The sequence below is a fragment of the Catenulispora sp. GAS73 genome (assembly GCF_041262085.1).
In the GTDB taxonomy this organism is placed as follows: Bacteria; Actinomycetota; Actinomycetes; order Streptomycetales; family Catenulisporaceae; genus Catenulispora.
This window is the reverse complement of record NZ_JBGCCM010000041.1, coordinates 1-57,671: the sequence shown is the minus strand read 5'-3', so window position 1 is coordinate 57,671 and position 57,671 is coordinate 1. Positions and strand designations below refer to the sequence as shown.

Here is a 57,671-nt window from a genome sequence, read left to right as displayed (position 1 = left end):
CCAGCGCCAGTCCCGCGGCTCAGCAGGTGATCACGGTGGCCACGCCCAACACCACGGCGTCGCGGGTCGACGTGAATACCGACGGCAGCGTGGTCTACCACGGGCCGAACGCCACGTGGATCGCGTTCAACTTCGTCGTCGCGCTGGGCTGAGCGGGGTCCTCGGCAGCGCCGCGGCGCCGTTCATCAGGGTTCTTATATCTCATCGAAAAGTAAGGGGACGATTGTGGTTATTCATAGTGCGTGGCTCGCGTCGACCGGTCAGAGCCGCGTCGACACTCGCCTGGCGACGTCGGTCGGGATGGTCCCGACGGGTGCGCTCGTCTCCCGCTCCGGTGTCGTGCCGGACGGCGGGTTCGGGTGGCAGTCCGTGGCGGCGATGCAGTGCCAAATCATGCCGGGGCGCGCGTTCGTCCAGGGGGTGACGGCGCAGGGCGGGTATCAGGTCGCCTCCGATGCGCCGGTGGTGCTGACCGTTCCGGACGGCGACCCCCAGTACAACCGGATCGACATCATCGTTCTGCAGATCCAGGATCAGCAGTTCGACAGTTCGGGGCAGACTCAGGCGGTCGTGACGCTGATCAAGGGCACGGCCGCCGCTACGCCGGTGGCTCCGGTGGTTCCGCCTGCGGCGATCGGGCTCGTTCAGATCAGCGTGCCCGCCAAGACGTCCGCCGGCACCGGGGGAGTGGCGTGGCCGACGGCCGTCACGGACCTGCGGGTGTACACGTCGGGGCTCGGCGGGATCGTGCCGGCTGGGACGACGCCGTGGACGCCGCCGATGGCCGGGCAGTACTCGGATCTGAACGGCGAACTCCAGCGGTGGAGCGGCGCTGCCTGGACGCCGGTGTACGACCCGATGACCACCGGCGGGAATCTGCCTCCGGTCACCTCGACCACGCGTCCGTCGAACGCGCCGGCGGGCAAGCTGGTCTACGAGACGGACAGCGGCGCCGTCGCCCTCTGGAACGGCACCAACTGGCGGCACCAGCCCGGGCTGATCGCGGTCCAGACGACCACCGCCACGACGGCGTCGATCACGTTCAGCGCGATCCCGCAGGTCTACCGGGATCTGCGGCTCGTGATCAGCGCGAAGTCGGACGGTACGACCGCTGTCGGTTGGGACAGCGCGTACATGCGCTGGAACGGCGCCGCCGACAACATGTACCTCTGGAACACGTACTACCTGCCGCAGGGCGGGACCGCCGTCGGCGTCGCGAACACCAACCAGGTGTCGAGTGCGCAATGCGCCGCGGTCTGGAACAGCCACTGGCCGACGCAGGGCCGCGGCATCTCGACGATCGACATCCCCGAGTACGCCGACCCCACCACTCTCAAGGTCTACACCGGGACGTCGATGGCGACCGACGGCGGGACCGCGGGGGTTCTCCAGACCTACGGCGGGGGGTACATGACCACGACACCCGCCGCGATCAGCTCCATCACGATCTACATGAACGTGGGCAACTTCCTGCCCGACTCCACCTTCAAGCTCTACGGGCTGGGGTGATCCCCGCGGAGCCGACGGAGGGAGCACCCGAACCACCTTCGACCCCACGGGACACCCATGAACGTTGAAGCCATCACCGCGACAGCGTCCTCGCTGTGCATCACCGGCGCCGCCATCGGCGCCGGTTTTCGTTGGGCCAGCCGTTTCTCGCACGTCATGCATGTCGTGGAGGCCCGTTCCAAACAGCTCGAAGCCAACGGCGGGCAGTCGCTGCGCGACGACGTCCGCGAGATCCGCGCGGCGGTCGACGCGCACACGCACGAGTTCGCCGCGATCCACCAGACGGTCGGCGCGCTGGCCGTCATGGTCGCCGGCAAAACCGCGAACCACTTCGACGAAGGGGGCTGACATGGCTCGATTTCCCAAGGCGACCTGGCGCGGCCCGGTCCCGAACCGGACGCCGGGCGGCATGTCCGCGCACCGCGGCCTGGTGCTGCACATCCAGCAGGGCACCGAGGCCGGCACGGACGCCTGGTTCCACAACCCGGGCTCGCAGGTGTCCGCGCACTTCGGCAACCCCAAGTCGGGCCCACTGGACCAGTGGGTCGACACCGACGACCGGGCCTGGGCCGAGGTGGACGGCAACCCCGAGTGGATCTCGGTCGAGAACGAGGGGAACTCCGGCGACGTCCTGACACCCTCGCAACTGGAGAACGCGGCGCAGCTGTTCGCCTGGATCCACACCACCTACGGCGTCCCGCTCCAGCCCTCGGACAGCACCGTCCCCGGCCTGACCGGCCACGGCCTCGGCGGCCAAGCGTGGGGCGGCCACCTGGACTGCCCCGGCCAACCGATCCTCGACCAGCGCCCGCAGATCATCGCCCGCGCGGCCCAGATCGCCGGCGGCGCCCCGACACCGAAGCCGCCGACCCCCGCGCCGCCGACCCAACCGTCCCCACCCCCCTTCGGAGGCAATTCCGTGGCCACCATCCCCTCCAGCATCGGCCAGTTCTGGCCGGAGATCGCCGGCCAGTTCCCGGCGAACCAGAACTTCGACAACGAGACCGCCCTGATCTGGGCCGACGGCGGCGCCCGAGCCGCCGCCCTCTACGCCAAACAGGCCCGCGACGCCGTCACCGCCCTGGCAGGCCGCGTCAGCACCCCACCGGCCGTCGACATCAACGCCCTCGCCACAGCCCTGGCCCCACACCTGACCGCCGGCTCCACCGCCCAGCAGATCGCCCAGGCAGTCGCCCAGCACCTCGGCGCCGACCTGGCGAAGGGCTGACGATGTCGACCCTGACAACGCTGGAATCAGCGCTCACAAAGGACTTCCGCCGCTATCACCTGGCCGCACAGGCGCAGCGGCTGCTCGGCGGATCGGTGTCGACGTTCCTGGTGGAACTCGCCGCCGACGGCACGCACGGCTGGAGCACCAAGGCGCTGATCGCGGCCGCGGTCGGCGCCGTGTGGACGACGGCTCGGCTGCAGTGGCCGACGCTGCCTTGGAGTTTGGTGGCGCGGCATTTGCAAGTTGCGAAGGTTTCGGAGTCGGCTCCTGTCGCTGCCGCTTCGGATGGCGCCACTCCCGGCAATGCCGGGAGTAATGCGGCGGCCAACGATCCCGCCGCCTGATCCACCTCGCCGATCACCGCCCCGGCACGCAGATTCATTCTGCGTGCCGGGGCGTTTTTTGCGTTTGCCGACCGGTCTTTGCGAACTGCCAGATTTCCGATTGACAGGGACGGCGACATCAGCGGCCCGCGACTGGCTTAATTGACCAGTGGACTACGGACACCCAGACGCCGCGATCGCGGAGCACGCCCAGCGCCTGTTCGCGTTCCTCGCCGAGTCGAGCGAGCTGCGCACCAGGCCCATGCGGACCCTCGACACCGCGCGCCGGATCCTGTGGTTCGACGAATTGCCCGACGACTTCCCGGGGCTGCGCACCTTCGCCGGCGGCAGTTCGGCGCCGGCCGCCGAGCCCGGGTCGTGGCTCACCCTGACCCGGGTCGACCTTCCGGATCCCCCGCCGGTCCCGGCTTCGCTCGCGCCGTGGCTGGACGCCGTCGCGGTCCGCGACCACACCGCCGAGCAGGCCCCGGAGCTGCGCCAGCGGCCTGCCGACGTCCCCGACGACGCCATGGACGAGGCCCAGCGCATCGGACTGCGACAAGCCGTCGAAGCCCGTTACGAAGCCTGGGCGCAGTCCTGGGACCAGTGGGCGGCGGAGCGACGGCGGCTGGACCCGGCCGCCCGCGCCTACAACGAGCTCTACTACATGGCGGTCGGGGCCCGGCAGGACGCCGAGTTGTTCGAACTGGTCCTGGCGTTCGGCTACGCGACCCAGCAGTCCGGGCGGGACGCGGTGCGGCGGCACGTCGTGACGGTTCCCGCGATTGTGGCCTACGACCAGCGGACGGGGGCGGTCACCGTCCGGCCGGACCCGGAGTCGCCGGAACTGGTCCTCGAAGAGGACATGCTCGACGTCGGGGATCGGGTGTCTCCGGCCATCGCCACGGCCATCGAGGAGTTGCTGGAACAGGCGCAGGGGTTTGAGGCCCGAGGCGCGGGCGGTTCGGGCGCTGTCGGTGGTGCCGACGGCAGCGACAGCGACACCATCACCGGCGACGAGGCGGCGACCGAGACCGAACCCGCGCCCGGCAGCACCGGGCTGGCCGCCCTCCACGAAGCCCTGAAGACCTGGACCAACGCCGCCGGACCCGAGGCCCGCTATCAGGACGCTGTGTCTCGTCACACGCCCCGCTACGACCGCAGCCCTGTGGTGAGTTACGCCCCGGCGCTGGTCCTGCGGCGGCGCGGCGCCCGAGCCGTGGTGCAGGCGCTGCGCTCGATCGGCGACCTGATCGCGCAGACCGGCTCGGCGTCCGGCCTGATCGAGTTCCTGATCGACCCCGACGCCGGCCGCACGGCACCGGTCGGCGACCCGCTGACCGAGAGCGGACACGCGGGTGTCGACGGCCGGGGCGCTGCCGAGCCGGACGACGTCTACTTCGCCCTCCCGTCCAACGCCGAGCAGACCTCGATCGCCCGCCGGCTCCGTGACGAGCGGCTGGTCGTGGTCCAGGGCCCGCCCGGCACCGGCAAGACGCACACCATCGCCAACCTGGTCACCGATCTTCTGGCACACGGCAAGCGGGTGCTGATCACCAGCCACACCGCCCGTGCGCTCCAGGTGCTGCGCGACAAGCTGCCCGAGGAACTGCGCCCGCTGTGCGTCAGCCGAACCGATGACGGCGCGCTCGGGCAGCAGGAACTGGAGCACTCGATCAAGGGCATCCTCGCCCAGCACGGCGCCTATGACGCGGTCCATTCGGCCGCCGAGATCAAGCGCCTCACGGATCGGCTGCGCGCGGCCCGGATCCAGCAGGGCGAGGCGCTGCTGGACCTGCGGACCATCCGCGAGATGGACACGTTCGTCTACTCCGCCGACATCGGCGACTACTCGGGCACACCGCTCCAGATCGCCGAGCGATTGCAGCGTGAGGAGCCGATCCACAGCTGGATCGGGACCGTCCCGGAGCCGGACGTCCACGCGTCGGACACCCCTGCCGTCGCGGCGCACGCCGCCCATGACAGAGAACTGACGCCGGCCGAGGCCGCCACCCTGCGCGCGGCCGCCCTCGCGTACACCCCGGCGCTCGCCGCCGTCGCCGGTTCCGTCGAGCTTCCACCGTCCGCCGCCTTCCCGCCTCCTGCTGACTTCGCCCAGTCCGTGGCCCGCATCCAGGAAGCGGACCAGCGCACGGCGGCAATCGCCGAACGCCACGGCTTGAGCCTGGTCGCCGCCGTCCGCGCGCTCCCCGACGAGCGCCGTGACGCGCTCGACAAGGCCCTGGACGCCTTCCTCGGCGTCCGCGACCGGCTGGCCGTCCACCCCGCGCCGTGGGTCGTGCAGGCGCGGGCCCAGGCGGTCGCCGGGCAGGACCACGCCCTGCGACGCCGCCACGAGGCCACCCGGCAGGCGCTCACCGACATCCAGCAGTACCTGCCGCACGTCGGCCCGGCGCTGATCTCCGGGCTGGAGCGTTTCGACCTGCCGACCGCGCTGCACCAGGCGAAGACCCTCTTCGACGGCCTGCAGGCCGGGCAGCGGCTCAAGGGCCCACTCGGCATGAAGACCAAGCTGGGCAAGGAAACCGAGGCGTTCCATGAGGTCGTCCGCATCGACGGCGCCCCGCTGGACAGCCCGCAGGTCTGTCTTCGGGTGCTGTATCGCATTGAGGTCGAGCGCCGGCTGCTGGATACCGAGCAGAGCTGGACCGGTTTCCCCGAGCCCTGGGGCCGGATCGACAGCCGGGTCGCTCGGCTGGAGGACGACCTCTCGGTGCTGGACCTGCTCGGCGGCTTGGCTGAACGGCACCACGCGGTCGGCGCCGCGGTCGCGGGCTCGCCCGAACTGGCCCGACTCGACTGGCTGGACCGGGCTGGCACCGACATGGTTCGCGAGGTGCTGGCCGCCGACGCCGGGGTCCGGGACACCGAGGCCGCCCGGCGTGCCCTCGCTGAAACCGCCGGAGTGTTGCGCACCTGGTCCGCCGCACAGCGGCACGTGCCGGACCCGGTGGCCGCCGCCGTCTCGGCGCTGAACGCGGCCGATCCCGAGGGCTACCGCCGCGCCCACGCCGATATCGCCGACCTCCGGGACGCCGTCGACGCCCGGGACACGCTCGCCCGCGCCCGGGCGGCGGTGCACGCGAAGCACCCAGACCTGGCCCGCCTCCTGGAGCAGACCGCCGCCGACCCGGCCTGGGACGCCCGCATCGCCGACCTGCCGAAGGCCTGGGCCTGGGCGCGTTGGAACACCCGGTTGGCCAAGCTCACCGACCCGGAAGCCGAACGCGGGGCGCGCGCCGCGCTGGACGAGGCCGACGGCGAGGTGCGGCTGAGCCTGAAGCGGCTGGCCGAGGCCCGCGCCTGGGACCACTGCCTGCGCCGGATCACCGCACAGCAGGGCCGCGCGCTCCAGGCGTACCAGCTGAACATCCGCAAGATCGGCAAGGGTACCGGCAAGCACGCGTACCGCTACCGCACTCAGGCCCGGGAGAACCTGCGGGAGGCGCAGGAGGCGGTTCCGGCCTGGATCATGCCGCTGCATCAGGTGGTGGCCAGTGTGCCGATGGACCGGCCGGAACTGTTCGACGTGGTGATCGTGGACGAGGCCAGCCAGTCCGGGCTGGAGGCGGTGCTGCTGGCGCACGTCGCCGAGCGGATGGTGGTGGTCGGCGACGACAAGCAGGTCAGCCCGTCGAACGTGGGACTGGACCAGGACCAGGTGTTCGCGCTCCAGGAACGGATGCTCAGTTCGCTGCCGAGCAGCCTGACCAGCGTCGTCAACCCGACGACCAGTCTGTTCGACCTGACGTCGGCGCTGGCCGGCGGCCGCGGCCGGCTGATGCTCAAGGAGCACTTCCGGTGCATGCCGGAGATCATCGACTTCTCCAACCGGCAGTTCTACGGCGGCGAACTACAGCCGTTGCGGCAGTTCGGCACCGACCGGCTCCCGCCGCTGGTCACCCGCTACGTCGCGGACGGTGCGGTCGAGGGGACCGGCGTGCGGCGGGTGAACCGCGCCGAGGCCGAGGCGCTGGTCGACGCCGTCGTCGCCTGCCATGAGGACCCGGCCTACGCCGGACGGTCGATGGGCGTCATCACCCTGCTGGGCGGCGGCCAGTCCGCACTGGTCGAGGATCTGCTGGCCCAGCGGTTGAGCGTGCCGGCCCGGGCCGCGCGCGGACTGCGCGTCGGCGACGCCGAGGACTTCCAGGGCGACGAACGCCAGATCATGTTCATCGGCATGGTGGTCTCCCGAGCCGCCGTGGACAGCGACGAGACCCTGCGCATCGGCGGATTCTCAGCCGAGAGCTACCAGCAGCGCCTGAACGTCGCGGCCAGCCGCGCACAAGACCAGGTACAGGTGTTCCACAGCGTGCACCCCGGCGACCTCGGACCGACCGACCTGCGCCGCGCATACCTGGAACACCTGGCCCGGCCGGCGTCGGAACGCGACGCCTACCTGACCGGCGAGGTATCGCCGGACATACGCCGCGACCCCTTCGACAGCCTCTTCGAGCAGCGTGTGTACCTGGCGCTACGCCAGCGCGGCTACCGAGTCCGTCCGCAGTACCCCGCCGGACGCTACCGGATCGACCTGGTGGTTGAAGGCGGCGCCGCCCGCCTGGCCGTGGAGTGCGACGGCGACGCCTTCCACGGCGAGGAGGACGCGGAGGCCGACGCCGCACGGCAGCGGGACCTGGAGCGGGTCGGATGGCGCTTCGTGCGGGTGCGGGGAAGCCGCTTCTTCCGCGACCCGGAGGCGGCGCTGGAACCGCTGTGGGAGGAGCTGGAGCATTTGGGGATCAAGCCGGGTGTCACGGCTACGACGTACTTCGGCGGGGTGTGAGCCGGGAAAAAAGGGGCAACCCCTAGCAGCCTTCTGATCTCCGCCGCGACGCTATGGCCTGGCGGATCGGTTCTTCGAGGCCGGACCGTAAGGCGTAGCCGGTTTGCTCGTCGCGTCCGGGTGAAACGCCTGGTTTCACTGGGTCAGTATGTGGTGGGCGTATTCCAGGCGGCTTTGCACGCGCGATCGCGGCTGGCGCCCGCCCATCTGCAGGGTGGCCAGGCCGTGCAGAGTTGCCCAGGCGACTTCCGCCCTGCTGTGGTCGGGGCCCGGGAAGGTCTCGTGAATCGCCGCGAAGGCACGCCGAAGCGGTTCGGGGGCGTTCTCGGTGCCGAACCCCAGGTTCGAGGGCATCGAGAACATGGCTTCGTAGAGGTAGGGCCGCGCCACGGCGAACTCCAGGTAGGCGCGCATGCGCGCCATGGGCTCGGCGTCTACCGCTTCAAGTGCTTCGGCGATTTCGGCGAATCCGGTGAGGGCCACGGCGTCGATGATCGCCTGTCGACCGGTGAAGACCGAGTAGAGCACCGGCTGTGTGACGCCGAGCCGAGAGGCCACCCCGCGCATCGTCACCGCCGCCCAGCCCTCTGATTCGGCGAGCTCTCGTGCGATGCGGATGGTCTGATCGCGTCGCAGTTCCAGGTCGGGTGCGGGCTTGGGGGACATGGCAATGATCATAGCGCTGTTACATATCGGCGTTAGCTAACGGCGGCCCACTCGGGAGGCGCGCCGGGCAGACGTGTGCTAACGTCGTTAGAGAACGATGTTAGCTAACGTTGAAAGGAATCCTCATGACGGTCGCCGCTCTCGTCGTCGCACTCCTCGGCTGCACCCTCATCGCGTTCATCGGCGGCCGGTTCCTGCTGGCCCCCAAGGTCGCCATGGCCGGCTTCGGCGTGCCCGAAGACAGCCTCCGCGCCTTGACCAGCATTAAGGGCGTCCGCGACATCACCTCCGGAGTGGTGCCACTCGTAGTCCTCGCGGCTGCCGGCATCCACGTCTTCGGCTGGGCCATGCTCGCCGCGGCGATCACCCCGATCGGAGACGCGATCATCGTCCGGACCAACGGAGGAACCCTCCGCCAGGCACTGACTGTTCATGCCGTCACGGCCGCGCTCCTCATCGCCGTCGGCCTCGTCCTCGCGCTCGCTTAGAAACGCAGTCGCATGACTACTCAGCCGTACTTCGCTCTTCACCGCAACGAGTGCGCCGACACCAGTCTCAATGCCGCGCTCAGCACGGACCGTTGACCCACCAGGCAGGTTTCCTCGTCAAGCTCAACGGAAAGCCGCAGGCTTTCTGGAACACCATTGAGCCCGGCTAGGCTCGCCAATACCGACGCCGGCCAACGGCCTGACCCGGCTAAGCGCGAGAACAAACCTGGCGGTGCTTCGTAACGACCATGAAGAGGCTTTCCTTGAAGAAGACAAACCCGCTAGTGGCCGCCCTCGCGGCCGTGCTGTTCGCCCTCGGCATTGGGGTTATGACGACATCCCAGGCCTCCGCGACGATCAAGCCCAGCCCGCACCTGGCCGCGTTCGGCGGTAACCCTTACGGGTATGAGATCAGGAACGGCTGGAACGAGTGCCTCGGAATCCTCAACGAAAGCAAGGCCAACGGCGCGGAAGCGGTCCAGTGGCCGTGCGACGGCCAACCCGACCAAGCCTGGCAGATGTACTGCCAGCCAAATAGCGGTGGTTGCGAGTTCGTCAACCAGAACTCCAACAAGTGCCTTGGAGTCCTCAACGAGAGCACCGCGAACGGCGCGGCCGTAATCCAGTGGGACTGCTGGGACGGCCCCGACCAGAATTGGAGATGGGTTCCGTTTCCGAATGGCGGCCATATCCAAAACTACAACACCAACTTCCAGAAGTGCCTCGGAATAAATGGCAACAACCCCGCCGAAGGCACGCCCGCGATCCAGTGGGACTGCAACGGCAACAATGACCAGCAGTGGCGCCAGACTTAAGCTTCTCGTTCAACCCGGCATGATCGTTTCGTGTCGAGGTTTCTCATTGCCCTGACGAGGAAGCGGTCTCCAGGTGATGTTGTGTGTTCGACCAAGAGCACACGCCCACAAGGAGGCCGCTTTCACCATTTTCGAGGTTCCTGCGGTCAGAGCCCGCGGTTCGCTAACTGTCACCCCCACCTTCGGTCAGTGACTCGGTTCGACGCGAAGCCGCTCGTAGCGTCTGTTTCCCAGGCACTTCCTGCCTCCCGGAACGTATTCAGCCGCTTCCTCCTGAGGTGATGATCGTGACCGACCTCATTCAGACGACTTCCGCCCCGGCGGATCCCGGTTTCCCGGTGTTCGATCCGGACATGCTGCTCAGGAACGTGCTGGGCATCGAGCCCGAACCGCTGCCCGACTTCGATCCGCCCGCGCTGACGCCGATGCGGGTCCCGCTGCGGGAGGCCACGGTCGGGCTGCTGGTGTCCTGCGGCGCCTACTTTCCGGACCAGCCGCGGCTCCGGCAGCACAGCGACCTTTCCTACCGGCTGCTGCCCAGGGAGCGCGACCTGGACGACGTGCTGTTCGGGCACATGACGCCGATCCGTGCCTTCGCGCTCGCCGACCCCAACGTGGCCTACCCGAGGGACACGATGCTCGATCTGGAGCGGGACGGCGTCATCGGCCGGTACGCGGCGAACGCGGTGTCGATGGTCGGCTCGATCAGCCAGTTCGACGAGTTGGCGACCGAGGTGGCTCCCCGGATCGTCGAGGAGTTCCAGGCCATGGGGGTCGACTTGGTACTGGTGGTGCCGTTCTGTCCGCAGTGCCACGTGGCCTTCGGGGTCCTGGCCCGGGCGATCGAGAATCGGGGGATCCCGACCACCAGCATCACCACCTTGTACAAGCAGGCCACCTTTCTGAAGCCGCCTCGTGCCTCGTTCCTGGACTTCCCGCTGGGGTGTCCGGCTGGTCGGCCGCGGGAGAAGACGCAGCAGCGGGAGATCGTCAAGGCCGCGCTGGAGTTCGCCGAGCAGGCCGGGTCGGACTGGGAGCTGAAGCGGCTGCCGTTCCAGTGGGACGCGGACGGCAGCCGGGACTGGGAAGACCTTGTCGCGGACGTTTACCGCCTGGACAACGCGATCCGCGGCTCGGTCCTGGCGAATGCGGCGGCCCACACGCAGGTTCTGGGCGGCGGGAACGAGCGGGAGTTCGCCGTCCGGTGTGCCTGCTGAGCGTCGGCACTGTGTCGAACAGAAGAGGAAGTGCGCCGCATGCGTATCGCAAATCTTGATGGCCGGCTTGTGCTCAAGCACCCCGACGGCGTCATCGACGTGGAGAAGGCCAGCGATGGCCGGTTCGCCGCGGATCCGCAGGCCGTGTTCGCCCGCTGGGACGAGTTCGTGGCCTGGGCCGACCGCTCGCGGGCGGCGCACGCCCGGTCATTGGTCGAGCCCTTCGACCCGAGCCGACTCAAAGCGCCGGTGCCGCGTCCCTCGCAGGTGTTCGCGATCGGGTTGAACTACGCCGACCACGCCGGCGAGAGCCGCCTGCCGCCACCGCCGGAACCGGCCGTGTTCACCAAGTTCCCGACGTGCCTCGCCGGCCCCAACGACGAGGTGAAGCTGCCGACGGCGACCGTGGACTGGGAGGCGGAGTTGGTCGTCGTCATCGGCCGGCGGGCCGTCGCCGTCCAGGCGGTTCGGGCCTGGGACCATGTCGCGGGCGTCACGGTCGGGCAGGACCTGTCCGAGCGGACCCGTCAGCTGGTCGGCACCCCGCCACAGTTCAGCATCGGCAAGTCCTTTCCCGGGTTCGCCCCGATCGGGCCGGAGATCGTCACGCCCGATGAGCTGGCCGACCGCGAGGACCTGGAGATCGGCTGCAGTGTCAACGGCGAGGTCGTACAGCGGGCCCGCACGAGCCAGCTCATCTTCTCCGTCGCCGTGCTCATCGAACGACTGTCGGCGATTCTTCCGCTGACTCCAGGCGACATCGTGTTCACCGGCACGCCTTCCGGCGTCGGCCACGCCCGGTCGCCGCAGCGCTATCTCGCACCGGGGGACGTCCTGGAGACCTGGATCTCCGGTGTCGGCCGCCTTCGCAACACGTTCGCCGAAGGCCCGCGGCACGTCTCGCAGACCATCTCAAAGCCCTGAATGAGGAGACGGCACATGGGTCTTCACAACCTGAACTCGCTGACCGTCGGCGTACCGGAGGTCGAGGCTGTCCGCGGTTACTACGAGGACTTCGGGCTGACCGGCGAGGACGACGGCTGGCTGTCGACGACCGACGGCGGCCGGCAGCTCCGCCTGGTGCCGGCGCCGTACCGGCAGCTGCTGCGGATCGAGATAGGGGTCGACGACTTCGACGATATCGGCCGCATCGCCGGCCGACTGCGGCGCTTTGATTTCGCTGTCTCCCAGATGACCGACGAAGTCGTGACGGCCGTCGAGCCGGTCACCGGCGTGCGGGTCACCGCCAAGGTGACCCGGCGGCTGATCCAGCGGCCGGCCCCGGAGGCGGGCTACAACCAGCCGGGACTGGTCAGGCGACCGGAAGCCCGCGCGCCCGGGATCCTGCGGGAAAGCGCGGTACGGCCCCGCAGGCTCGGCCACGTCGTGATCGGGTCCACCGACCAGGCCGCCTCCCAGCACTTCTTCACCGACGGCTTCGGCCTGAAGGTGTCCGACGAGGTCCGTGACGCGGCGGCGTTCCTGCGATGCTCGACCGACCACCACAACGTGTTGGTCACGCGGGCGCCGGTCAACTACCTGCACCACACCTCCTGGCAGGTCGACGACGTCGACGAGATCGGGCGCGGCGCGATGGCGATGCTTCAGGACCATCCCGAACGCCACGCCTGGGGGCTGGGACGCCACTTCATCGGCTCCAACTTCTTCTGGTACCTCCGGGATCCGGCCGGAACATTCTCCGAGTACTACTCCGACCTCGACTGCATCATCGACGACTCGCTGTGGTCGCCCCGGGTCTGGGAGGACGACAAGGCCCTGTTGAGTTGGGGGCCGCCGCCTCCGCCGTCTTTCGTCGACCCGGAGGACCTCGCGGCGCACATGACCGGCGCCCACAGCGCGGCCGGCTGACGCCATGAGGCCATACGGCGATGGGATGACGTTGGGCGAAGGCCCACGATGGAATGAGGGAGCGCTGTGGGTCTCGGATCCGCAGCAGGGCGGGATCTGGACCGACAGCGGCGGCGCCTGGACGTTCACGCCGCTGGCCGCGCAGTCGAACGGCTTGTGGTTCCTTCCCGACGGCCGCCTGGTCGGCGCGATCATGCGCGAAAAGCGAGTCGGGCTCTGGGACGGAACCGGCTTCGGGGCGTATGCGGACCTGTCCGCGGTCGCCGCGGGACCGTTGGGAGACATGGTCGGCGATCACCACGGCGCTCTCTACGTGGACGATGTCGGGTACGCCGCCCACCTCGGGGAACAGCCGCGGCCAGGCCGACTGATCCATGTCACGCCCGACGGACGGGCGACGGTGGCGGCCGAAGACCTCGAATTCCCGAACGGGCTGGCGATCATCGATGACGGCGCCACCCTCGTCGTCGCGGAAACCTGGGCCCAGCGCCTGACCGCCTTCACCATCGGTGCGGACGGACAGCTCACTGACCGGAGGCTGTTCGCCGACCTCGCCGCGGTCGTGCACCCCGAAGCGCGCCCCGACGGGATCTGCGCCGCGGCGGACGGCGTCTGGGTCTGCACGCTCACCGCCCATGCGGTCGTCCTCATCGCCCGATCCGGTCCGCTGCGCCAGATCAGCACGGGAGAGGGCCAACCGGTCGCGTGCTGTCTCGGCCCTGACGGACGGCTGTTCGTGACCGTGGCCGAGACCGGCGGCGTCTCGGTCCTGGAGGCCGTCGCCAACAAGACCCTGAGATCCCATGTCGAAATATACGAACTGGCCGCAAACCCCTGAGGAGCATCGGAAATGACGACCGCCGGAGACGAGAACCTGCCCGATCCCGCAGAGGATTCGTTCAGCCTAGAAGACCACCTGCGACAACTGCGTCAGGTGCAGCTGTACATGGTGCACATGGACATGGTGCACGCCGTGGAATCGCCGATGGAGTACCTGGCACCCCATCTCAGGGAACACATTCTCTGGCTCAAGGAGCAGGAGGAGAACGGCGTCTTGTTCCTGTCCGGCGCCAACGCCGCCGGCGAAGACTGGGACGGCAGCGGCACCGCCATCATCAGGGCGTCGTCCCTGGAAGCGGCGGCGGCCATCTCCGATACAGAACCTTTCCACCGCGCGGGCCTGCGCGTGAACACCGTGCACGGGTGGCAGCTGAACGAAGGAACCATCCGACTCTCCTTCAGCCTGTTCGCCGACACGATCAGCCTTGATTGAGGAGCCTGACATGGACAGCAGGGTCGACGGCGAGGCCGCCACCGATGTCGACGTAGCCGTGATCGGTTGCGGGACAACAGGTCTGGCGCTCGGGCGCCTCCTTGAGCTGGAAGGTCTGCGAGTCGCCATCATCGACCGCGGCCGGATGCCGATGGCCCGTCCGCGCGCGACACACGTCGACGACGAGACGATGAGGGCGTTCCAGACACTCGGTCTTCAGCACCTGGAGAAGGATTTCTCGATGGTGGGCATGTACCGCCACTACGACTCCCAGTGGCGCACGGTGATGGAATTCGACTGGCACCGGGGCCGCACCGAGCAGGGGTGGCAGTCGGACTACATGTTCCACCAGCCCGACTTCGAGGCCGTGTTGCGCGGCTACGCGTATAACTACGCCAAGGCTGGCACGTACTTCGGCTGGGAGGTCACGACGCTGAAGGACGCGGGCGACAGCGTGCTGGTGGACGTCCGCGAGATCGCCACCGCCCAGGACCGCCAGATCAGGGCATCGTTCGTGGTGGGGTGTGACGGCGCCAACTCCAGCGTGCGCGAGCTCATGGGCAGTACGCAGATCGATCACAACGCGACCCACCGCTCACTGATCATCGACATCATTCCCTTCGTCGCCAAGGACGAGCTCGCCGGCCGCGATGCCTTCATCCAGGGCGCGATCCGCAACCCGTTGACGTTCGCGCCGATCGCCGCGCCGCGGCTGCGGTTCGAGCTGATGCTTCGCCCCGACGACGATTCGGCGGCCTTCGAGCGCACCGAGAAGGCCTACGAAGTCCTGTCGCCGTGGTTCAGCCCGGACGAGTACCGGATTCTCCGTTGCGACGTCTACGAGTGGCGGTCGCTCACGGCTACCCCGTGGCGCGCCGGCCGGCTTCTCCTGGCCGGGGACTCCGCCCACACCATGCCACCCCACCTGGGCCAGGGGATGTGTTCCGGCATCCGGGACGCCACCAATCTGGCCTGGAAGCTCGGCCGCGTGATCCGGGGCGACTCGCCGATCGATCTGTTGGACACCTACGAGACCGAGCGCAGACCGCATGTGGGCGCGTACACGACGCTGGCCGCAGAGTGGGCGAACAAGATCGAGGCTCTGGTGGCGTCGGCGGACGAGCCACCCGTGGTGCGAGCGGAGGCGTTGCGCCCGCGTCTGGGCCCCGGCGTCCGGGACGACACGAACGAACTCGCCGGAACGCTGAGCGCCCAGCCGAGAACCGCGAGCGGCCAACTCCTCGACGACTTCGTGGGCTACCGCTTCGCCGTGGTAGGGGATTCCGCGGTTCTGTCCGGCACCTCCGACCGGACGAAGGCGTTGCTGGAGTCGCTCGACGCGCAGGTTCTCCAGGAGTTCTCCGGGGAAGTCCGCGACTGGGTGAGGAGTCTGGGAGCAGCGGCCGTGATCATCAGGCCCGATCGGTACCTCTTCGGGGCCGCGGGCGACTCAGCCGAACTGGACGCTCTGGTCGCCGCGCTCGCGACCACGTTGCAGCCGTCCGCTGTGCCGGCGTCGTAGAAGGAGAGGACTGGCATGAAGATGAACGCGATGCTCAGGAAAGACGCACACCTCCTCGTTATCGGCGGAGCGCGCGGCCTGGGGTTCGAACTGGCCCGCACCGCGGCAGAACAAGGCGCGCGAGTGACGGTCACCGGGCGGGACGCGCACGCCGCCGAGGCCCGCGCCGCCGAACTCGGCCCGCGGGCTCGCGGGCTGGCCTGCGATCTGTTGGACGACGCCGCCCTTCGCCGCTTGTTCACCGACCTCGACGCGGTCGACCACCTGGTGATCACCGCGATCGAACGCGACAAGAACACCGCGGCCGACTTCCGCGCGGATGCCGCCGCACGCATGATGCTCATCAAGACGGTCGGCTACGCGAACGCCGTCGCGCACGCGCTGCCCAAGTTCGACCCGGACGGCTCCGTCGTGCTGTTCAGCGGCCTGTCCATGTGGCGCCCCTCACCGGGGTCCACGACGATGTCGATGGCCAACTCCGCGGTCATCGGCCTGGTCAACTCGCTCGCGGTCGAGCTCGCTCCGGTGCGGGTGAACGCCATCACGCCCGGCTCGGTCGCGGGGACGGAGGCGATCGACAACGCCGACCCGGTCATGGCCGAGTTCTTCGAAGCGCAGCGCCAGCGCACGCCCGCCAAACGGCTGCCCGCTCCCAGCGACATCGTCGCGGCGGTGCTGTTCCTGCTGACCTGTCAGGGAGTCACCGGCGAGAACCTCGTCGTGGACGCCGGAGCGCACTTGCTCTAGCACGCCGGCCGGCGGCGGGCCTTTCGGACTGGACGCGGTGCGTATGCGCACCGGTTGAAGCAGTTCGGCGGCATCGCCGCCTTCGAATTCGGTACCGGATCGTCGTCGAGTACAGCGAAGGGGAAGAGCGCATGAAGCTGGCGCGAATCGAGATCGACGAGGGGGTCAGGCTGGGAGTCGTCACCGGTGACCGGGTTCAGCCGCTGGTCGCGGGTACCTCTCAGTTCGAGGTGCTGGCCGCCGCGCCGGCGCGGCGCGCGGAGCTCGTCGACCAGGCCCGCGAGGGCGAGCCGCGCCCGCTGTCCCAGGTGCGGCTGCTCGCGCCGGTACAACCCGGGACGCTGCGGGACTTCCTCACCTTCGAAGAACACTTCGAAGGCAGCCTGAAGCTCCTCGGCGCGAAAGCGCCGAGCCCTGCCTGGTACGACCAGCCGCTGTTCTACTTCTCCAACACCAACGCGGTGGTCGGCCCGGACGAACCGGTCGCGGTGCCGCCGGGGTGCCGGATGCTGGACTTCGAACTCGAACTCGCCGCCGTCATCGGCAAGCCCGGCCGGGACCTGAGTCCCGAGCAAGCGGCCGGGCACATCGCCGGATACACGCTGTTCAACGACTGGTCGGCACGGGACCTGATGGCGCCGGTGATGCCGGTCGGCCTGGGGCCGGTGAAGGGCAAGGACTTCGCCAACACCCTCGGGCCGTGGATCGTCACCGCCGACGAGCTGGCGCCGCACCGTCGCGACGGCCGGCTGGCACTGGAGATGCACGCGGAGCTCAACGGCGTTCCGCTGCCGGGCGGCGGGGACACGTCGGCCAACATGGCGTGGTCGTTCGAGGAACTGGTCGCGTTCGCCTCGCGCGGCGCCCAGCTGCTGCCCGGCGATGTCCTCGCCTCAGGGACCTGCGGCGCCGGCTGTCTGCTCGAATACTGGGCCCACACCGGCAGCCAGACCCCCGCGCCGTTGCGGCCGGGTGACGTCGTGACGCTGGTCGCCGAGGGGATCGGCGCGGTGTCGAACCGGATCGTCGCCGGCGCTGAGCCGGTGGCTGTGCCGAAGGCCCGGGTGGGGCAGCCTCGGCGGCCGCGCCCGTGGACGGGCACCGGCGGCGCGTCGTGACCGCCGGCGAGCTCGGTGAGCCCGGCGAAGTCTGGGCGCCTTCGGCCGGCATCCGGCCCGGGCCTCATCGGAACACGACCGTCCGGCGCCCGTCGAGCATGACCCGGTTCTCCAGGTGCCACTGGACGGCGCGGGCCAGGGCCAGCGATTCGGTGTCGCGGCCCAGCGCGGTCACACCGGCAGCGTCCATAGCGTGGTCGACGCGTTGTACCTCCTGCTCGATGATGGGCCCCTCGTCGAGGTCGGAGGTGACGTAGTGGGCGGTGGCGCCCACCAGCTTCACTCCCCGGTGATAGGCCTGCTGGTACGGCTTGGCGCCCTTGAAGCTCGGCAGCATCGAGTGGTGGATGTTGATGGCCCGTCCCTCAAGCTTGGCGCACAGGCCAGCGGAAAGGATCTGCATGTAGCGGGCCAGGACGACCAGGTCGACATCGAGGGCGTCCACGAGCCGGAGCAGCTCCGCCTCGGCCTCGGGCTTGGTGGCCGCGGTGACCGGCACGTGCACGAACGGCACGCCCGCGGCCGTCGCCAGCTGCTCAAGGTCGCGGTGGTTGGACACCACGGCTGCGATCTCGGCGTTGAGCTGGCCGACCTTGACCCGGTAGAGCAGGTCGTTGAGACAGTGGCCGAACTTGCTCACCATGATGATCAGGCGGGCGCGCCGGGTGGCGTCGGTGATCTTCCAGGTCATCAGGAACTCTCGGGCCACCTCGGCGAATTCGCTGCTCAGCGGGCCGATACCGGGAGTGGCGCCGTGGGCGGCCTGGAACGCCAGGCGCATGTACAAGCGCGAGGAGTCACCGTCGATGAACTGATGGCTCTCGGTGATGGTGCAGCCCTGATCGGCCACGAATCCGGAGACGGCGCGGACGATCCCGGGCTGGTCCGGGCACGACAGGGTGATGATGACGTCGCTCAAGATCTGGTCTCCTTACCTACTGCGGAACCTGCGTGGCACCTACCGCGGCGCGGCCGTCGCCACTGTCCCGGCGGGCGTCCCGCCAGGCGACGTACTCGGGAACCTGGTTGAAGCTGAAGATGTGGAGCCCTTCGATTCCGGCCGTCCCGGCGATCGCGGAGACGAACGGGCTCGGGTCGTACGCGCGGCCGCGCAGGACGTTGCCGACCATGCCGTGCTGCTTGCGCAGGTAGCGGAGTGACTGGCCGACCCCGATCCTGAGCGACAGCTCGGCCAGCTTGGCGACCTTCACCGGCCCGGCGACGCCTGCCCGCAGCGGGAGCGAGATGCCGCGCTGTCGGGCTCGGGCGAGCCAGTCACGGACGGCCACAGCGTCGAAGCACATTTGGCTGACCATGTAGGTGGCCAGCTGTTGCTTGCGTTCCAGGGCCACCCACAGCCGGTCGTCGTCGATGAGCGGATGCCCCTCGGGGTAGCAGCCGACGCCCAGCCTCGTCAGCGTGTGGCCGTGCTCCTGCAGGTCCTGCAGGACCTGGCCGGCCTCGCTATAAGGGCCGGCTGGCCGCTCGCCATCGCCGCCGATCACATACAGGTCGGTGATGCCGAGGTCCTGGATCTGGCTGACGAAATCGGTGAGCGCCCGGCGGCTGGGCACCATGCGGGCGGCGAGGTGCGGTACCACCCGTCGGCCGGAGCCGGTGGCGACGGCACAGAACTGGACAGTGCGGTCCAAGCCGAACTTCGGCGAGCAGGTGATGGCCACCGTGGCGTCGGCGGGCGCGGCCTGGATCTGGTCCCCGGCGCCTTTGAGCGGGATGACCTCGATCGTCGCGTCCGCAAGGAGACGGTCGGCGGTGAGCGGGTTCTGTGATGATGTCGATGATGTCAGGGACATGGTCGTGGTCCTTCACGGATCGTTGGACGAGCGCCCAGCGGCTGGGCAGCGACCAGGGGCTAGACGAGCGGCCGGGTGCTCACGACGGCCCGGATCTCCCTGAGGGCGTGCGGCGATTCGACGGCGGGACGCAGGCGGGCGCCCTGGGGGTCGCCCCAGACCACGGTCACTTCGGTGCCGTCGACGGCCAGTTCCTCGTCGATCATGCACAGGGAGGACCAGGCACCGACGTTGACGGTGTAGCCGGTGCGGTTGGAGATGCCGACCACCCGGCCGGCGTGCATGATCGCGTCGTATTGGTAGGTGGCGTAGACGGCGTACGGGATTTCCAGGTACCTGGGCCGCGCTTGTTCGGGCGCGTACAAGGTGTCCCCGAGGAGCCGGGTGACGTCCTCGCGGTTCCACCGCAGCCAGACCTTGCGACGATGGGGTTCGGCCTTGATCCGGCGCAGTGCGTCCGCGCCGATGAAATCGTGGTCGAACTTGATGATGTTCGCGTAGCCCAGGTCGTAGGGCGTGGGAACGTAGTCGTCGATGTCGTCGGAGGCGAAGCTTCCGCCGAGGGAGGCGCCGGCCTCGAATCCCTTCGCCGGCAGCCACTCGCGGTATGCCTTGGTGGCGCCGCCGGCGTAGATGCCGGGCACCACAAGGCCGAGCCATCCTGACTCCAGCGCCGTGGTGGAGTACGCGATCGCCCCGCCTTGCCGCAGCCCGTACTGCTCCCCGGCCGCCAGCAGCGCTTCCAGGACCCGAGGCCCGGACTCCACGGGCCCGAAGATCTCCAGCCCGGTCGTCTCCTGTCCGGGGATGCCGACCATGGTGTGGTTGAGCGCGTGGACCGGGGTTCCGGCGATGTCGAAGGCGCCGATGGTGAAGAACTTGATCCGCGGAAGCGGCGCACCGTGTGCGGCCGTGACGATGTCGAGGGCGCGCGGGCCCTGCACCTGGTAGCGGAAGACGAGGCGTTCCCCTTTGTTGACCAGAGCGTTTTCGTCACGGGTGATCGCGACGTCGTAGCCGCCCCGCTCGGCCTGGAAGGAGACCCAGTTCGCGGCGGCGGGGCCGCCCACGAGGGCGGCCTTCTCCTCGCCGAGCCCGAACAGGATCGCGTCGCCGACGTACTGGCCTGCGTCGTTGGCCACGACGAGCTGCTTGGCCTTCATCGGGCCGAAGGCGGCGAAGCTGTTGACTGCCACGTCGCTGAGCAGCCGGCGCACGTCGGGGCCTTCGAAGTAGACGTCGGTCATGTGGCGCATCTCGAACACCACGGCGGTCTCGTGCCAGGACTTCTGCTCGTCCTGCCACGTCGTGAACTGCGGCGGGATGGGGAATGGGTGGGCGCCGGAGTGCGCGCTGCGCAACATCTGGAGCGCCCCGCCGGCCTGGTTGATCTTGTCCTCAAGGCTTTCGACAGCCATGTCTCGTCCCTTCCACGCCGGCGTGTGCCTGTGCCTGGGAAGAGACGTTACGAGCGGCTTCATGTCCGGCCGAGTCGCTGGCCGAAGGCAAGAGTGCCAGTTGGCGAACTGCGGCAACCGCGGCAACCGCAGCAACCGGCCGAAGACGAGGTGCCGGTCAGCGAACCGCGGTGGAGGCCCCGGATCGCAGGGTCATGGCGGGACGGACACCGAACCGCTCGACGTACCGTGTCGCGAACCGGCCGGCGTGCCAGAAACCCCAGCGGCTCGCGACCCCGGTGACGGTGGTTCCGTCGCCGGAATGGGCGCGCAGTAACTCCTCGTGGGCGCGCAGCAGCCGCTGCTCCCGGACGAACTCCCGCGGGGTCTTGCCCAGTTCCTTTCGAAAGCCCAATTCGAGCGCCCGGACCGAAACGCCCACCGCACCGGCGAGCTCGGGGATCGTCCAGGTGGCTTCCTCTTCGGCAGAGACTAGGTCGATCGCCTCACGGACGGTGCGCCGATTCGGTCGTGCCGCCTCTCCCAGCAGCGCAGCCCGGTAGTTGTGGTTGACGGAGAGCAGCACGGTGAACAGGATCTGCTCCTCTATGCGGCGCATGACCACGGGCGGGAGCGGGGACCCCGGATCCTTCCCGTCATAGCTGGCCGCCAGCAGTTCGGCTGTCCCCGTCAGCGACCTGCGAGCCGGGCCGGTGACCGGGCCCGCCTGGACGCGGAGGTCTGTGGGCGGCGGTTCCAGGAGCAGGTTCCCGAGGGCGAGCTCAGTCGCGTGCACGTCGACGCACAGCGTGAGGACCGACGCCTGGGCATCGAACTCCGCGTGCATGGTGTCGCGCGAGCAGGTGACGCCCGCCGTTTCGCCAGCCTGGACGTCGAATTCGCGGCCTTGGTGACGGAGGTGGAGCCCGCCGTGGAGGGGGAGCAGGATCGCCAGATAGTCGTGGTGGGCGGGACGGACCCGGTCCACGATGACGTCGGTGCCGTAGGTGAGGTACACCAGTGAGGCGGAATGGGCCTGGACGGCGCGGCAGGTGGCCTCGAACCGGTGGTCGTGGTCGCGCACGACCAGCTGACTCGCGGACAGTAGGGTCGCCGACAGGCGCGATGCCTGGACGGGGTCCTTGGTGCGATAGCGCTCGTAGGCGCGCAGTGGCCCGTCGTAATAGCTTTCTGATGTTTCCCGTGGGGCGACGGCGCTGTCGTGGTCGAGCATTCCGCTCTCCTCCCGATCTTCCGCTGGCACGCACAGGCTGCCATCCACCATCCGCCATGCACGCCGGCACATGCCTTGTTCCGTGTACCCGCGACGCTCGCCGGCTAGTCGGGGGTGGAGTTCATCGAGTTCATCAAGTCGCTCGTCAGCAAGGTCTTCGTGGTTTGCCGGATGTGGGCTTCCAGCAGGCTGGTCGCGAGCCCGACATCGCGGGCGATCGCCGCGTCCGCGATGTCGGTGTGCTCCTTGTGCACGTCGCGTTCTTCCCGCACCGCTCCCGGCCGGGCCCACCGCCGGTAGATCGCGGCGGAGTCGTAGGGCCCGCAGCGCAATTCCATCAGCAAGGGGCTTCCGCAGCCGGACGCGAGTGCGGTGTGGAACGCGGAGTGGGCATCCGACCAGGCTTCGGAGATCCCGTTCTGGTCGCCGGGCTCGATGGCCCAGCGAAGGGCGAGGGTCTCGATCTCGACCCGGACCGCGGTCAGGTCCTCCAGGCCGGCCCGGTCCAGCGGCGGGACGGAGAAACCGAGCTGAGGTTCGGAGCGGACCAGGCGCTGCTCGGACAGGCGCGTCAGCGCCTCCCGCACGACGGACAAGCTGACGCCGAACCGCTCGCACAGCGGACCGGCCTTGAGCCGGGAACTGCATGCGCAGCGGCGGTTCAGTACGGCACCGTGCCGGTTTTCTACCCGCGCCGACGTTGCGCTTCCCGCTCCGGCGGCGCGACGTCTCGCCACCAGCGTCCCAGCACGATCAGCCCTCGGAAGGTCGCACCGACTACCGCGATCGCCTCGGCGTTGACGAGCACGCCGATCTCGCCGCTGTGCCGGAAGAGGATCCACATCACGGCGGCCGTGGGCGCGGCGACGACCATGTTCGACAGCGTCCGTGACGCCAGCACCCGATCCGCCGGCCTCCAGCACCGCTGTGCCACATCGGCGGCGCGCAGCCGCAGCGCGGCGACGACCATCCCCGCCGAGGCACGCACCGCTTCGTGCGGCGGCAGTTCCGCGAGCACGGCCGACCAGTCGGAGCGAAGGCTGGCACGCCTGGCGCCGGCGATGCGTCCAGCCAGCGCGAACAGCCGGCGCGCCGTCCACGGCCTACGCCGCGGCCGCTTCGCGGAGGAGAAGAACCAGCCGGGGATGTCGAAGAACGGGAAAGGCAGAAGCACCTCTTCCTTCGGCCGAACGCGTTGCCCGGACGCCGCGGCGCTCACGGGACGTCTCCTACAGCGCCGCCTGGCACCGGGGCCCACAGGAGCTTCCGTCGACGCCGCTCGTCCCACTCTGCCCGCAAAGCGGCCAGCCCACAGTGCGTCACCTCGAAATAGCGCCGCCGAGGCCGATCAGCAGGCTGCGGCTCCTCCCAGAACGCCGAGATCAGGCCACCGTCCAGCAGGCGTTCCAACACCGGGTACACGGTTCCGGTCCCGTAGCCGGTCTTCTTGCAGATGGACAGGCCCCATTCGGGGCCGTCCGGTGCAGCGGCGGCCAGGAGACTGAGGACATCTAGTGCCGTGGCGGTCAGGCGCAGGCGTCGCGCTCCCATATTACGTAATGTAGAGCTCTGATAACCCTCTGTCGAGATCCTGAAAAACCTGGTCGAGACGGTGTTTCGCGCGCCTGGCCGTCCGTGTCGGCGCCGCGCTTCGAGTAAACCAAACGCCCCTTTTAGCCCGCTTCGCTCAGTGCCACCAGAGTGCGCAGGATCTCCGCCGGGGATGGCAAGGCCTGGTTGTGCTCCCGAACTGCTTGTGCTGCCTGCGGGAAGGTCGGGTTATCCAGAACTTCCTGCGCCGCGGCTCCGGCGTCGGCAGGGTCGGTGATGACTCGGGCCGCGCCCAACTTCTCGGCCCGGGCGGCGTTGATGGGATGGTCGGCGGCGACCGGGCGGATCACCATGGGCGATCCGGAAGCGAGCGTGCTGAGCACGGTCCCGGTGCCGCCCGCCGACACCACCAGGTCGGCTTCGGGAAGGATGCGCGCCAGCGGTACGAATCCCACATGACGAACGTTCGGTGCCTGGGCGGTCTCATCGTCCGCCGATCCGGTGACCAGGACGTTGAAGCCGGCCTCCGCCACCGATCGAACGAACTCCCGTTCCATGTCGCGGTCCTGGAACGTCGTGCCCAGTGTGATCAGAACCCGGGGACCGGGCCGATCGAACACCGGGGACTCGTAGACCGCGTCGGCGCGGTCGTACGGCATGATCCGGACCGGCAAGCGGTCCTGCGCCAGCGGCGCGCCGTCGCCGTGCAGCAGGTCCGGATACGGATCGACGTACGCCAGCCGAGGGGTCCCGGTCAGCCCGCGCTGCGCGAGCTGGGACGCGTACCGCTCGTCGAGGGCCTGCGCAAACTGGGGAGGCATACCGCCGGCGATTCCGTGGACCGCCCACGGAACCTTCAGCCTGGCCGCGACCGCGGGTCCGACGTAGTCCAGCGCGTCGCAGACGATGAGCCCGGGGCCGAACTCGTCCGCGCGCATGAACGCCTCGTCGAAGGTCAGGTCGACGCGGGTGCCGGCGAACATCTCCGCCGCCTCAGGCCCCACTCCGGCCCAGCGCCTGCCGAGCCGCTTGACCGTCTCCGCGGCACTGACCTCCATGGACGGCCCGGCGGCCAGCACCTCGAACGGCGCCAGCAGCCCTTTGAGGTCACCGGACGTCAGGATGGCGACCTCGTGACCGTCGGCGGCGGCCGCGGCGGCCATCGGCGTCAGAGGCAGCACGTGCCCGGCGACGGGAACAGCGCTGAAGAGGATACGCATAAGAACCACTCACTACCTGTTCTGCGGTTGTTGAATTCTGAGATACGAGTTCTGAGGTACGAGTTCTGAGATACGGGCGAAGGGAACCACTCGTCCTGCTGCTCGATGGCGGCGCGTCGCAGTTTCGCGCGCTGCGATGCCCGCGCACCTTCCGCCATGGAAGCCACCATGCCGGGCGCAGGATCGCGGGGATATCCCTAAGCTGTGGGATCGTCGGCAGTGCCGGACAGCGCGGCGGCGAGCGCGCCGCGTGAGGAGACGCCGACCTTGCCGTAGATCGCCTTGAGGTGGTCCGCCACCGTGTAGCGGGTGATGAACAGGGCCTCGCCGATGTCCTGGTTCGTCAGCCCGGTCACGACCAGGGCGGCGACCTCGCGCTCCCGGTCGGAGAGCTGGTGAGCGCGCATGATCAGCTGCTGGAGATCGCCTCGACGAGCCGGCTCGATCGTGACCGCGACGGCCCCGTGCCCCAAGGCCGTCGACTGCGACAGCGGGGCGGCACACAGCAGCAGCCAGGTGCCGTCCGTCGCGCGGATGCGCAGTCGAGGTGACCGGCGATCCGGCGTGGCACGGTTGAGGTCACCGGGCGTGACGCGTTCGACCAGTGCGTAGAGGAAGCCGGGAAGAGGGTCGCCGCCCGGAACGGGGCGCGGCAGCCGCGAGAGCCAGCGATCCGCGGCCGGCGTGGACGCGATGAGATGGCGATCGTGGTCGACCACGATCGTGCCCAGTTCGTCACCGCTCGGGGGTGCGCCGGCGGATTCGAGCGCGGCGCCGCGCAGCCTGCGCGCCAAGACCGGGACACTCTGTCCCACGGCGAGGGCGTCCTCCGTCGTGAAATGCGGATCAGAGCGCTCGCGGTAGAGGTGGAGCATGCCCCAATAGGCACCCCCGGCGGTGAGCGCGAGAGACAGGCTGTCGCCCAGCCCGGCGGGACCGGCGATCTCCGACCAGTACCGATCGCGGGCCAGGTCGCCACCGGTACTCACGCTCGTCGCGGTGAACCCGCGCTCGGCCAGCGTCGTGAGGTCGCGCGACGTGGGCCACGACCGGTGCAGCAACCGCTGGTGCCGCCCGACCACCGGATTGTCAGAAATGGCCCAGGACGGCAGCCACGTAGCGGGATCAACGCTGGTCCAGCACATCGAGCCGAAGCCGACGATCCGGCGCAGCGCGTCCACAACGGACCATTGGAACTCGACACCGGACACACTCGCCCCCGCCAACCGCTCGATCGTGGTTCTGGCACGCGCGGCAGTCGAGTACGCCATGTGCGGATCCTACGATTCCGAACGATCCCGTGCGGGCGCGAACAGCGGTGAAGCGGGCCTCGGCGCTCACAAGACCGTCCATGCGTCCAGCCCACGGCACGGATCTCGCAGCTCAAACCTTGTTGAGTCCTGCGACTTGGTGCCCTGGATGAGGCGCGGCGCAAGATCCTCGCGAAGAGACCCGATGTTCGGCGATGCGCAGGCAGCTCCGTCGTCCGCCGCGGATGATCTGGGCGACGGTGTGCAGCACCCGGTAGCGCAGCTTCTTGGGCTCGGCTTTCGAGAGTGCGGCTGTCCTGGTCAGAGGCTTGGCCAAACCCGCCTGGCCGCGGGTGATCGTGTGGCACGATCGGGGTCTGCGCTGGCGTGTCGAGCCGTGTCCGCCTCGATCCGGAAACGCAGGACGCCCGCCTGCTCCTGTGGGATGAGAGGCTGGTGGTGCTCGCGCAACTACTCGGCCGCGGCCTCGACAAGCGCCAGGATCCGCCGCTGGTTGCGCAGGCCGTCCGGTGTCTCGGACTCGGGGTCCACAAGCATCCAGCCGTGGCCGTCCCCGACGAAGGACTCGAAGTCGAACAGCTGCTGCCGATAGCGGTCCTCGGCCTCCGGCAGGTCGCGCAGATGCGCCAGCGGCGCCCAGGACGCCGGCTCGCCCGCCAGCCGCCAGCACGCGGCGTGCAGCGCCATCCGGTCGTCACCTTCCCCGTCGAACAGGTCGGCGCTGAAGAGCGGTCCCCCCTGACCTTCCAGGTCACCGTCGTGCACGATCCCTGAGACGGTCGGCATCAGGAGTGCGTCGCCGTCGATCCGCAACCCCAGCGCGTCGCGCAGCCACCCGTGTTCGCCCCCGAAGGCGACGATCGGGTCGCACGCGTCGCCGCCGTCGCCGCGCCAGATGTGGAAATAGTCGCCGACCTCGGCCGGAACGTAGTGGTCCTGCTGCACCGGCAGACCGCACACCTGGCAGTACGTAGCGAAGACGGCCATACTCTCAACCCCCACGGAGACGTCGCCCCTGCGGGGCCGGCGCTGAAAGCCTCACGGTATCGGCTTGGTCTGACCGCGCGCCGATTGGGCGCTGAGCGGCGCTCCGACCTCGCGCCGTGAAGACGTCGGCGCAACCAAGGCCTCCGCCGGCCCGGACTCTGCAACCCCCTGTTTCGCTTTGTCTCCCGCTACATCATCGGCTACGCGCGTATGAACCCGATCATGGGGCGCTGGATGGGTCCGACCGCCGGAGACTCCTGAAGCGCACCCTGATCTGGAAGAGAAGGAGCCGCTACCGTTCGGAGGCGGCGAACCTTCGGGCCGCGGGCCTCAGCGATAAGACCCACGGGGTGGCCAAGAGACAGCGCTAGAACGGCGGGGTCGGCGGAAGACCTCGGGACGCCTGTTCTGGGCAGAAGTCGGCCAATGAGTCAGACCTGGGGCCGTGGCTACCGCGTCCAACGGCGGCTGAGGGCAGTGAGCGACCGTCGCTTCAGCGCGACGCCTGAGATGATTTGGGTATGAAACCCGGCGAAGTGCAACTCCCACGCCGCATGGCTCACCTCACCAGGGACGAGCGTGGGTACCCGATGATCGCTACTGTGGGCCGGGGCCCGAAGGGCGTCGACTTCGGGGCGATTAACGAACGGCGCAAGCTCGCACTCGCGGTCTTCGACTGGTGTGCTGTGTGCGGTATGCCGTTCGGCGATGAGCTCAGATGGCAGGTTTTGTCCTTCTTCGGAGAGGAGTTCGACCGCCACGACGAGATGGGTTTTGGCGAAGCGCCCGTCCATGAAATCTGTGCCGTCTACGCAGCTCACGTATGCCCACACCTGTCGTCTCCGAATGCGCGGCTCGGTGACGAGCATCGGGCAGGGCAGCGGCGCGAGCAGACCATCAGAGTCGGCGGATTTCGGCGAACTACACGGGTAGATGTTCACCCGTCGCCCATACAGCCAGGCGTGTCGACGCTGACGTTCGGCCACGCCGACGAAGTCGATCACTTCGCTTATGCGCGACCGGAAGAGCTCGGGGCGCGGTATCACCAACTCTTGCGCAACGAACAGGATATCGTCGTCAAGCCGTCGGAGGCGAAACTGATCGCGCTGTTTAACTCTGTGGCCGATGAGAACAACGAAGACCCTGCGGGCGTTGTCGCCGGGGCAGCCATGTACGCTGGCGCCGCCTACGCCCCAGGCATCCTCTCGGTGCAGGGCCTCTCCGAGTACGCAGGCCACGCAGACAATGCACGCCTCTTCTTGGACCGTGAGAGTCTGCGCAGCTGGGCGATTGAGGCGCCCGACCCGTCTACCAGGCTCATGGCTCGCTGGCTCATCGCCCGCAACGACAACGTTCCCGAGGTGCTTGCCGGGTGGCGCAAGATCGGTCGAACCTCGCCACTCCCATCCAAGTCTCGTGGCCGACGAACGCGATAGCCGATCTCCAAGCTGAGATTTCTAACGAGCCACAGTGCTCCGACGGTGATACCTCCTGGCGATGTCGACGGCAGGCCGTGGCTCAGACCTGCCACTACCGCCGCCGCACCGTGAACGCCGACAACGGACACAGACCCCGCACTACAATCAGCACGGGCCCCGTCACCGGCGGAAACACCAAACCCCTGCTGGAGTACTAGGCTTCTGCCGTCTCAGCTGGCGTGTACGAGCTCTGAGGATCCCGGTATGAGCGTGTTCGCCTCTCCCGCCGTGGCGCGTCGACGGGCGCGCACCGCCTTCGCGGCCGCCGCCGTGCTGCTCGCCGGGGCGTGCTCCTCTCCCACGGCGTCCCCCGCCGCGCATGGCACGACCGCCGCCAGTACCAGTGCGAGCGCGCTGCCTACGGTCGGCCCGTCGGCCTCGACGCTGCCCGACTTGCCCTATGCCGCGTTCGACCCCGCGGAGCAGCTGGACCTATACCTGCCCGCGGCCGGGGCGCACCCGGCGCCGCTGCTGATCTGGATCCACGGCGGTGGCTGGCATACCGGCGACAAGACCCAGATCACCGGATTCGCCGGGCCGTCGGTCAAGGCGCCGGCACCGGGCCCGTGCCGCGACATCGTCGAGGTGCAGGTGCCCGACCTCGCCGAGTTGCTGGCCAAGGGCTACGCGGTGGCGGCGGTGAACTACCGGCTGACCCAGGACCCGGTGGCGGCCGCCCAGGACGCCAAGGCCGCCGTGCGGTTCCTGCGCGCCAACGCGCAGCGTCTGCGCCTGGACCCGGACCGGTTCGCGGCCTGGGGCGATTCAGCCGGCGGCTACTCGGCGCTGATCCTGGCCGTCACAGCCGGCCGGCGCACCGTCTTCGACGACCCGCGCCTGGGCCACGCGGACGTCTCCGCCGCGGTGCAGGCGGTGGTCGACGACTTCGGGGCCAGCGAGCTGACCGACCTGCCCGGCTCGCACACCGCGGCCGAAGACCCGTTCCCGTACATCGCAAGCGCGAAGCCGGGCTCGATCCCGCCGTTCCGCATCGCGCACGGCGACGCCGACTGCGTGGTGCCGGTACAGCACTCGCGCGACCTACTGACGGCCCTGACGAAAGCGGGGACGGCGGCGACGCTCACGGTGCTGCCAGGCTCGGGCCACGAGGACCCGGCGTTCATGCGCACCCAGTGGAAGCCGACACTCGCGTTCCTCGACCACATCTTCCACATGTGACCACGCGCTAGGGGCACTCACCCCGATCTAGGGTTTTGGACTGTCTAAGGTTCAAAACGGCTGATCTGAAGCACGGCGCGCAAAACAGGATTGTATGGGCCCGGCTGCTGGGTTTGAAGGACGCCGTGGTCGAGGACGTCGTGTTGGATACCGGTGGCGGCTGTCCTGCCCGGCCTGTGGCGTGGTGACCTGTCACGCCCCGTGGGCGCGGGCCGGGGCTGGACACACCCTCGCGCCGCGCGGCGCCTGGTGGCGGGGGTGATGGCGGGGGCCGGTGTCGAGGCGCTGCACTCCGCGGTCATCGGCACCGGTGGCATCGTGGACCCGGCGACCGGCGACCCGGTGTACGTCTGGGGGCAGCCGGAGTGGCATGAGGGCCTGGCGGCGCGGCTGCGCGCGGAGTGGGGCCACCCGGTCGTGTTCGAGAACGAGGTGAACCTGCGCGCCGTCGCGGAGCACCGGCTCGGCGCGGCGCAGGGCGAGCACTCGTTCGTGCTGCTGGACCTGAGCGAGGGCGTGGGCCTGGCGGTCGTGCTCGGGGGCGAACTGCACCGCGGCGCCTCCGGCGGCGCCGGCGAGATCGGCTACCTGCCGGTGCCGGGGGCCCCGTTCGGGACGTTCGCGCGGCACCGCGAGGCGCGGCCCGGCGGCTTCCAGGCGCTGGCGGGCGGGGAGGCCGTGGTGGAGCTGGGGCGCTCTTTGGGGGTGGTGGTCGGGGGCGGTGATTCCGGTGCCGGCGGCACCGGCGGGTTCGGCCGCGTCGCAGGCGCCTCGCCGGAATCGGCGACCGTCGCGGCGGCGGTGGCCGCGCAGAACGAGGAGTTCCTGGAGGCGCTGGCGCACCGGGTGTCGGTCGGCGCGGCGGCGGTGTGCGCGGTCCTCGACCCGGGCTTCATAGTCCTGAGCGGCACGGTCGCCCGGGCTGCCGGCTCCGGCTTCGCAACCCTCGTCGAGCGAGAGATCACCCGCCTGTCCCCGCTGCGCCCGCGCGTCGCGATGACGGCTCTGCCGGAGAACGCGATGCTGACCGGTGCGCTGATGACCGGGCTGGAAACCGCGCGGGACCAGGTGTTCGGGCCGGCGATGCGCTACACGGGGTGAGACGAGGCGGGCCAGGCACCGCGGCGCCTGGCCCGTCCGCGGTCACCGTCATGCCAAGCCGACCGACGTCAGCCAGGCCTTCGCGACGGCGTCCGGGTCCTGCTTGTCCGTGACGACCTTGGTGAGCAGGTCGATCAGGGTCTTGGTGTCGAGCTTGGCCGACACCGCGTTCAGGGCGCCCTTGACGGTGTCGCTCGCCTTGGACTTGTTGATCAGCGGGAGCACGTTCTGAGCGGAGAAGTCGAACTTCGGGTCGTCCAGGACGACGAAGCCGTTCTGGGTGATCGACGGGTCCGTGGTGAAGATGTCGCCGGCGTCGATCTGCCCGTTCTTCAACGCGTTCACCGTGAGCGGGCCGCCGGCGTCGAGGGTCTTGTAGTTCCCGAACGTGACGCCGTAGTTCGCCTTCAGGCCGGGGACGCCGTCCGGACGCGTCTTGAACTCGGGGGGCCCGCCGAGCGTCAGCCGGCTTGCGACGGCTGCCAGGTCGGCGATGGACGTCAGGTGGTACTTCGCAGCCACGTCCTTGCTGACGACGATGGCGTCCTTGTCCTCCGCCTTGGACTGGTCCAGGACCTCCAGCCCGGTGGGCACCGCCGTCTGCAGCGCCGCGTACACGTCGGTGGAGCTCACCGCGGTCGCTTTGGTGTCGAAGTACTGCAGCAGGACTCCGCTGTACTCGGGCAGCAGGTCGATGGATCCGTCCTTCAGCGCGGGGATGTACGTTTCCCGGCTGCCGATGTTCAGCTTGGTCGACACCTTGACGCCCTTGGCCTTCAGCGCCTCGGCGTAGATGTCGGCGAGCGCCACGCTCTCCTGGAAGTTGGCCGAGCCGACGACGATCGTGTCGGTCTGCGCAGGCGTGGTGTTTCCCGCGGTACTGGGCTTCGTGGGATTGCCGCTGCCGCAGGCTGTGACGGCGACCGCCGCGGCGGCGAGGGCCACACCGAAAAGCGTTCTGTTGCCTCTCATTGGTTCTCTCCTGATTCCGAATGCGTTCTGTCAGTACTTCGGCCGGGAACCAGATGGGGCCGTGGTTCCCTCCGCCCTCGGCGAGGGCGAAAGTCCGATGCGGAGGTCAGATCCGGGCGAACTCCGCCTCAGTGAGTTCGGCGCCCGGCGCGTTGGCGGGGCCGCTGAACCGCCGGGAACCGCTCTTGGCGTATCGCCCGGCGATCCCGCGCGAGACGACGGCGCGCTGCAGAAGAGCCAGCCCGAGGTCCGCCGCGACGGCGAGCACTGCGACGAGCAGCGCCCCGGAAGCCATCTGCGCGTAGTCCTGCTGCGACAGGCCGTCGAAGACGAAGCGGCCGAATCCGCCGAGCGAGACGTACGCGGCGATCGTCGCGGTGGCGACCACCTGCAGCGTCGCGCTGCGTATACCGGAGATGATCAGCTGCAGCGCACATGGCAGTTCCACCTTGAACAGCACCTGGATGCCGGTCATGCCCATCCCCTTCGCGGCGTCCCGGACCGCCGGGTCGACGTTCTGCACACCCGCGTAGGTGTTGCTGAGAATCGACGGGACGGCCAGCAGCACCAGGACGATCTCGGTCGGGATGAGATAGGCGGCGTCGCCCTTGCCGTGGATGTGCGGCGAGATGAGCACCACGAAGAAGATGAGCAGGCCGATCGTCGGCAGCGCCCGCAGGGAGTTGGCGATCCCCGACACGAACGCGGTCCCCCTGCCGGTGTGGCCGATCACCAGGCCGAGCGGCAGCGCGATCAGGGTGGCGATCACGAGCGCGATCACCGAGTATTCGGCGTGCTCGCTGAGCCGGGCCGGGACGCCGTCCGGACCGTGCCAGTTCGCGGAGGTCGTCAGGAACGTGAGGATGTCGTGGATCATGATGTCTTCACCGCCCGGCGCCAAGGCGTGAGCGCTCTGGTGGCCAGCACGATCACCGTGTCGAACGTCAGCGCGAGAAGGACGCAGAGCACGATGCCGAGGATGATCGGCGTGAAGTAGCTGAGTTGGAAGCCGTTGGTGAACAGCTGGCCGAGCTCGGGGACGCCGATGGTCGAGGCGACGGCGACCATGCTGACGTTCGAGACGGCCGCGACCCGCAGGCCGGCCGCGATGACCGGCAGCGCGATCGGCAGCTCGACCGAGATCACCCGTTGCAGACGCTGGAATCCCATCGCGGTGGCCGCCTGGGCGACGTCGTCGGGTACCGCGCTCAACCCGTCGGCGACGACGCGCACCAGCAACGCCACGGTGTAGATGGTCAGCGCGATCGCGACGTTGACCGGGTCGAGCACCTTGGTGCCTATCAGCCCCGGCAGGACGACGAACAGCGCGATGGAGGGAATCGTGTAGGTCAGTCCCGCGATGGTGACGAGCGGCCCGTAGAGCCACCGGTAGCGGCAGGCGAGCCAACCCAACGGCAGCGAGATGAGCAGGCCCAGGAGGACAGGTAGTGCCGACAGCCAGGCGTGGTACTCCAGCCAGGTCGTGATCTCCGCGCGGTGATCGCTCAGATAACCGAATATCATCCGGCCGCCTCCGCTGCCGAAGAGGGCGCAGCGGCGGCATTCCGCCGCGACGCCGCGAGCGCCTCTATCCGCTCGACCACTTGAGCGGCGGTCACCGAGCCGAGCAGGCGGCCGTCCTCGTCGACGATGACGCCGCGTCCGGACGGCGAGGACAGCGCTGCGTCGAGCGCCGCACGCAGGGACCCGCCCTGGGTGGCCAGTGTGCCGCCACGGTGCAGCAGCTCTGGAGTGATCTGGCCAGTCGAGGCCGTGGCAAGCGACAGCCAGCCTTGCGGCGTGTTCGTGTCGTCCACCACCAGCACCCAGCCGTCCTGCGCGGTCGACCCGACGCCGCCGGCCTCGCTGCCGAGCAGGACCGTCGGCTCGCTCCGCGTGGGCAGCTCGCCGGACGGCTCGAAGCCGAGTGCCCGATAGCCGCGGTCCCGGCCGACGAAGCCGGCCACGAAGGCGTCGGCCGGACGATTGAGCAGCTCCACCGGCGACGCGAGTTGGGCGAGCTTGCCACCGGTCCGCATCACCGCGATCTGGTCGCCGAGTTTGACGGCCTCGTCGATGTCATGGGTGACGAAGACGATCGTCTTGCCGAGATCTCCCTGGAGCCGGAGGAACTCATCTTGCAGCTGGGCACGGACGACGGGGTCGACGGCGCTGAACGGCTCGTCCATCAGCATGACCGGCGGGTCGGCCGCCAGCGCCCGGGCGACGCCCACGCGCTGCTGTTGACCTCCCGAGAGCTGTCCCGGATAGCGCTTGGCGAACTTGGAGTCCAGGCCGACCCGTTCGAGCACTTCCATCGCCCGGCCGCGCGCCTCGCGACGGTTCTGTCCGAGCAGCAACGGCACGGTGGCGACGTTGTCCAGCACCGTCCGATGCGGAAACAGTCCGGCATGCTGGATCACATAACCGATGCCGCGCCGGAGCTGAGCCGGCGAGAGCGTCCCGGTGTCCTGGTCGTCGAGCCAGATCTTTCCGGACGTGGGCTCGATCATCCGATTGATCATCCGCAGCGACGTCGTCTTGCCGCAGCCGGAAGGGCCCACGAACACCGTGATCTGAGCTGACGGGGCGATGATGTCGAGCTCGTCGACCGCCACCGTTCCGTCCGGATATCTCTTGGACACAGACTCGAACCGAATCATCCTGTTGCCACCTCCATGTGATCGCGACTCGACTGCCGCCCTGTCGCCCCCAACTGTTCGGCGATGGCGTGCGCCTCGTGTCTCACGATTTCGCCGAACGCACGCGTCTTCTGCTCGTCTATCCGGTAGTCGGGCCCGACGAGGCTCACCGCGCCGGCGATCCCGCCGGGCCGCCGGATCGGCGCCGCGATCGCGGTGACATCGGATTCGACACTCGATCGCCGCACCACGTAGCCGAGCTCCGGCACCACGCCGCGCAGGGCCACGCCGACCGCTGTGCCCTCCAGCGGGACCGTGCGCCCCACCCAGCTGGTGTGCCGGACCGCGTGGGTGCCCTCCACCATCCCGACGTAGAGCGCGGTGTCACCGGGGCCCAGGATGCTGATATACGCCGACTCCCCGCTGGCGGCGACGATCCGCTGCAGTGACGGTTCGGCGATCCCGACCAGCGACTCACGCCCGAGCGCGGTGGCGCCCAGCTGGATCAGCCGCGGCCCGGCCCGGAAGTAGCCCTGTGCGTCCCGGGCGACGAAGTCGGCACTCTCCAGGGTGCGGAGAAGTCGCAGTGCGGTGCTCGGGGACAGGTCCGCCCGGCGCGCGCAGTCGGTCAGACTGATCGCGCCCTCGGCACACACCTCGGCCAGCAGCCCGAGCGCACGCTCGACCGTTCGGGTCGCGGAGGGGGCCGAGGAAGTCCGGGTCTTCTCCACAGTCATTGGCCCCTCGAATCCGATGCGCTCGACTTTCATTGAATGAAAGCTCGCTGCCGTGAGGTGATACGGTGGCACACTTGTCACCAGCGGCGGAAGGCCCTGAAGCGATCGAATCAGCCTGTCATCTGGCTGTAATCGAGGGATTGAACGGACTGATCGAGATATTCGGCACCGCTGATATCTCAATAGTTGGAAAACAAGGCAGGAGTCCCCTTGATCCTTATCGACGGCGCGCATCTGACGTGCGCCGAAATTTACGACGCCGCCCACCTCCGCGACGTCGTGACGCTGAGCGCCGACGCGCGTGCCGAAGTCGGCCGAGCGCACCGGTTCGCCGAGCGCGTCGCCGGCGAACGCCCGGTCTACGGCTTGACCACCGGTGTCGGAGCCAACCGCGGCATCGGTGTCACCGACGGGGCCGCCCATGCCCGATCACTGCTGCGCAGCCATGCGACTTCAGCGGGTTCGCTGCGGGCGGCCGAACGCGTCCGCGCGATGCTCGTCGTCCGCCTCAACCAGCTAGCGGCGGGAGGCAGCGGCGCGTCCGAGGCCGTGGTGGAGGGCCTGGCGGCGATGATCGCCGCCGACGCGCTGCCCGAGGTGCGCGAGCACGGCAGCATCGGCACCGGCGATCTCACAGCGCTCGCGACCACCGCGCTGGCCTTGATCGGCGACGCGCCGACGACCCGGCCGCTGCCGTCCCGGATCGTGTTCGGCGCCCACGACTCGCTGCCGTTCATCAGCAGCAATGCCGCGGCGATCGGTGACGCGGCCCTGGCCTGCACCGACTTGCAGATTCTGGCCCGTGCCAGCGTCGTCATCGCGGCTCTGACCTATCTCGCCGTCGACGGCAATCCCGAGGCGTTCGCCCCGGTGGTGGAGCGGGTCACCCCCTTCGAGGGCGCACGGCGGGTCTGCGGCTGGATGCGCTCGCTGACCGCCGGGGCGGCACCCGCCGCGAGGATCCAGGACCCGTTCGGACTCCGCACGCTTCCGCAAACACTCGGGCCGGCCCTGGACGCCTTCGCGCACCTCGACGATGTCGTCTCCCGCATGGCCAACGCGCCGTCGGAGAACCCGGTCGTCCTGCCGGGACCGGACGACCGCGGCGAGATCGCCCACCACGGCGGCTTCCACGCCGCTTACCTGACCACGGCGGTCGACACCGCCGTCATCACCGCCGCGCAGTCGGCCAAACTCGTTCTGGCCCGGCTGGCGACGCTGGTCGACCCCGACTTCACCGGCCTGCCCGCCTTCCTCGGCGACGGGACGCCCGGCGCGTCCGGCGTGATGGTGCTTGAGTACGTCGGTTCCGGCGCCCTCGGCGATCTGCGGGCGGCCGCGACGCCGGCCGGCCTGCAGACGGTGGTCCTGTCCCAAGGAGTGGAGGAGGACGCCAGCTTCGCCTCGCTGGCCGCCCGCCAGGCGCTGGGCGCGGTCGGCAACCTGCGGATACTGCTTGCCTGTGAACTGGTGGCGGCGGTGCGCGCAGTGCGGTCGCGCGGCATCTCACCAGGCAGTGACGGCCTCTGTCAGGCACTGTCTGTGTGCGAGAAGCTGCCGGACAGCCTCGCCGATCGTGACCTGAGCCCCGACATCGAACTCGCGGAGGGGCTGCTGCCCGCGTTGGCGCAGATCCTCTGACCGGCGAGCTCGCGCCGCCTGCGGCTTTCGCGTGCGGCCCGGACGGCGCCGGGCGTATCGCTCGTAGATATCCAGGTGCTGACAGGGACCTGGAGCCGCGCGGTGGAGCTCGCAGGTCCCGTCGAGCCCGGACCTCACACCATGTCGCCGACAGGACGGAGTTCATCGGCGTAGGAGACCGACGTCCGGCGCAGTACCCCGGTGCTGCTGATCGAATACTGGCCCATCCGCCACAGGGGTGGTGAGTAGGCGTGGATGGAGACGCTCCCGACGGCAGTGCCGGTCAGCCGATGGATGTGCTCGGGACCGAACGAGAAGACGTGACCCGCCACGATGTCCGTCTGCAGGCTCGGCGCACCCACCGCGAGATTGTGTTCTGTGAGCTGTCCCTCGACGACCGCGACGGCTCCCGACGAGCTGTCGTGGTCGTGCCAACCGGTGTCGTTCTGGGGCGTCCAGCACAACACCCACACGTCGACGTGCGTGTCGCGGTGCAGCGAGACGTAGTGCCGCTCGTTGTCGCTGTAGGCGACATGGGGGCGCCACGTGGACTGGTCGGCGGCGATGGAACTCGTGAGTTCGAGGAGTTCGCGGCGATTCAGGTCGCGGTTCGGCAACGCGTCGAGCGACAAGGTGGGACGGATGCCGTCCAGCCGCTCCGCCGACCGGGCCGGCACCGCGGCGAACATGTGCGACGAGCCCCCCGCCTCACCCTCGTGGGGGGCGACCTGCGCGGGCAGCGATGTCGCGGGTGGCTCGGTGGTTTGGTTCGTCAAAGCTGACCTCCTTCGAGGAGACGTCGGGGATTGGCGACGCGGATCGCGTACGTGGCGGCCGCGCCGAGCAGGGGGTCGGTCGGCTCGGCGTAGGGACGGTCGCTGCCGAAGACGATCGGATCGATGCCCAGCGCTTGGATCAGGCTGCCCAGGCCACGCCTTCCGTACGAGCTCGTGTCGACGAACACCTCCGGGTCCACGCGGGGCGGATGGCCGGCCCGGGCGGCGAACCGCTCGTCGTGGACCGGCGCCAGGCCGGCTCCGGCGGCGAAGCAGATCCGCAGGTCGGGCAGAAGCGCGCGGCCCACGGCATGCCAAGCCCACCACGCCGCCAGCATCTGCGCCGGGTAGTCCACGACGGCGGGCCACCAGGCGGGCACCGTGGCGTCGGTGGCAGGCCGCGCCGGGGCGGGCCCGGGGTGGACGAACACCGGACGGCCGGCCTGCTCACACACGCGCAGCACCACGGCCATGCGTTCGAATCCGGCAGGTGTCGCGACCCGCGTCGCAGGAATCTGCAGTCCGACGAAGCCCGCGCTCAGCAGCCTCGCGAGCCCTTCGAGGTCGGGATCGACGTGGTTGACCGACGCCCATGCGCCGAAAGGGCCTCCGAGCCGCCGTGCCCCGTCGTGCCACGCCGCCAGCAACGGCTCGGCGGCCCGCGGATGCAGCTCCTCGATACCGAGCGGGCTGGACAAGCTGACCAGGATCCGCTCGTGCCCGGCGTCGCGGGCGGCACGCAGGACCGGGTCGTGCGCGGCCGGGTCCACCGCGTAGTCCGGCTCTCCCGGCAGGCGCAGCGTCCAGCCGTCCAGGCGCGGCGCCGTCGGGCGAACCCGTAGCGCGTCGACGAGCTCGGGCGGCCAAAGATGCTGGTGGACGTCTATGGCGGCGGACCCGGACGGCAAGTCGACCTCCCTTGTGAAGCGCTTCACTGAATGGCATCAGTGAAGCGCCTCACAAGACTTCTGTCAAGGGTGGTCGCAGCTCGTTACACTGGCCCACGTGACCGATCGTCCCCGCCGTCCGACGCAGCGCGACATCGCCGAGGAGACCGGCCTGTCCATGGCCGCGGTCTCCTACGCCCTGCGCGGCCTGCAGGTGCCGCCGGAGACTCAGGAGCGGGTCCGCGAGGCGGCCGAGCGACTCGGCTACCAGGTCGATCCGATCGCGAGAGCACTCGCCTCCGGCCGCACGGACTACGTCGGCGTCCTGTGCGGATCGCTCGAAGACGTCTGGCAGCAGCGGGTCGCGGCCGCCCTCGGCCGCAGGCTGCTCGAAGCCGGCCGCAACGGCCTGATCCTCGACTCCTCGAACGATCCGTCGACCGAGGCAGCCCTGGCCCAGCGCCTCGTCGACCAGCGGGTCGACGCCCTGATCGTGCTACCGGTGGACCCGCGCGGCGCGCAGTGGGCCAAGATCGCCAAGAAGACGGTACTCGTGTCGATCGGTGACGGGCTGCCCGGCGCGGCCACCGCGGCCGAGGTGGTCTTCGACAACGCGGGCGGAGTCACCGACGCCCTCACCATGCTCGCCGGTGCGGGGCACCGCAGGGTGGCGGTCTTGACGCCGGTCGGCGTGTCGACACCGGACCGGCCGGCCGAGAGCGTCGTCCACAAGGTCGCCTCAGAGCTCGGCGTCACCGCGACGCTGCACACGGCGCCCTACGACCTCGAAGGCGCCAGCGCCGTCGCCCGCGAGGTGCTCACCGGAGCGGACCCGCCCAGCGCCATCCTGTGCCTCGCAGACTCCATCGCCTACGGCATCTACGCGGCGGCGGCCGAACTCGGCCTCTGCATGCCGGACGACGTCTCAGTGCTCGGGTTCGACGACCACCCGCTGTCACGGCTGCTCACGCCGCCGCTGACGACGTACCGCTGGCCGGTCGACGAACTCGTGGCCGAGGTGGTCCAGCGGACCGTCCGTGCGGTGGACCACGGAACCCGCAGCAAGCGCAAGGTGTTGACCGCGACCAGACAGATGCGCGGATCGATGGCGCCGCCCAGCCCGAAACTCGCGCGCTCGCGGGTCACGGCCCCCTAAGTCACCGGCCGCGTGCGTGCCGAGAATCCCTGCGCCGGTCGGATCTTGCGGCCTGGCCGGGCGTCCGACCCCTGCCTCTTCGGCGAGGTACCTGTCCTTGCCGAGAACGAAGCCCTCTGATCTATCGTGAGCATTCACTAACGGATCCGTATTCCGGATGACGTCATTCGGTAATCGCAGCGGGTTGAAGTGGTCCTCATCAGCAGCGACGAGGTATCAAGACCTCGGCGCCCGGCATGGAGGATCGTCATGCCCGAGATGTACTTCCAGGTGCGTTGGCCTGATGGAGCAATCCAGCGCTGCTATTCGCCTTCGACGGTAGTCGCCGAGTATTTCACCGCGGGAACCGCGTATGAGCTCACTGATTTCGTGGAACGGAGCCGCACGGCGCTTGGTATAGCCGGGGAGCGGGTGCGGGAGAAGTTCGGTTACCACTGCACCGGGGCATCCGAGCAGCTTGCGCGGATCGAGCACGCCGCGGCCGCGTACCGTGCCGTCGCCGGAGCCGAGGTCACGGTCGAATCGCTGACCGGCGCGGACGGGGCCACGCAATGACCGCCGCCACGGCGCTCGCCCCGGCGCTCGCCACCCCCCTCGCCCCGGCGCTCGCCGGAGCGCACTTTCCAGTGGCTGTCGTCGGCGCAGGCCAGGCGGGCTTGGCGGTGAGCTACTGCCTGCGGCAGCGGGGGATCGAGCACGTCGTGGTCGAGGCGAACCAGGTCGGGCACGAGTGGCGGACCCGCCGATGGGATTCGTTCTGTCTGGTGACGCCCAACTGGCAGTGCAAGCTTCCCGGCTTTCCCTATCAGGGACCCGACCCTGACGGATTCATGGTCCGCGACGAGATCGTCCGCTATCTCCAGGACTATGCGGCCTCCTTCCAGCCACCGCTGGTGCAGGGGGTGCGTGTCGAACGGCTTCGCAGGGCCGCCACCGGAGCGTTCGAGCTCGTCACGAGCGCCGGGGAATTCACCGCGGACCAGGTCGTCGTGGCCACCGGTCCGTACCACGCGCCGTCGGTTCCGGCGTTGGCCGGGCGGCTGCCCGACGGCGTCGAGCAGATCCACTCCGCCGGCTATCGCAATCCGGAGCAGCTTCCCGGCGGCGGGGTCCTGGTGGTCGGCACCGGTCAGTCCGGCTGCCAGATCGCCGAAGACCTTCACCTGGCCGGCCGTCAGGTCCATCTGGCCGTGGGCAGTGCGCCGCGAGTGGCCCGCTTCTACCGGGGCCGGGACTGCGTGGCCTGGCTGGACGAGATGGGGCACTACACCAAGGGCATCGACGTGTTCGACGACGCCGACGCGGTGCGGATGCGGGCCAATCACTACGTGACGGGTCGCGATGGGGGCCGTGACATCGATCTGCGGACCTTCGCCAGGGACGGGATGCGTCTGTACGGGCGGCTGACCGGGATCGCCGGAGCTCGGCTGGAGTTCGCCGACGATCTGAAGGTGAATCTCGATCACGCCGACGCGGTGGCCGAGGGCATCAAGGACGCGATCGACGCCCATATCGCCTCGCGCGGCATCCAGGCCCCGACCGAGGCGCGGTACGTGCCGGTGTGGGAGCCGGCCGAGCAGGTGAGCGAGCTTGATCTCGGGGAAGCCGGGATCACCTCTGTGGTGTGGGCGACCGGATTCCGCCGCGACCACCGCTGGATCGAGATCCCGGCGTTCGACGGCCGTGGTTATCCGATGCACCGGCGCGGTGCGACGAGCTGCGCGGGGCTGTACTTCCTCGGGCTGCCGTGGCAGTACAGCTGGGGTTCGGGGCGATTCGAGGCCGTCGGCCGGGACGCGGAATTCCTCGCGGACCACATCGACGCCGGACGGCGCCTGGCCGACGTGTGCGGCACGCTGACAGGAGCGCCTACAGCCGTGGCCTCCGCACTGCCGGTCGGGTGAGCCCCGATGGTCCACGACGCCCATCGGCACATCGGCGTACTGCCCGCGTACCCCTTCTACGGCGGCCCGCCGGTCAACCCGGACATCACGGCCCGCGCCACAGTCAAGCAGCTGATAGCAGACCTCGATCGGGAAGGCACCGAACGCGCCCTGGTGATCCCGAACTACGGGGTGCCGGACCCGGCGATCGCGTTCTCCTTCAACGAGCTCGCGGTCGAGGCGGCGCACAGTGACGACCGGATCCGGGCCGGACTGTGGGTGTCCCCGCGGCCCCAGGACGCCGAGCACACCGGCCAGGCTCTCGCGCTCGCCGGGGAGACCGGTGTACGAGCCCTGAAACTGAGTTTCCTGCTCGGCGGCCGGGCCACCGATCCGGCCTGCCGGCCGCAGCTGGACCGGATCTTCGCCGTCGCCCAGCAGCACGGACTCATCGTGCACGTGCACACCTCCCCGGGCGCCGCTTCCGACATCGACGAGGTCGGTTACCTGGTCGAGTGGTACGCCGACCGCGTGCCGGTGCACCTGGTGCATTTCGGCGGCGGGATGAGCGGCCACATCAAGCTCATCGGCTCGCGCTTCTTCGACTGGATCGAGCGCGGCAAGCGCGTGTACACGGACCTGTCCTGGGCCATCGGTTTCGCCCCGGTGTGGCTGGCCCGGGAGATCGAGCGGCGCGGCGTCGGCCACGACCGGGTGTTGTTCGCCAGCGACCAGCCCTGGGGCGATTTCGCCGGCGAGTACTCGCGACTGGCCGCGGCGGCCGGCGGCGGCGAACTCGCCGAGCTGGTCTTCCGCGGCACGTTCACCGCCCTCTATGACCGACGGAACCGACCGAACCAATCGAATCAATCGAATCAATCGAATCAATCGAACCGAGCGAACCAATCGAACCCTGATTCCCCCTCTCTCATCAAGGAGTAGACACATGACCGTCGAACTGTCCGACATCGAGAAGCAGTCCCTCACCGAGATCCCGCACCCGTCGCTGCCCGAGGGCTCGACCATCTACGGCACGACCAAGGTGTTCCCCGACTACCGCGCTGAGGACGGCGAGACCTACTTCACGCTGGTCCACGGCATCGCGCACGAGTCCTCGGTGAGCTTCGTCGCCGTGCTGCAGGCAACCCGGGCGCTGCGCAAGGGCTTCGAGTCGGCGATCTACTTCTACGGCCCCGGCTCACTCAACTGCCTGGCCACCCGCGGTTTCCCGACCACCGGCAACTCGGCCTTCCCCGGCGAGCACAACATCAACAACCAGCTCAAGACCTTCATCGCCGAGGGCGGCAAGGTGTACTGCTGCCGGTTCGGGCTGTCGCTGCACGGTGCCCGTGAGGAGGACCTGATCGAGGGGGTCATCCCCACCCACCCGCTGGACGTGCAGGACGCGATCATCCACTACGCGCGCAAGGGCGCGATCATCAACTCCACCTACCAGCTGTAAAGGGGATCGACGTGAGTGTTGGCACCGAGACCGCGCGTGCGGCATCCCTGAACCCGGTGGACGTACGCATCCTCACCAGGGCCGAATTAGCACTGCGCGGCGTGCGTGTCCAGGCCCCGGTGCGGCGGCCGGACGGAGCCGGGCCCAGCGACGACGGTCACGTGCTGCTCGACGGTGCCAACGCCGCGTTGCCCACCAATCCGAGCAGCCCCTACTCGGTGCGGGAGGGCCGAGTGTGGCTCGGCGAGCAGGACACCGGACTCGCCCTGACCCCGGTCAGCCGTCCCCGGTTCTACGACCTGACCACGGCCGACGGCATCCCCTACGAGCACATCGCCAGGCTGCACGGAGCGGACGTGCTGGCCACCACCGTCGTGCAGACCTGCGTCCGCTACGTCGAATCAGAGCGCTGCCGCTTCTGCACCATCGAGGAGTCGCTGCGCGCCGGCGCGACCGTCGCGGCCAAGACCCCGGCTCAGCTCGCCGAGGTGGCCGAGGCCGCGGTGCGGCTCGACGGGATCAAGCAGATGGTGATGACGACCGGCACGACCACCGGTCCCGACCGCGGCGCCCGCGCTCTGGCGCGCTCAGTGCGTGCGGTGCTGGAGGCCGTGCCCGGTCTGCCCATCCAGGTACAGTGCGAGCCGCCAGGCGATCTGACGTGGATCAGTGCCCTGCACGAGGCGGGCGCGACGTCGATCGGCATCCACGTCGAATCGCTCGACGAGCAGGTGCGCCGCCGATGGATGCCGGGCAAGTCCACGGTCCCGATGGCCGAGTACGAGGGCGCCTGGGATGAGGCAGTGCGGGTTTTCGGCCGCAACCGGGTCTCGACGTACCTGTTGGTCGGCCTGGGGGAGGACCCTGAGGAACTGATCGTGGGCGCGGGAAGCCTGATCGAACGCGGCGTTTATCCGTTCGTCGTCCCGTTCCGTCCGATGAACGGCACCCTGGCCGCTCGCGATGGTGTTCCCGCGCCGTCCACCGACCTGCTTCGCCGCGTGACCGAGGGTGTGGCGGCCAGACTGCGCGCAGCCGGGATGACGGGCGCGGACCAGAAGGCCGGATGCGCCGCGTGCGGTGCCTGCAGTGTCCTGCAGAGCGCCGGAGGCTGAGCATGCATCTGGACGGCCACACCTCCCGCGGCGTCAAAGACCCGGCCGTGGACATCCTCGCCCTGCTCGGCGATCGCAGCACCCTGGCACGGATGCCCCAGACGCGGATCGAACAGGCCGCGGACGCCGCCGACATCGAGGCGTATCGGGCGTTGCGGCGCGAGGTTTTCGTTTACGAACAAGGACTGTTCGACGACCATGACCTCGACAGACACGACGAGGACCCGCGCACCGTAGTGCTCGTCGCCCGGGACCCCGTCGGCCGGGTCGTCGGCGGCGTGCGGCTCGGCCCCGTGCCTGACGGCACCGACATCGGCTGGTGGCAGGGCGGCCGACTGGTTGTCGCTCCCGGCGCCCGCGGTGTGCACAACGTGGGCGCCGCGCTGGTCCGGGCCGCGTGCGCGCGCGCCGAGAGCGAAGGCGTGCTCCGCTTCGAGGCGAGCGTGCAGGCACGCAACGAGGTCTTCTTCACCCGGCTCGGCTGGCACCGCGTGCGCCCGATCACCGTCGCCGGCACACCGCACGTCCTGATGCGCTGGCCGGTCGACCGGATCGCGCGACTCACCGCGGCGGTCAAGGCACCGCTCGGCCCGCTGCTGGCCGGACTGAACCCGGGCGGTGCCGGATTCATCGGCGACGACGGAGCGCCCGTTCCCGGCACCGAGGTGATCGCCGCGTGCGATGCCATCGTCCCGTCCATGGTCGAGCGAGATCCCGAATGGGCCGGCTGGTGCGGCGTCCTGGTGAACGTGAACGACCTGTCCGCGATGGGTGCCGCGCCTCTAGGCCTGCTCGACGCGCTCGGGGCGAAGGACGCGGCGCACGCCGCGAAGGTCCTCACCGGGCTGCGGCGGGCGTCGCAGGCCTACGGCGTTCCGGTACTAGGAGGCCACACCCAGCTCGGGGTGCCGGCCGCGCTGTCGGTGACGGCGCTGGGCCGCGCCGCGCGGCCGGTGCCCGGAGGCGGAGGACGGCCCGGCCACGCGCTGCGGCTGACCGCGGACCTCGGCGGTGCCTGGCGCCCCGGCTACGGGGGGCGTCAATGGGACTCGACCTCCTACCGCACCGCCGCGGATCTCAGGAGGATGACCGGCTCGGTCGCGGCCGCCGGGCCCGCCGCCGCGAAGGACGTGTCGATGGCCGGCATAGCGGGAACCCTCGGCATGCTCGCCGAGGCCGGCGGCTGCCGAGCCGTGCTCGACGTGGCCGCCGTACCGCGCCCGCGGGAAGCGACGATGGGTGACTGGCTCACCTGTTTCCCCGGCTATGCGATGCTCACCGCCGACGACGCGGACGCGCCGCCGCTGCCCGCCGGACCCGCCGTCGGCGCCGTGTGCGGGGAACTGACCACAGGCCGCGGAGTCGGGCTGCGCTGGCCCGACGGACAGATCACCGAAGCCGTCGCCGCCACGGTGACCGGAATGGGAGCAGCATCATGACCGCTGTGCGGATGGCGGCCGTCGCCGCGGAATTCGGCCGCGACCTCGAAGACGACTTCGCCATCGCCGAACACCTGATCAAGCGGGCCCGCGCGGACGGCGTCCGCCTGCTCGCACTGCCGGAAGCCTGCCTCGGCGGCTACCTGCTCAGCCTCGACGACGATGCCGAACTCGACGCCGGGCCGCCCGCGCTGGCCCTGGACGGACCCGAGATCCGCCGCCTCGCGGCGCTCGCCGGTGAGCTGACCGTCGTCGCAGGGTACTGTGAAGACGCGGGCGACGCGCGCTACAACAGCGTCGTGTGCGTGACCGGAGACGGGGTGCTCGGCAACCACCGCAAGGTCCACCAGCCGCTGAGCGAGGACGCGTCCTACGCCTCCGGGGACCGCTTCCACGCCTTCGACACCCCGGTCGGCCGGATCGGCATGATGATCTGCTACGACAAGGCATTCCCCGAGTCCGCCCGCGCCCTCGCCCTCGATGGCACTGAGATCGGCGTGTGCGTCTCGGCCTGGCCCGGTGCGCGCACCAACGCCGTCGCGGACCTTGAGCAGGACCGGTGGAAGCGCCGCTTCGACCTGTTCGACCGGGCCCGCGCGCTGGAGAACCAGATCGTGTGGCTCTCGGCGAACCAGGCGGGCACGTTCGGGTCGTTGCGCTTCGTAGGCAGCGCCAAGGTGGTCGATCCCGGTGGCGACATCCTCGCCGACACGGGTGTCGGCGGCGGGATCGCAGTCGCCGAACTCGACGTCGCCCGCGCCCTGGAAACGGCCCGGCGGTCGATGGGGCACCTGCGCGACCGGCGCCCGGAGACCTACGGCGTACCGATGGGAGCGGCGAGCGTATGAGCACGGTCAGGATCGCGGCCGCGGCCGCACACTTCGGCCGCGACCTGGACTTCGATCTGGCGAGGATCGCGAAGCTCATCAGCGATGCCCGCGCCGACGGTGCCGCGCTGCTCGTCCTGCCGGACGCCGCGCTCGGCGGCTACCTCGCCGACCTGCGCCACCCCGATCCGGAGGCCCTGCCCCCGGCGCTGAAGCCGCAGGACCCGCTGATCGCCCGGGTCGCCGCGCTGGCCGCTGAGATGGTGGTCTGCTTCGGCTACTGCGAGGACGCCGGCGACGTCCGCTACAACGCGGCCGTCTGCGTCACCGGCGACGGTGTACTCGGCAGACACCGCAAGGTGCACCTGCCGGTGGGGGAGACCGCCGCGTACGCGCCCGGCGACCGTTTCGACGCCTTCGACACCCCGGTCGGCCGGATCGGCATGCTCATCGACTACGACAAGACCTTCCCCGAATCCGCCCGCTCCCTGGCCTTGGACGGCGCCGAGATCATCGCCTGCCTGTGCGCCTGGCCCACCAGCATCACGAACCGCGCCCCGCGCATGGCCCAGGACCGCCAGGCCCGGCTCTTCGATCTCTACGACCAGTCGCGCGCCGCCGAGAACCAGATCGTGCTCGCCTCGGCCAACCAGACCGGCGCCATGGGCGGTATGCGTTTCCTGGGCCAGGCCAAGGTGGTCGGCCCCGGCGGCGACATCCTTGCCCGCACCTGGGCCAAGGCGGGACTGGCCGTCGCCGAGGTGGATGTCGCCGATGAGATCAAGCGCGCCCGCCACGTTCTGCACCACCTGAGCGAGCGCAGGCCCGAGGTGTATCGGGAGCGCCCCAGTTGAGAATCGCCCTGCTGAGCTATTCGACGAAGCCGCGCGGCGGCGTCGTGCACACCCTCGCCCTGGCCGAGGCCCTCGCCGCGCTCGGTGAGGACGTCACCGTCTGGACGCTCGGACGCGGCGGCGACCAGTCGTTCTTCCGTCCCGTCGACCCGGCCGTCGGCCTGCGGGTGGTGCCGTTCCCCGACGGCCCCGACGGCGAGAGCGTCGGTAAGCGCATCCTGCGTTCCATCGGCACCCTGCGCGAAGCCTTCTCCCCGCGCGCGGCCGAGTACGACATCGTGCACGCCCAGGACTGCGTCAGCGCCAACGCCGCCGGCCGGTGCGTGCGCACGGTCCACCACCTCGACCACTTCACCACGCCCGAACTCGCCGCCTGCCACGAACGTGCCATCGTCGAGCCGTACGCCCACATCTGTGTCTCGGCCGCCGTCGCCGCCGAACTCGGCGCCGGCTGGGGGATCGAGGCCGAGGTGATCCCCAACGGCGTCGCCTATGAACGCTTCGCGGCCGCGGCCGACGACACAGCGGGCCGGGACCGCTGGCATGATCGGCTCGGCCGCTACGTGCTCACCGTCGGCGGCATCGAACCCCGCAAAGGCTCCATCGACCTCCTTGAGGCATACGGCCTGTTGCGCCCGCGCCACCCGCACCGCCGCCTGGTCATCGCCGGCGGCGAGACCCTGTTCGACTACCGCGACTACCGCACGCGCTGGGATGAGCGCGCCGCGGGACTCGGCATCGAACCCGTCGTACTCGGCGCCGTGCCCGACGATGACCTACCCTCACTCGTCGCGGCTGCCGACGCCTTCGCGTTCCCCTCGGTAAAAGAGGGATTCGGCCTGGCCGCCATGGAAGCCCTCGCCGCGAACGTCCCCCTGGTAGCGCGCGACCTTCCGGTCCTGCGCGAAGTCTTCGGCCCAGCCGCACGCTTCGCCGAAACCCCGGCCGCCTTCGCGACAGAACTCGACCACGCCCTCAGCGCCGAGGACCCCGCCCGCCGAAGCGCCGGACGGCGACTCGCCGCACGTCACACGTGGACCGCGGCCGCCAGCCGGCACCTCGACTTCTACGGTTCCCTGCGCTGACGTGGAAAGTTAGAACTTTTATCCGCTAAGGCCTGACGTCCCGCCGCCTCCGCCGCTGCCGCGACTATGCGAGGTTCGTGCGGTTCCCGCAGGTCAGGCAGCGTTCTCGTATTCGTGAAGGATCCCGCCGAGTCGGTCGCGTCTTCGCGGTTCGGGCGCGGGCTGCAGTGGTCCGTCCTGGTCCAGCGAGCGGTGTGGCCGATGCAGGTTGTAGACGGTTGTCGGTCGACGAGCAGGCGTTGGTGTCGGACCCAGCGCGGCGACGGACATCGCGTGGGACCTCACAGACAGGGAGTAGGGCGTGGAGTCGTGTTGTCTGGCCTGCATGGATGAAATATTCGGCACCCACAGCGCCAATCCCAGAACACCGGATCCCCAGCGGGGACACGGTCGTACCCGGCCTTGGGCGCTGCCGCGCGTTTCCTCCGTTCGCGGATGGCGATCGCTGAGGCCATCCCCAACCACGCGTGCGCTGTTCAGGTTGAGGTGTCGGGAACGAGGCCACGTCGGTCGAGCAGGCTGATCAGATTTCGCTTGCGCTTCTGCGCGTGCCGCAGTTCGCAAAGATACAGGTCGAAGGCCTTGTTGCTGCCGAGAGCGTTGTGACAGCCGCGGGCCGCGGCCAATAGATCCGCGATCGCCTCGTAGTTCGTGTTTCCCGTCTGGCTGGTGCGTGGAGCAATCAAGTCCATGTAGATCCGCAGCGCATCGGCTGGTCGGGTGCCGGCGATGGAATCGGCGACCTGCTGTCGGAGTCGTGTTTCGGCGCCGTAGCGTTCGCTGGCGATCCAGGCATCTTCGGCATCGCCTTCCTCCAACAGCGCGGTGATCAGCATCGCGGCCTGGTAGGACGTGGGCCAGCCTGGATGGTGCGGCGGCTTCGCGGCGTCCGCCTCCAACAGCCTCACCGCCCACGACTTGACCTCGTGCCAGGCGCCGACGGCCTGGGCGGCATCACGCAGCGAGCGGAACGTCTCCATGGCACGGTCCTGCTCGAACTGCGATCGGCGCAGCCGAAGGATGTCGGCGGATCGGTCTTCAGTGGCGTAGCGGGAGGCGAGGTAGTCGATCAGGCGTCGCTCACGCAACCCGTCTGGTCCGGCGGCGCCTTCCTCGGCCCAACTCAAGGCCTCGCCGGCACGGCCGACCGCGTCAAGTTCCTCCGCGATCCGCAACTCCCGCCACCCGGGCCGATCAATCGTCGCCGCTAGGTGCGCGACGAGCTCATCGGTGTCACCGCCGGCCCGGATGGCGTCGACCGCCAAGGCGTCCAGACCCCAGCTGTGGTCTGCACCCCGTTCCCGGCCGGCATGCCACGCCTTCTCAATCGCGGCCCGGTAACGTGCCAATCCGGCTGTGCCGAGGGCCTCGCTGTAGTCGCTGGCGGACAGGTACGGCACGGTGGGTTGCAAAAGCTGGATCGCCGACAGCCAGTCGGCGAGGTCCCGTTGATCAGGCCGGGCTGCCAGGCAAGCCGCGGCGTGGACGCCGGCCATCTGGGCTGCGGCCTCGCCGAGCTCGCCTTCGTCATCGTTCAAGTCGTCGCCGTACCGGGCCAGCTGGTCGAGTGCGAACCGGGCGGCCTGCTCGGCTTCGCTCGCCCGCCCGCGTTCCAGGACGGTCCGGATCGCGTCGGCGGCCTCAATCAACCGGCCCGGAATGTCAGCCGACGGACCGTAGTAGTCCCAGTCATCCCAGCCACCCCGTCCCCGGCCTACCGGCTCCTCATCGAATACTGCTGCGATCTGCTCGCGCAGCGCGGGGAAATCAGCCCCAGCCGCCGCCGAACGGGTCTGAAGCCGGTGCGTGAACTCCTCGTCCTCCGCGGCGCGCTCACGGATCAGGCCCAGCAACTCCTCGCGGGTCAAAGCCGACAACCACGCCTCCACCCGGGCAGTAGCATCCTGCTTCGCAGCGCGCGGGACCGGCCGCTGGTCGCGAACACGAAGAGCAACCAGTGCCACGGCCACGCAGTGCTTACAGAAATGCCCCTCTTGCCCGAACGGGCAGGAGCAGTCGCCGTCCAGACGATGCCCCTCGACACGCAGCACGACTTCGTATGGCTCGGAGCCGTAAACGGTTGCCACGATCTCATGCTCGGCGAGCCTAAGGTCGTCGACCTCCTCCAGGTATGCCAGCCCACGCTCGTAGGAACGCGATCCGGCGGCGGACTGGACGTCCATCTCATGGAAGATCGCACGCTTGCCCATAGCGTCCATTCAACCAAGGGAACGGATTCGCTCTGGTGCAGGACAGGTCGCGGTCCCGTAAGGACGAATCCGCTGTATCACCCCCCTCTTCACTGAGGCCTCTAAGTGTTTTCGACCGCCCAGGAACGCTGGCGCAGCGTCCGGGTTCACGTCTGAAGCGATGGGGGGTGGGGCGAATTCACCGCGATGACGTCCCAGAACGTTGCGTCAGAAGATCAAGTGGTGGTCGCTATAGACGGTCGGCTTCGGCTGCACCGCCTGGCCGACTGCGGCGACCAGGGAGTTGTGCAGCACTGCGGTCCCGCCGAAGATCACGATATCGGCGAGCGCAGGCTGGCCGTGGAGGATGTTCGCGGCCGGCGTGGAGATCATCGTGGTCGGGTCGGTCAGGAGCAGCGGTCCGTTCTTCATCGCCATGAAGCTGCCGCCGGTGAGGGCATCTGCGAAGGACGTGCCAGAGGCCAGACCGTCTGTCTGGGACCACATGGAGGTTCCGTTGCCCCAGCCGTGTATGGCGACGGCTTGGGCGGTGGCGTAACGGTCTTTACCCTGGAGCTCGCTCCACTGTCCCCTGTTCTCGCCGACAAGGCCGAGGTCACAAGGAGCACAAGGTGCTCTGGCCCCACGGCTTGGCGTGGCTCATCGTCACCGGCGTCTGGCCCATGACCGACCGCCACCGTGTCAGGACGGCTGCAGGAAGCAGGACTTCACCACGCCGAAGTCGGGGTCGGGGAAGACAGTGTTGTCGCACGGCGTCCCACCGCTGAGGACCTTGCTCGTCCAGCTCGACCCGGCGCCGTACTCGACGGTCCGGGTCCCGCTGAAGGCGCACAAGCCGTTCTCGGGCCCGCAGTAGGCAGTACCGGTCGGTCCGGTCGTGACAGGACCCGTATAACAGGACTTCGCGGCACCGAAGTCCGGGTCGCCGAGCGCGGCAGGTGTGCAGGCCGTCGAGGACGAACTCGTGGCATAGGCGTAGATCCCGTTGACGCCGAAGGCGACCGACTGGGTACCGGTGACGGCACAGGTCCCACCCTCGTCGGCGCACTTGGTGTAGCCCGTCGGCGCGCCGTGGTTCCCAGGGTTGGCAGCGATCACGTAGTTGCCGGGCTGGACGCCGGTCAGGTAGACGTAGTCGGCGTCCGCGGAGGCACCGCTGATCCCGGCGGTGCCCGTGAAGGCGCCGTTGCTCCACACGATCCGGCCATCGACCTCGACGATGGGGTTGGTGGCCCCGGACGTCGGCACGGCTATCGTCCCGGTGGTCCCCGAGGGCGCCGTCACCGCCATGCTGAACTGGTGGATCCCGCTCTCACCGGCCCAGTCGACACTGATCGCACCATGGGGAGTGGGAACGCTTCCCTGCGCGTAGGCCAGGTCGCCGGGGTGCGGCTGCACAGTCCAGGCGGCGAAGCCGGCGCTCGCAGGCTGCACACCCAGGACATAGCCAGACAGGGCGGAGATGGGAGCGGTCGACCAGCCGTGTGACAGGTTGGTGCCTTTGCCCAGCCCGGGCAGTCCGGTGCTCGCGGACACGTTCTCCCACGTGGTTCCGGTCTGCTCGGAACCGGAGGCGGCCATGTGGCCCCAGAGCGTAGTCAGCAGCGTTTCGGCGTCAGCCGTGTCGTTGCTCGCCAAGCGCGCGTCGAGCTCGTAGCCGCTGATGAAGGGGCTGATCGTATCGGCGTATGAGCTACCGGAAAACGGTTTGGGGCCGTAGGGGGTGGTCCACAGGTCGGTCTTGAGGGTGGACAGGATGGTCGAGACGTCCGAGGCAGGAGCGACGCCGTAGAGCACGGCGAGAGCGTTGGCGTCCTGGGCGACGGTGCTGGTGTCGTTGTTGCTGAGGTAATACATGCCATTGCCGCTGTTGTAGAGGTGGGCGTTGATCGCTGTCTTCAGAGCGGCTGCGTTGCCGGTGTACGTGGCGGCGTCGGTGTTGTCACCGGCTGCGGCAGCCAGTGTCGCGCCGTCCAGCAGTGACTTGTAATAGAGCAGGTTGTACTCGGTGACCTCGCCGTTCTTCCCAGAGTCGTAGAAGTCCCAGTCCATGTTGTCACCGCTGCCGGTGGCCACCAGACCGCTGGCGTCGAGGAGACCGGCGTTCCAGGCCAGCTCAGCTTTGAGGACGGGAAGTTCTTGCTGAACGAAGGCGGTGTCGCCGGAGAACTGGTAGTAGTCCGCCAGGCCCAGGACGAAATAGGCGGAGTAGTCGGCCGAGTAGAACCGGCTGGAGCCGGTCTGCGGCGATGTGCCGAGCGGGTACTGCGGCGGTACGTCCCCGGCCGTCGAGCCGTCGGTTCGCGCGTAGCTGGCGAGCATCTGCAAAGCGCCCTTGAGGTAGGCGGCGTTGTCCGTGGAGTAGAAGACGCTGGGGATCTCCACGGCCATGTCCCCGGACCAGATCGCCCGGTCGCGCTTGGCACCGTCCAGGATCGAGGCGTACTGATTGGTCCCGGGGACGGCGAACTCCGACAGCACAGCGGAGGAGTTCAGCGGATCGCTGAAGAGCGTGGCACCGGAGGAACCGGTGACGGTCAGGTTCTTGAAGTCCGCCTCCTCGCCCGCGAATTCACGGAAGCCGACCGTGCCGGTGGCGTGTGTTGTGTCCGTCAGGGTGCTCAGCGGTTTTCCGTCGAGGGAGACAGTGAGCGTGGAGCCGGAGACCGTCGTGCCGACGGTGTGCCAGGTGCCGGCCGGCAGCGCGCTGGGCAGGGTGACGGTGCCCAAGGAGGTGTAGGCGCCGCCGTGCTTGTTGAACTCCTGGAGCGTGTTGGCGGTGCCTGTGGCGTCGGTACTGTCGTCGAGGATGAACAGGTAGCCGTCGTCGACGTCCTGGCCCCGCACGAACCATCCGGACTGGTTGGCGACGATGTCGGTCTGGAAGCTGACGGTGTAGTCGCCCCAGGACGAGCCGGCGGTCAGCAGACCCGCCATCCCGCTGGGGTCGCCCGCGGCTTGCAGGGCGCCGCCGGTCACCGACCACGCGCCTGGCAGCGACCGGACCGGGACCGAGTCGAGTTGGTCGGTGTACTCGGAGTCGTACCAGATCCGGTTCAGCACGGTGCTGCTGGAGTTGAACCAGCCCGCGAGGCCCGCCGCCTGGGTCCGGTCGGCGATGTAGGTGATCCCCGCGGCGCCCAGGGTGACCGAGCCCGGCGAGGTGAGCGTGACCTCCTCGTAGCGCTCGCCGCCCTGGACGTACTGGTTGGTGATCGCGCCGGGGCCGGTGACGGTGTAGTCGTCGTACCGGTTGCCGTCGCCCTCGGCCCAGGGCGCCGCGCCGTCGCCGGTCACGCCGACGTAGTCGAGCCCTTCGGAGTAGCCGGCCCGCATCGTGGGCGAACCGCTCTCGGCGGAGACTTGGAAGAAGGGGACGCCGCCGACGTCCTTGCCGTAGTCCAGCACGATCGTCGGCGCGGCCCCGCCGGAGACCATGGTGAGACTCGCTCCTCCGGAGCCTCCGCACAGCAGCCCGGACGCGCCGGAGACGGTGCCGGACGCGCTGGTCACAGCGGTGGGGCAGACGGTCGCGCTGGTCGGGGTCTGGTCATAGGACTGCCAGCCGGGCGTGGACGGCCACGGTGTGGTCGAGGACGCGGCCGACACAGCCGGCGCCGCACCGACCGCGGCAAGAAGCCCGGCGTACGCCAGGGCGGCGGCGAGGAGGCGGGATCTGCGCAGGACGCTGATACGGGGAGGCAACACAGCATGGCTCCTTGAAAGGGCGCGGAGAACAGGGCGTGATGTGCCGATCGACGTGTGAGTGGCCTGATGGAAGCAGGCCGGGTGTGGCCTTCCCGCCGCACTGAATGCTTTCAATCGCCGAAGATAGACAGGCTTCGAATGGGGGTCAAGGTCTCAAGCTGATTCAGAACCTTGATCTAGAGGCCTTGGGCGTTTCCCACTTGAGCTTTTCTTGACGAGGCGTCAGCTGCTCTCTACTCTCTGCCCTGAGTCGCGATATTAAAACGATTCACCCACCGTGTGCCACGCGTCGCCTCGTCTCGATGCTGCTTTGCGTTCTCTTAGCCCGGGGATGGTGCATCTGCATGTTGTTTCAGCGTCGCCACGGTGTTCAAGGTCGTGTTCGGCGATCCGGTGTGCGGCTCACGACCGCCCTTGTGCTGATCCTCGCTCCCGCGGCAGTTCCGCCGACCGTCTCAGCGGCTTCCGCCGTGGCCGAGGTGTCGGTCGGCGGGCTACAGACCGACGACACGACGAACCCGCTGGGCATCGATGACCTGCACCCAAGCCTGAGCTGGAAGCTGGCGTCGCAGGTCAACGGTGAGCATCAGAGCGCGTATCGGATCGTGGTCGCGGGCAGCGAAAGCGACGTGAGTGCAGGAGTCGGTGATGTATGGGACAGCGGCGAGGTCTTGTCAGGCAACTCCGTAGCCATCCCATACGGCGGCCCGCCTCTGGGGTCGGGGCAGACCTACTACTGGGCTGTACAGGTCTGGGACGAGCACAGCACGGCCTCGGGCTGGAGTACCCCTGCCCAGTGGGAAATGGGGCTGCTCAGTCCAGGCGACTGGCAGGGCGCGCAGTGGATCAGCCCCAGCTCCACGAGTGCTGGCTCGCCGCTGCTGCGCAAGGACTTCACATTGGCGAAACCGGTGGCAAAGGCCCGCGCCTACGTCTTCGGCCTCGGTTTCTACGAAGTGCACCTCAACGGCAGCAAGGTCGGCGACCGAGTCCTGGCGCCGGCGAGCACCCCCTACGCCCAGCGTGATCTCTACGCTGCCTACGACATCACCGACCACCTTCGGCAGGGCGGCAACACGGTGGGTCTGTGGCTCGGCAACGGCTACGACGCGAACTTCAGCCCGTACGGCTTCCGCTGGCTCGGGCCGAAGCAGGCGATCATGCTCATCGACGTCACCTTCAGCGATGGCTCGCACCAGGCCGTCACAACCGACGACAGCTGGAAGTGGTCGCCGAGCCCGATCACCGCCGATGACATCTACAACGGCGAGTCCTACGACGCCCGACTCGACCAGCCCGGCTGGGACGTGGCCGGATTCAACGCCTCCTCGTGGCAGCCGGTCCAGACCGTCGCCGCCCCGGGCGGGTCGCTGGAGGCGGACACGATGCCGCCGATCACGGTCGCGCAGACCCTGAACGCGGTGAAGCTGACAGAGCCCGAACCCGGCGTGTACGTCTACGATTTCGGCCAGAACATAGCCGGGTGGGAGCTGCTGCGCACCCAAGGCCCGGCAGGCTCGACCGTGCGGATGCGGACTGCCGAGGAGTTGCTCGGCAACGGAACGATCGACACGACCACCAACCGGAACGCGCAGTCCACGGACACCTACACGCTCGCGGGTTCCGGTTCAGGTTCGCAGGAAACCTACGAACCGCGCTTCACCTATCACGGCTTCCGCTACCTGGAGGTCACCGGCGACCCGCAGGCCCCGACCCTGAGCAGCGTTCAGGCCCGCGTCGTCCACGCAGACCTGCCCTCCACCAGCGTGTTCAGCTCGTTCAACACCATGCTGAATCAGATCTGGCAGAACAACCAGTGGACCATGCTGAACAACCAGATGAGCACGCCCACCGACAATCCGGTCCGTGACGAACGCACACCCCCGGGCATGGATGTGCAGGCTTACCACGACGCCTCGACTGTCGAGTTCAACATGGACACCTTCTACGCCAACTATCTGCGAGACATGCCACCGGGCACCGCACTGCCGAGCGACTCGGGCAACGCCCAGCAGCCCGATATGGGCGGAGACCAGGTGAGCCTCGCCTGGACCCTGTACCAGCAGTACGGCGACCTGGCCACCCTCGCCGCGACCTACCCGCTCATGAAACAGTTCGTCGACACCAACGCCGCCGACGTGCCCGGTTACATCTGGTCCACCGGCTTCGGCGACTGGTGCCCGCCGGACCACAGCTCGAACGCGAACGGCGGCATGGGAAATCCCAGCGCCGGCAACTGCACGAGCGAGGTGCCGATCGTCGACACAGCGCTGTCCTACCTCCAGGCGGTCGACGTCGCCAAGGCCGCGACAGCCCTCGGCCAGACCAGCGACGTGGCGCACTACACCCAACTGGCCGACAACATCGAAACCGCGTTCAACTCGACGTTCCTCAACCCCGACCACGCCGGCTACGGCGACGGCCGCGAGACGACCAGCATCCTCCCGCTCGCCTTCGGCATGGTGCCGGCCGCCGACACCCCCGCGGTCGGCGCACGACTGGTCGACACCATCGTCAACGGCAACGGCGGCCACCTCGACACCGGGATCTTCGGCACCCGCTATCTCATGGACGCCCTCGCGAGTATCGGCCGTACCGACCTCGCGATGACGGCACTGAACCAGACCACGTATCCCGGCTACGGTTTCGAAATCAGCAAGGGTGCGACAACGGACTGGGAGGAGTGGACCTACGCCTCATCCATGGAATCCCACAACCATGCGATGTTCGGCGGCATCAACGCCTCCTTCTACAGCCGGCTCGCGGGCATCGAGCCCACCGGCCCGGGCTACAGCACCATCAGCGTCGCACCCCAGATCCCCACCGGGCTCCAGCACGTCAGCGCATCCGTCGACACCGTCCGGGGAACCGTCGCCTCATCCTGGTCGGTAACCGGCGACCAGGTCACCATGAACGTCACGATCCCGGTCGGCGCGACGGCCAGCGTCCAGGTTCCGAACTTCGGACAGGACAACGTGACGACGGTCAGCCCCGCCAGCGGAGCAGTGCGACTGCCTGCCACCGGCACCGGCACCACCTACACGGTCGGCTCCGGCACCTGGCAGTTCACCGGCTCACTCACACCCGCCTCAAGCACGTCACTGCCCGGCACCTGGTCCGAGTGCGCGGCGGAGACCGGCACCTGCTCCTTCACAGGCACCGACACCGTGGCGTTCGGGGCCCAGGGCAAGTACAACTACGCGACCGTGACCGGCGGAACAGCCTGCAACAACACACTCTTCGGCGACCCGGACCCCGGCGTGCGCAAGGCCTGCTACATCGAACCCGCCCCAACGACGACCGGCGTATGGCAACAGTGCGCGGCGGAGACCGGCACGTGCTCGTTCGCGGGTACCGACACGGTGGCGTTCGGGGCCCAGGGCAAGTACAACTACGCGACCGTGACCGGCGGAACAGCCTGCAACAACACACTCTTCGGCGACCCGGACCCCGGCGT

The 57,671-nt window shown here is 69.1% G+C and carries 51 protein-coding genes and 1 pseudogene (1 of these 52 running past the window's edge); 31 read left to right on the top strand and 21 right to left on the bottom strand.

All coding sequences use genetic code 11. The annotated features are described in order from the left end of the window. The 6 genes from ABH935_RS42260 to ABH935_RS42235 all read left to right on the top strand — a co-directional run. Nucleotides 1–152, top strand: the end of a protein-coding gene (locus ABH935_RS42260) for a hypothetical protein (protein WP_370383624.1). Its footprint begins 250 nt before the window's first position; the window shows 152 of its 402 coding nt (coding positions 251–402); the start codon falls outside the window, past its left edge; its stop codon occupies nt 150–152. 73 nt (nt 153–225) lie between these two features. Further along, entirely contained in the window at nt 226–1,509 is a 1,284-nt protein-coding gene (locus ABH935_RS42255; RefSeq protein WP_370383623.1) for a hypothetical protein, read from the top strand. 57 nt (nt 1,510–1,566) lie between these two features. Further along, nucleotides 1,567–1,857: a hypothetical protein gene (locus ABH935_RS42250; protein WP_370383622.1), complete on the top strand. Its 291-nt coding sequence runs from the start codon at nt 1,567–1,569 to the stop codon at nt 1,855–1,857. Nucleotide 1,858: 1 nt separating this feature from the next. Continuing rightward, complete coding sequence (locus tag ABH935_RS42245; protein ID WP_370383621.1) at nt 1,859–2,737, top strand: N-acetylmuramoyl-L-alanine amidase; 879 nt, start codon at nt 1,859–1,861, stop codon at nt 2,735–2,737. Between the two features lie 2 nt (nt 2,738–2,739). Then, nucleotides 2,740–3,084 carry a hypothetical protein gene (locus ABH935_RS42240; RefSeq protein ID WP_370383620.1) on the top strand — a complete coding sequence of 115 codons (345 nt, stop codon included), beginning with the start codon at nt 2,740–2,742 and terminating at the stop codon, nt 3,082–3,084. A gap of 148 nt (nt 3,085–3,232) precedes the next feature. Next, entirely contained in the window at nt 3,233–7,873 is a 4,641-nt protein-coding gene (locus tag ABH935_RS42235; protein ID WP_370383619.1) for an AAA domain-containing protein, read from the top strand. 135 nt (nt 7,874–8,008) lie between these two features. Here the strand turns inward: ABH935_RS42235 and ABH935_RS42230 are convergent, their stop codons facing one another. Continuing rightward, complete coding sequence (locus tag ABH935_RS42230) at nt 8,009–8,539, bottom strand: TetR/AcrR family transcriptional regulator (RefSeq protein ID WP_370383618.1); 531 nt, start codon at nt 8,537–8,539, stop codon at nt 8,009–8,011. 125 nt (nt 8,540–8,664) lie between these two features. On the opposite strand from ABH935_RS42230, the gene ABH935_RS42225 reads away from it, so the two are divergent. The 10 genes from ABH935_RS42225 (at nt 8,665) to ABH935_RS42180 (ending at nt 17,588) form a co-directional block, all read left to right on the top strand. Then, entirely contained in the window at nt 8,665–9,027 is a 363-nt protein-coding gene (locus ABH935_RS42225; protein WP_370383617.1) for a DUF4267 domain-containing protein, read from the top strand. 263 nt (nt 9,028–9,290) lie between these two features. After that, nucleotides 9,291–9,842, top strand: a complete 552-nt coding sequence (locus ABH935_RS42220) for an RICIN domain-containing protein (protein WP_370383616.1) — start codon at nt 9,291–9,293, stop codon at nt 9,840–9,842. 287 nt (nt 9,843–10,129) lie between these two features. Next, on the top strand, nt 10,130–11,059 hold the full coding sequence (locus ABH935_RS42215) for a glycine/sarcosine/betaine reductase selenoprotein B family protein (protein WP_370383615.1): 930 nt from the start codon (nt 10,130–10,132) through the stop codon (nt 11,057–11,059). A 39-nt stretch (nt 11,060–11,098) separates the two neighbouring features. Continuing rightward, nucleotides 11,099–11,983, top strand: coding sequence for a fumarylacetoacetate hydrolase family protein (locus ABH935_RS42210; RefSeq protein WP_370383614.1), 885 nt, complete (start codon nt 11,099–11,101; stop codon nt 11,981–11,983). Nucleotides 11,984–11,998: 15 nt separating this feature from the next. Further along, on the top strand, nt 11,999–12,928 hold the full coding sequence (locus tag ABH935_RS42205) for a VOC family protein (protein ID WP_370383613.1): 930 nt from the start codon (nt 11,999–12,001) through the stop codon (nt 12,926–12,928). A 25-nt stretch (nt 12,929–12,953) separates the two neighbouring features. Then, nucleotides 12,954–13,766 (top strand): SMP-30/gluconolactonase/LRE family protein, encoded by an 813-nt coding sequence (locus tag ABH935_RS42200; RefSeq protein ID WP_370383612.1) that lies wholly within the window; start codon nt 12,954–12,956, stop codon nt 13,764–13,766. 12 nt (nt 13,767–13,778) lie between these two features. Further along, complete coding sequence (locus tag ABH935_RS42195) at nt 13,779–14,201, top strand: YciI family protein (protein ID WP_370383611.1); 423 nt, start codon at nt 13,779–13,781, stop codon at nt 14,199–14,201. Between the two features lie 10 nt (nt 14,202–14,211). After that, a complete protein-coding gene (locus tag ABH935_RS42190; RefSeq protein WP_370383610.1) occupies nt 14,212–15,723 on the top strand; it encodes a bifunctional 3-(3-hydroxy-phenyl)propionate/3-hydroxycinnamic acid hydroxylase in 1,512 nt (503 codons plus the stop codon). A 15-nt stretch (nt 15,724–15,738) separates the two neighbouring features. Next, entirely contained in the window at nt 15,739–16,470 is a 732-nt protein-coding gene (locus tag ABH935_RS42185) for an SDR family oxidoreductase (RefSeq protein WP_370383609.1), read from the top strand. 131 nt (nt 16,471–16,601) lie between these two features. Then, a complete protein-coding gene (locus tag ABH935_RS42180) occupies nt 16,602–17,588 on the top strand; it encodes a fumarylacetoacetate hydrolase family protein (RefSeq protein ID WP_370383608.1) in 987 nt (328 codons plus the stop codon). A 64-nt stretch (nt 17,589–17,652) separates the two neighbouring features. On the opposite strand, the gene purU is transcribed toward ABH935_RS42180, so the two are convergent. From purU to ABH935_RS42130, 10 genes are all read right to left on the bottom strand, one after another. Next, nucleotides 17,653–18,507 (bottom strand): formyltetrahydrofolate deformylase, encoded by an 855-nt coding sequence (purU, locus tag ABH935_RS42175; protein WP_370383607.1) that lies wholly within the window; start codon nt 18,505–18,507, stop codon nt 17,653–17,655. Nucleotides 18,508–18,523: 16 nt separating this feature from the next. Then, nucleotides 18,524–19,402, bottom strand: coding sequence for a methylenetetrahydrofolate reductase (locus ABH935_RS42170; protein ID WP_370383606.1), 879 nt, complete (start codon nt 19,400–19,402; stop codon nt 18,524–18,526). 59 nt (nt 19,403–19,461) lie between these two features. After that, nucleotides 19,462–20,820 (bottom strand): aminomethyl transferase family protein, encoded by a 1,359-nt coding sequence (locus ABH935_RS42165; RefSeq protein WP_370383605.1) that lies wholly within the window; start codon nt 20,818–20,820, stop codon nt 19,462–19,464. A gap of 157 nt (nt 20,821–20,977) precedes the next feature. Then, the gene (locus ABH935_RS42160) at nt 20,978–22,033 is read right to left on the bottom strand and encodes an AraC family transcriptional regulator (RefSeq protein ID WP_370383604.1); all 1,056 of its coding nucleotides are present in this window, start codon (nt 22,031–22,033) and stop codon (nt 20,978–20,980) included. 104 nt (nt 22,034–22,137) lie between these two features. After that, on the bottom strand, nt 22,138–22,770 hold the full coding sequence (locus ABH935_RS42155) for a GntR family transcriptional regulator (protein ID WP_370383603.1): 633 nt from the start codon (nt 22,768–22,770) through the stop codon (nt 22,138–22,140). Then, a complete protein-coding gene (locus ABH935_RS42150; protein ID WP_370383602.1) occupies nt 22,719–23,252 on the bottom strand; it encodes a hypothetical protein in 534 nt (177 codons plus the stop codon). Before ABH935_RS42150 ends, ABH935_RS42155 begins: the two co-directional genes overlap by 52 nt. Continuing rightward, a complete protein-coding gene (locus ABH935_RS42145; RefSeq protein ID WP_370383601.1) occupies nt 23,249–23,584 on the bottom strand; it encodes a PadR family transcriptional regulator in 336 nt (111 codons plus the stop codon). Before ABH935_RS42145 ends, ABH935_RS42150 begins: the two co-directional genes overlap by 4 nt. Nucleotides 23,585–23,706: 122 nt before the next feature. Beyond that, nucleotides 23,707–24,804: a glycosyltransferase gene (locus ABH935_RS42140; RefSeq protein WP_370383600.1), complete on the bottom strand. Its 1,098-nt coding sequence runs from the start codon at nt 24,802–24,804 to the stop codon at nt 23,707–23,709. Nucleotides 24,805–25,001: 197 nt separating this feature from the next. Next, complete coding sequence (locus ABH935_RS42135; protein ID WP_370383599.1) at nt 25,002–26,075, bottom strand: LuxR C-terminal-related transcriptional regulator; 1,074 nt, start codon at nt 26,073–26,075, stop codon at nt 25,002–25,004. A gap of 450 nt (nt 26,076–26,525) precedes the next feature. Beyond that, on the bottom strand, nt 26,526–27,062 hold the full coding sequence (locus ABH935_RS42130) for a hypothetical protein (RefSeq protein WP_370383598.1): 537 nt from the start codon (nt 27,060–27,062) through the stop codon (nt 26,526–26,528). A gap of 521 nt (nt 27,063–27,583) precedes the next feature. Here ABH935_RS42130 and ABH935_RS42125 point away from each other — a divergent pair. From ABH935_RS42125 to ABH935_RS42115, 3 genes are all read left to right on the top strand, one after another. Continuing rightward, nucleotides 27,584–28,498, top strand: coding sequence for a hypothetical protein (locus ABH935_RS42125; RefSeq protein WP_370383597.1), 915 nt, complete (start codon nt 27,584–27,586; stop codon nt 28,496–28,498). 246 nt (nt 28,499–28,744) lie between these two features. Next, complete coding sequence (locus tag ABH935_RS42120; protein ID WP_370383596.1) at nt 28,745–29,719, top strand: prolyl oligopeptidase family serine peptidase; 975 nt, start codon at nt 28,745–28,747, stop codon at nt 29,717–29,719. Between the two features lie 261 nt (nt 29,720–29,980). Then, nucleotides 29,981–30,820 carry an ROK family protein gene (locus ABH935_RS42115; RefSeq protein WP_370383595.1) on the top strand — a complete coding sequence of 280 codons (840 nt, stop codon included), beginning with the start codon at nt 29,981–29,983 and terminating at the stop codon, nt 30,818–30,820. Between the two features lie 48 nt (nt 30,821–30,868). On the opposite strand, the gene ABH935_RS42110 is transcribed toward ABH935_RS42115, so the two are convergent. The 5 genes from ABH935_RS42110 to ABH935_RS42090 form a co-directional block, all read right to left on the bottom strand. Continuing rightward, nucleotides 30,869–31,792, bottom strand: coding sequence for an ABC transporter substrate-binding protein (locus ABH935_RS42110; protein WP_370383594.1), 924 nt, complete (start codon nt 31,790–31,792; stop codon nt 30,869–30,871). A gap of 106 nt (nt 31,793–31,898) precedes the next feature. Beyond that, the gene (locus ABH935_RS42105; RefSeq protein ID WP_370383593.1) at nt 31,899–32,669 is read right to left on the bottom strand and encodes an ABC transporter permease; all 771 of its coding nucleotides are present in this window, start codon (nt 32,667–32,669) and stop codon (nt 31,899–31,901) included. Beyond that, nucleotides 32,666–33,316 (bottom strand): ABC transporter permease, encoded by a 651-nt coding sequence (locus tag ABH935_RS42100; protein ID WP_370383592.1) that lies wholly within the window; start codon nt 33,314–33,316, stop codon nt 32,666–32,668. The genes ABH935_RS42105 and ABH935_RS42100 overlap by 4 nt, the downstream gene beginning before the upstream one ends. After that, nucleotides 33,313–34,455: an ABC transporter ATP-binding protein gene (locus ABH935_RS42095; protein ID WP_370383591.1), complete on the bottom strand. Its 1,143-nt coding sequence runs from the start codon at nt 34,453–34,455 to the stop codon at nt 33,313–33,315. Before ABH935_RS42095 ends, ABH935_RS42100 begins: the two co-directional genes overlap by 4 nt. Further along, complete coding sequence (locus ABH935_RS42090) at nt 34,452–35,171, bottom strand: IclR family transcriptional regulator (protein ID WP_370383590.1); 720 nt, start codon at nt 35,169–35,171, stop codon at nt 34,452–34,454. The genes ABH935_RS42095 and ABH935_RS42090 overlap by 4 nt, the downstream gene beginning before the upstream one ends. A gap of 210 nt (nt 35,172–35,381) precedes the next feature. On the opposite strand from ABH935_RS42090, the gene ABH935_RS42085 reads away from it, so the two are divergent. Further along, a complete protein-coding gene (locus tag ABH935_RS42085) occupies nt 35,382–36,812 on the top strand; it encodes an aromatic amino acid lyase (protein ID WP_370383589.1) in 1,431 nt (476 codons plus the stop codon). A gap of 134 nt (nt 36,813–36,946) precedes the next feature. On the opposite strand, the gene ABH935_RS42080 is transcribed toward ABH935_RS42085, so the two are convergent. Next, nucleotides 36,947–37,501, bottom strand: a complete 555-nt coding sequence (locus tag ABH935_RS42080) for a cysteine dioxygenase family protein (protein ID WP_370383668.1) — start codon at nt 37,499–37,501, stop codon at nt 36,947–36,949. Between the two features lie 83 nt (nt 37,502–37,584). Further along, nucleotides 37,585–38,496, bottom strand: coding sequence for an amidohydrolase family protein (locus tag ABH935_RS42075; protein WP_370383588.1), 912 nt, complete (start codon nt 38,494–38,496; stop codon nt 37,585–37,587). A gap of 97 nt (nt 38,497–38,593) precedes the next feature. Between ABH935_RS42075 and ABH935_RS42070 the strand changes: the two genes are divergently transcribed. The 10 genes from ABH935_RS42070 to ABH935_RS42025 all read left to right on the top strand — a co-directional run bounded on the left by ABH935_RS42070 (nt 38,594) and on the right by ABH935_RS42025 (nt 48,296). Beyond that, on the top strand, nt 38,594–39,631 hold the full coding sequence (locus tag ABH935_RS42070) for a LacI family DNA-binding transcriptional regulator (protein WP_370383587.1): 1,038 nt from the start codon (nt 38,594–38,596) through the stop codon (nt 39,629–39,631). Nucleotides 39,632–39,880: 249 nt separating this feature from the next. Next, the gene (locus tag ABH935_RS42065; protein ID WP_370383586.1) at nt 39,881–40,186 is read left to right on the top strand and encodes an MSMEG_0570 family nitrogen starvation response protein; all 306 of its coding nucleotides are present in this window, start codon (nt 39,881–39,883) and stop codon (nt 40,184–40,186) included. Beyond that, nucleotides 40,183–41,535, top strand: a complete 1,353-nt coding sequence (locus ABH935_RS42060) for an MSMEG_0569 family flavin-dependent oxidoreductase (RefSeq protein ID WP_370383585.1) — start codon at nt 40,183–40,185, stop codon at nt 41,533–41,535. The genes ABH935_RS42065 and ABH935_RS42060 overlap by 4 nt, the downstream gene beginning before the upstream one ends. A 6-nt stretch (nt 41,536–41,541) precedes the next feature. Continuing rightward, nucleotides 41,542–42,456 (top strand): amidohydrolase family protein, encoded by a 915-nt coding sequence (locus ABH935_RS42055; RefSeq protein ID WP_370383584.1) that lies wholly within the window; start codon nt 41,542–41,544, stop codon nt 42,454–42,456. A 4-nt stretch (nt 42,457–42,460) separates the two neighbouring features. Next, nucleotides 42,461–42,976, top strand: a complete 516-nt coding sequence (locus ABH935_RS42050) for an MSMEG_0572/Sll0783 family nitrogen starvation response protein (protein ID WP_370383583.1) — start codon at nt 42,461–42,463, stop codon at nt 42,974–42,976. A 56-nt stretch (nt 42,977–43,032) separates the two neighbouring features. Beyond that, a complete protein-coding gene (locus ABH935_RS42045) occupies nt 43,033–44,091 on the top strand; it encodes an MSMEG_0568 family radical SAM protein (protein ID WP_370383667.1) in 1,059 nt (352 codons plus the stop codon). A 2-nt stretch (nt 44,092–44,093) separates the two neighbouring features. Next, the gene (locus ABH935_RS42040; RefSeq protein WP_370383582.1) at nt 44,094–45,530 is read left to right on the top strand and encodes an MSMEG_0567/sll0787 family protein; all 1,437 of its coding nucleotides are present in this window, start codon (nt 44,094–44,096) and stop codon (nt 45,528–45,530) included. Continuing rightward, a complete protein-coding gene (locus tag ABH935_RS42035) occupies nt 45,527–46,378 on the top strand; it encodes a carbon-nitrogen hydrolase family protein (RefSeq protein ID WP_370383581.1) in 852 nt (283 codons plus the stop codon). The genes ABH935_RS42040 and ABH935_RS42035 overlap by 4 nt, the downstream gene beginning before the upstream one ends. After that, nucleotides 46,375–47,211 (top strand): carbon-nitrogen hydrolase family protein, encoded by an 837-nt coding sequence (locus ABH935_RS42030; RefSeq protein ID WP_370383580.1) that lies wholly within the window; start codon nt 46,375–46,377, stop codon nt 47,209–47,211. The genes ABH935_RS42035 and ABH935_RS42030 overlap by 4 nt, the downstream gene beginning before the upstream one ends. Next, nucleotides 47,208–48,296 carry an MSMEG_0565 family glycosyltransferase gene (locus ABH935_RS42025; protein ID WP_370383579.1) on the top strand — a complete coding sequence of 363 codons (1,089 nt, stop codon included), beginning with the start codon at nt 47,208–47,210 and terminating at the stop codon, nt 48,294–48,296. Before ABH935_RS42030 ends, ABH935_RS42025 begins: the two co-directional genes overlap by 4 nt. A 476-nt stretch (nt 48,297–48,772) precedes the next feature. Here ABH935_RS42025 and ABH935_RS42020 read toward each other — a convergent pair whose 3' ends face one another. The 3 genes and pseudogenes from ABH935_RS42020 to ABH935_RS42010 all read right to left on the bottom strand — a co-directional run bounded on the left by ABH935_RS42020 (nt 48,773) and on the right by ABH935_RS42010 (nt 54,214). Next, nucleotides 48,773–50,506: an SWIM zinc finger domain-containing protein gene (locus tag ABH935_RS42020; RefSeq protein ID WP_370383578.1), complete on the bottom strand. Its 1,734-nt coding sequence runs from the start codon at nt 50,504–50,506 to the stop codon at nt 48,773–48,775. A 207-nt stretch (nt 50,507–50,713) separates the two neighbouring features. Beyond that, a pseudogene (locus ABH935_RS42015) lies at nt 50,714–51,049 on the bottom strand (cell wall-binding repeat-containing protein); the annotation flags it as partial. A gap of 138 nt (nt 51,050–51,187) precedes the next feature. Next, nucleotides 51,188–54,214 carry a family 16 glycoside hydrolase gene (locus ABH935_RS42010; protein WP_370383577.1) on the bottom strand — a complete coding sequence of 1,009 codons (3,027 nt, stop codon included), beginning with the start codon at nt 54,212–54,214 and terminating at the stop codon, nt 51,188–51,190. 416 nt (nt 54,215–54,630) lie between these two features. Here ABH935_RS42010 and ABH935_RS42005 point away from each other — a divergent pair. Next, on the top strand, nt 54,631–57,671 hold a 3,041-nt coding region (locus ABH935_RS42005), incomplete at its 3' end, for a family 78 glycoside hydrolase catalytic domain (RefSeq protein WP_370383576.1).

Bases quoted from the DNA above. Each gene is read 5' to 3' on its own strand.
- ABH935_RS42250 (WP_370383622.1), top strand. From the start codon at position 1,567: ATGAACGTTGAAGCCATCACCGCGACAGCGTCCTCGCTGTGCATCACC.
- ABH935_RS42245 (WP_370383621.1), top strand. From the start codon at position 1,859: ATGGCTCGATTTCCCAAGGCGACCTGGCGCGGCCCGGTCCCGAACCGG.
- ABH935_RS42240 (WP_370383620.1), top strand. From the start codon at position 2,740: ATGTCGACCCTGACAACGCTGGAATCAGCGCTCACAAAGGACTTCCGC.
- ABH935_RS42230 (WP_370383618.1), bottom strand. From the start codon at position 8,539: ATGTCCCCCAAGCCCGCACCCGACCTGGAACTGCGACGCGATCAGACC.
- ABH935_RS42225 (WP_370383617.1), top strand. From the start codon at position 8,665: ATGACGGTCGCCGCTCTCGTCGTCGCACTCCTCGGCTGCACCCTCATC.
- ABH935_RS42210 (WP_370383614.1), top strand. From the start codon at position 11,099: ATGCGTATCGCAAATCTTGATGGCCGGCTTGTGCTCAAGCACCCCGAC.
- ABH935_RS42205 (WP_370383613.1), top strand. From the start codon at position 11,999: ATGGGTCTTCACAACCTGAACTCGCTGACCGTCGGCGTACCGGAGGTC.
- ABH935_RS42200 (WP_370383612.1), top strand. From the start codon at position 12,954: ATGACGTTGGGCGAAGGCCCACGATGGAATGAGGGAGCGCTGTGGGTC.
- ABH935_RS42195 (WP_370383611.1), top strand. From the start codon at position 13,779: ATGACGACCGCCGGAGACGAGAACCTGCCCGATCCCGCAGAGGATTCG.
- ABH935_RS42190 (WP_370383610.1), top strand. From the start codon at position 14,212: ATGGACAGCAGGGTCGACGGCGAGGCCGCCACCGATGTCGACGTAGCC.
- ABH935_RS42185 (WP_370383609.1), top strand. From the start codon at position 15,739: ATGAAGATGAACGCGATGCTCAGGAAAGACGCACACCTCCTCGTTATC.
- ABH935_RS42180 (WP_370383608.1), top strand. From the start codon at position 16,602: ATGAAGCTGGCGCGAATCGAGATCGACGAGGGGGTCAGGCTGGGAGTC.
- ABH935_RS42170 (WP_370383606.1), bottom strand. From the start codon at position 19,402: ATGTCCCTGACATCATCGACATCATCACAGAACCCGCTCACCGCCGAC.
- ABH935_RS42165 (WP_370383605.1), bottom strand. From the start codon at position 20,820: ATGGCTGTCGAAAGCCTTGAGGACAAGATCAACCAGGCCGGCGGGGCG.
- ABH935_RS42160 (WP_370383604.1), bottom strand. From the start codon at position 22,033: ATGCTCGACCACGACAGCGCCGTCGCCCCACGGGAAACATCAGAAAGC.
- ABH935_RS42145 (WP_370383601.1), bottom strand. From the start codon at position 23,584: ATGGGAGCGCGACGCCTGCGCCTGACCGCCACGGCACTAGATGTCCTC.
- ABH935_RS42140 (WP_370383600.1), bottom strand. From the start codon at position 24,804: ATGCGTATCCTCTTCAGCGCTGTTCCCGTCGCCGGGCACGTGCTGCCT.
- ABH935_RS42135 (WP_370383599.1), bottom strand. From the start codon at position 26,075: ATGGCGTACTCGACTGCCGCGCGTGCCAGAACCACGATCGAGCGGTTG.
- ABH935_RS42130 (WP_370383598.1), bottom strand. From the start codon at position 27,062: ATGGCCGTCTTCGCTACGTACTGCCAGGTGTGCGGTCTGCCGGTGCAG.
- ABH935_RS42125 (WP_370383597.1), top strand. From the start codon at position 27,584: ATGAAACCCGGCGAAGTGCAACTCCCACGCCGCATGGCTCACCTCACC.
- ABH935_RS42120 (WP_370383596.1), top strand. From the start codon at position 28,745: ATGAGCGTGTTCGCCTCTCCCGCCGTGGCGCGTCGACGGGCGCGCACC.
- ABH935_RS42115 (WP_370383595.1), top strand. From the start codon at position 29,981: ATGGCGGGGGCCGGTGTCGAGGCGCTGCACTCCGCGGTCATCGGCACC.
- ABH935_RS42110 (WP_370383594.1), bottom strand. From the start codon at position 31,792: ATGAGAGGCAACAGAACGCTTTTCGGTGTGGCCCTCGCCGCCGCGGCG.
- ABH935_RS42105 (WP_370383593.1), bottom strand. From the start codon at position 32,669: ATGATCCACGACATCCTCACGTTCCTGACGACCTCCGCGAACTGGCAC.
- ABH935_RS42100 (WP_370383592.1), bottom strand. From the start codon at position 33,316: ATGATATTCGGTTATCTGAGCGATCACCGCGCGGAGATCACGACCTGG.
- ABH935_RS42095 (WP_370383591.1), bottom strand. From the start codon at position 34,455: ATGATTCGGTTCGAGTCTGTGTCCAAGAGATATCCGGACGGAACGGTG.
- ABH935_RS42090 (WP_370383590.1), bottom strand. From the start codon at position 35,171: ATGACTGTGGAGAAGACCCGGACTTCCTCGGCCCCCTCCGCGACCCGA.
- ABH935_RS42080 (WP_370383668.1), bottom strand. From the start codon at position 37,501: ATGTTCGCCGCGGTGCCGGCCCGGTCGGCGGAGCGGCTGGACGGCATC.
- ABH935_RS42065 (WP_370383586.1), top strand. From the start codon at position 39,881: ATGCCCGAGATGTACTTCCAGGTGCGTTGGCCTGATGGAGCAATCCAG.
- ABH935_RS42060 (WP_370383585.1), top strand. From the start codon at position 40,183: ATGACCGCCGCCACGGCGCTCGCCCCGGCGCTCGCCACCCCCCTCGCC.
- ABH935_RS42055 (WP_370383584.1), top strand. From the start codon at position 41,542: ATGGTCCACGACGCCCATCGGCACATCGGCGTACTGCCCGCGTACCCC.
- ABH935_RS42050 (WP_370383583.1), top strand. From the start codon at position 42,461: ATGACCGTCGAACTGTCCGACATCGAGAAGCAGTCCCTCACCGAGATC.
- ABH935_RS42040 (WP_370383582.1), top strand. From the start codon at position 44,094: ATGCATCTGGACGGCCACACCTCCCGCGGCGTCAAAGACCCGGCCGTG.
- ABH935_RS42035 (WP_370383581.1), top strand. From the start codon at position 45,527: ATGACCGCTGTGCGGATGGCGGCCGTCGCCGCGGAATTCGGCCGCGAC.
- ABH935_RS42030 (WP_370383580.1), top strand. From the start codon at position 46,375: ATGAGCACGGTCAGGATCGCGGCCGCGGCCGCACACTTCGGCCGCGAC.
- ABH935_RS42020 (WP_370383578.1), bottom strand. From the start codon at position 50,506: ATGGGCAAGCGTGCGATCTTCCATGAGATGGACGTCCAGTCCGCCGCC.